The sequence below is a fragment of the Parafrankia discariae genome, assembly GCF_000373365.1.
Taxonomy (GTDB): Bacteria; Actinomycetota; Actinomycetes; order Frankiales; family Frankiaceae; genus Parafrankia; species Parafrankia discariae.
This window is the reverse complement of sequence record NZ_KB891220.1, coordinates 1-57671: the sequence shown is the minus strand read 5'-3', so window position 1 is coordinate 57671 and position 57671 is coordinate 1. Positions and strand designations below refer to the sequence as shown.

Here is a 57671-nt window from a genome sequence, read left to right as displayed (position 1 = left end):
GATCATCAAGTTCACCGGTGACGGCTACCTGACGGCTTTCCGGTCGGCCACCCGTGCGCTTCACGCCGCCGCCCAGATCACCGATCTGTTCGTCTCCAGCCCCCGGCTGCCGATCGGCGAGTGGCTTGCGGGCTGTCGCGTCGCGATCCACACCTGCGACACGACGAGGTTCGAGGATGACCTGCTCGGTGAGGGCGTCGTCGTCCCGGCGCGGATGGAGAAGCACGTTCCGACGAACGTCGTGTACGTGACGTCGACCGTCCGAGATGCCGCGAAGTCGGCGGAGTTCGACTTCGAGCCGGTCGGGGAGCTGGCTCTCGGCGGGATACCGCGGCCCGTCCAGGTCCACCGCCTTGTCGCCGAACGCTATCGCGGCATCGAGCGCGACACCTTTCTCACGGTGACGGATCTGGTCGGTTTGAACGCACTCGCGGCCCGGATTTCGTTGACCGCGCTGAACGAACGGCTTCGGGACTGGGTCTCCATTCACCGCGAGGCGCTGGGCTCGACCCGGGGCCGGCTTCGGTCCGTCGCCGGTGACAATGTGTTGTCGACGCACGGCAGCGCCGACGAGGCGGTGAGTTTCCTTCTCATGCTCGACCGGCTGGCGCGGGGGCGGAGAATCGCCGGCGGCACGGAACCACCCGCGGCGGCACCTCGTGGCGCGGCATCGGACGAGCGCGCCGGCGAGCCCGCCGGGCCCCGGCCCGCGCGCGTCCCCGTGCCGGCGGCACGCGACGAGCCCGCGTCCGAGGCCGGGCCCGTGCCCAGGTCCGTGACCGGCTCCAAGCCGGTGGACGTCGACGATGCCGCCGGTGATGACAGCCGGCCCCCGTTCACGTTCAGCGCGGTCATCGCGCACGGGGATCTCTTCGTCCCCGATTTCGGGCTGGCCGGGCCGCTGGTGAGCAGCACCTGCCGAACGCTGCAGGCCCTCGAACCCGGCACGAAGATCATCACGGATGGGGTCCTCCAGCTTCTCACCTCCGGGCGGGGCGCCTTCGGCCCCGAGCTGCCTCCCGTCCCGGGCGGGCTCACCGATCGCTACCACCTGCTCGTAGGTCCCGAAAGCAGCCTCGTGGACGGGGGCGACGAGGCTCGCGTCGTGAAGTGACCACCGCCGCGACGCTCCACGGCCCAGGTGAACGGCCCGTACCCGGCCGCCGGTCCGGCCACAGCCTCAGCCCCGATCCGCTACCGACCGCGGGCCCGGTTGTACAACAGCGCGCGGCTGTTCGACATGACGCGGATTTCCTGCCCCACCGCCGCGACGGATCAGCTCAGGCCCGCGGCGAGAAGCGCGCCGACGAACAGACATCCGAGATGCAGCGACTGGTCAGCCAGATATACTCCGTTAATGCCTCCGCTGTTGAGCTCGGCGAACCGCGGAGCTCCCGACCGGCGCAGCAGCCAGCGCACCGGCCACCTGCGGTCGATAAAGGCGTGCGTCACGATCGACCAGCTCAGTGCGGCTGTCACGCCCGGGAGGCGCAGCGGCACGTCGACAATCAGGAGACTCGCCAGGGCCGCGCCGACGCACAGATGGTAAGCGAATAGATGAGCTGCCATGGCTCGGGCGGCGGGCCATCCACGCCCGCCCTTCTCCCTCGCCTGCCAATCTGTCTGCGCGACGTGATCACCCAGATGATGGCCCGTGTATAAGGCAATGAACGCAGCACAGAACACCATGGCATCGGTCATCGACGTGGCCCCCTCCCGCCGAAATAACAGTAGGGCAGACCAAGGGGGAAGATCAGGACTTCGGGCCGGAACCGGTGATTCACGACGTGCCAGGCCGGCATCTCGGGCGGCGCGGGCCCGTGTGCCCCTCCCTCACCCGGGAGGACAACGCCATCAGGCCGGGTCAGCCCCGCGGGGATTCAGGACACTCTCCCCCAACGGGACAAAATTCCCCGCTCGCTCGGCCCGGGAACACCCCGATCGCGGAACTGTGGCGGGTGAGTTTGAGTCCAGGGACTCACTCACCCGCCACACATCGGGCTACGGTGCCTTCAGCTGGTGGGGTGGGGGGTCAGCGGGTGGCGGTGGAGGTGACCGGGCCGGAGAACAGGAGGTTTCCGTTCAGGTCGTGGGCGGTTGCCGTTCCGGCGGAGGTGAACGCGTCCCTGCTGCTGAAGGTGGCCGAGTGCTGGATGTCGATGGAACCGATCACCGTTCCGTTCGGACCGGGCAGGGTCCGGACGAAGGCGTAGGTGAAGGTCCTCGGCCCGGTCGAGTGCCAGGTACCCCAGAAGGTCCCGGTCGGCGTGGCGACGGCGAAGCGGCTCTTCGGCAGGAACAGCAACTGGACCGGTTCGGTGGCACCGAGTGCCGTCGTGGCCGTGCCCGTCCAGTAGCCCACCGGGCTGTAACTGCCGCCACCACCGCCGTTGGTGGTCGTGCTCGCGGCTCCGGCGACCGGCGCAACGCCGACCGCCAGGGCGAGTGTGCCCGCCAGAGCCGCCAGCAACAGCGCCGCCCGCGCGGAGGCGAGACGGACGCGAGGTCGCAACATACAGGTTTCTCCTTTGCCGTGGACATCAAGGTGCCTGAACACCGTCGACCGGCTCGAAGAAGCCCCGGAAACGCGATTCCGCGTGCGCGCTCAGGCGGCGCCGCGCACGCGCACGATTCCGGGACCAGGAAACGGGACACCACCCCCCCGGCCGTGGTGTTGGGGGTTCGTGCCGGCAGTTCACACCGGCGCTGCCGGCACGAACGTCACGGGCACGAACCCCCGACCACACGGCTGGTAGGACCCGTCGGTCAAGGAACCGGGAAGCGAAACTCCGACGGAAAGCAACTGAAGCCGGAGACATCGTCACCCGAGCTGAATGCGCGTGTCCAGTCTCCCGCCGGAGGATCAACCACACGCCAGTCGGCGCCGACCCAGCTCACCTCGACGCGCATCGTGGTCGTGACCGCGCCACCACCGTCCACGGCGCGGGTGAGCAGGTATCGAATCGTTGCTTTTCTGGACGAATAACGCTCGACCTCCCATCCGATGATCTGCACCTGGTACCAGGAGGTACCCCCCGGCCCCTTCCCACCCCCCGCACCGGAATTCCCGCCAGGCGCGCCGACAGCGCTGTGAACACCGTGAGCACCGACAGCGCCGGTTACACCGCTCACACCGGTCGCCCGGTGGGCGAGGTTGATCGCGGCGAGGACAGCACCCAGTGGTGAGCGTTCGAATCCCGCGACGGCGTGCTCCCCCAGCACCCGCGGACCGGCGGAAGGGCTGCACGGCAGCCGGACACCGTCCGCGTGGTCATAGAAGAAGACGTCGGACATGGTGACGGCCCGATATCTCGTCCAGGTCCGGAGCAGCAGGTAGGTGGATACCCCAAAGACGACCGCGGCCTCGGTCGTCAGCAGAAGGAGGGTCATACGATTCCCCCAGGCGCGATCTCCCGGCAGCCGGCGGGTGGTGGCAGGTCCGCCGGGTCGGCCGGTGGCAGATCGGCCAGCTCGGGATGCCGGTCCGCGCCGGCGGCCATCCGGGCCGCGGCGAGCAGGGCCCGGGCGACCTGCGCCCATTCGCTGCTGTCACCGCCGACCGCGCCCCGGATCGTCTCCAGGCTGTGCAGCTCGTGGGAGAGCCCACCGGCCACGTAGGCCGGCATCCGGACCATGACGGCGGGGCGCTGGCTGTTCGGCGGATCCTCCACCTCGATGGGGTGCTCCCAGTCGACATAGATCTCCATTTCGACGCCGGGTACCCGGCTCTTGCGCGGACGCGGCGCGTCGAGGTCATGGCTGGGCATGTCCACCTCCTGGCGTCCCCCCGGCTGATGAGTCCGCTTTCCTGGTCGGGTCGGGCCCGTCATGGCTCGTCCGGCAGGTCGCCGGAGAGAGCCAGTTCCAGTGCGTGGCGTACGAGATGGACCAGGGTCGTCTGCGCGCTGTCCGGGCGCCGGGCGTCGCAGTACATCAGCGGACGGTGCGGTGCCAGGTCCGCCGCGTTGCGGACCATGGGCAGCGGGTACTCGTAGGTGTTCGCGTCGAATCGGTTGACGGCCACCAGGAACGGGACCCGGCGGTTCTCGAAGAAGTCGATGGCGGGAAAGGAGTCCGCCATCCGGCGGGTGTCGACGAGCACGACCGCGCCGATCGCGCCGCGGACGAGTTCGTCCCACATGAACCAGAAGCGGTCCTGGCCGGGCGTGCCGAAAAGGTAGAGGATGATGTTGTTGCTGAGAGTGAGACGACCGAAATCCATGGCGACGGTGGTGGTCGTCTTGCCGTGTACGGCGCTGGTGTCGTCCACGCCGAGGCTGGCGCTGGTCAGCGCCGCCTCGGTGGTGAGCGGCTCGATCTCGCTCACCGACCCCACGAACGTCGTTTTGCCTACTCCGAACCCACCGGCTACGAGAACCTTGACAGCGGTGGGTGCCCGCTTAGAGACGGGTGAGACCATGCAGAACCCTCCGTAGGAGTTCCGGACTGGGCCGATCTGGATTTTCCGGGCGGTGGACGGAGACCATTCCGTCGCGCGCCATGTCGTCGATGAGGACTCGCACCACCATCAGCGGCAGTTTGAGCCGGGCGGAGATCTCGGCGATCGAGTGGATTCGCATGCACAGGATCGCGATGTCGTGTTCCTCGGGGGCGAGCCGGCCGCGCCGCCGGATCCCCGCCATTCCCGCGTCGGTCGTCGCGACCAGCGCGACGAGTTCCAGCGGGACGGCGGGTGCGGTGCGCCCCCTGGTCACCGCGTAGGGCCGGACCAGCGGCTCGGACTCGTCCCAGCTGTCGCCCGGTGCTCCTGACCCGGACCAGTCGCCAGCCACCCTGTTCCACCTCCCTGCGTGACGCGGTGCCGGCTCAGGACGGAAGGGCAGCCCGCATCTGACTGCGCAGCTCCGGGGTCAGGAACCTGCCGGCCCGGCTGACGAGATGGGCCATCTCGTAGGCGATCTGACCGACGTCGGCGTCGGCCGTGCTGGAGACCGCCAGGCAGGCGCTGTGGCCCACCGCGGTGATGAACAGGTAGCCGTTCTCCATGTCGACCATGGTCTTGTTGACCTGGCCCCAGCCGTGCTGGCGGGCCGCTCCGCGGGCCAGCGCGTCGAATCCGGAGGCGACCGCCGCGAGCTGGTCGGCCGCGGCCCGGTCGATGCCGGTGGAGGTGGCCAGCAGCAGGCCGTCGGAGGACAGGACGACCGCGCAGAGGATGTCGGGCACCGTCTCGCGAAGTCGGTCGAGCAGGAAGGACAGGTCAGGCTGTCGGGGCACGGCTCATCTCCCGTCGAGGTCGTCGGCGTCGCGCATGCCGCGGTCGAAAGCTGTGGTGAAACGCTGGGCGAGCGCGCGGGCGGCCTCCGGGTCGGGCGCGCTGGCCACCTTCTGCGGCAGCCGCTCGGCGGCGGGGTCATCGCGCAGGCTCTTGGCGAGGTGCGCGCCGCGCTGCCGGCGCGGCAGGTCCTCGAGCCGTGGGTGGCCGCCGGTGCCGGGCGGCCCGGCCGGTGCCTGCGCGCCGTCGTGGCCGCGCAGCGGTCCGAACAGTGGGTCGAACAGCCCGCCGTCGGCCAGGTCCGCGGCACTGCGCGCGACCATCCCGCCGGGACGTCCCTCGGGCCGGCGACGCGACGGGGCGTCGAGACCGCCGTCCGTGAGGCCACGGCCGAGGCCGTCGTCGAACCGGTCGTCGAACCCCCGGTCCAGGCGGAGCCCGCGCGGGTCTTCGAGGTGCCGGTCGGTCTCGAGGTGCCGGTCGGTGAGGTCGCCGCCGTGTCCACCGGCCGCGTGGGGATCGCCGTACCGGTCGGCGCGGGGGTCCGGGCCGTAGCCGACGGTTCGGGGATCGTCCCCGTACCGGCCGGCGGCGGTGTCCTCCCCGTACCGGGCGGTGTCCTCCCCGTACCGGGCGGCGGCGGGGTCGGCGCCGAGGGCACCGGTGCGGGGGTCGTCCTGGTAGCCGCTGCCACGAGGGTCTCCGCGGTAGCCGCCGTCGCGGGCGTCAGCGCCGTAGCCGGCCTGGCGCGCCTCGGCGCCGTAGCCACCGTCACGGCCGTCGCGGCCGTAGGCCGTCGCGTGTTGGTCCTCGCCGTAGCCGACCGCGCGCGGGTCCTCGCCGTAACCGGCGCCGCGCGGGTCGCTGTGCCGGCCACCGGGCCGGTCGTCGCCACCGCCGGGACGAACCTCGCCGGAGCGGGCCTCGCCGGGACGGGTCTCGCCGGAGCGGACGTCGCCGCCACCGGCGCGAACGTCGTCGGGGGCCTCGGGTCGCAGCCGGGCGGAGGCCCGGTGCGGGACCGCGGCGACCGCTCCGGCCAGCGCGAGTTCCTCGGTGGGGGTGGGCCCGGCCCGCCGGCCAGCAGGATCGCCCGGCGCGCCGGGACCCGTTCCGCCGCCGCCGGTGCCCGGACCGGAGCCGCCGTACACGGTGCCGCCCGCCGAGCCGCCCGCCGCGAGCGCCGCCGGCTGGCGGGCGCCGTTCGCCCCGGCGGCCGGCAGGGAGGCGGTCTGGTGCGGGACCTCGGTGTGGATGAGCCCGGCCGGGATGATCGTGACGACGTGGACGCCCCCGTACACGCTGGGCTTGAACCGCACGGCGATCTTGTGCCGGGCGGCGAGCCGGGCGACGACGAACAGGCCGATCTGGCTGCCCTGCGTCGAGGCCTCGAACGGCGGCGGGTTGGCCATCCGGTGGTTGGTCGCGGCGTAGGACGCCGGGTCGAGGCCGACGCCGCGGTCCTCGATCTCCACCGTCCAGCCCTGGCCGACCCGGCTGGCCTGCACGGTCACCGGGGTGTCGGGCGGGGAGAAGGCGGTGGCGTTCTCGATCAGCTCGGCGAGCATGTGGGTCAGGTCGCCGACGGCCGATCCGACGATCTCGACGTCCGCCGTCGGCAGGTGGACGTTCACCCGGGTGTAGTCCTCGACCTCGCTGGCCGCCGCGCGCAGCACCTGGACCAGGCGCACCGGCCCGCGGAAGGTCCGTCCCGGCTGGCCGCCGGCGAGGACGATCAGGCTCTCCGCCAGCCGCCGCATGCGGGTGGCCTGGTGGTCGACGCCGAACAGCCGGGTGAGGACCTCGCCGTCCTGCTGGTCGCGCTCAAGCTCGTCGATCAGCCGCAGCTGACGCTGGATCAGTCCCTGGGTGCGCCGGGCGAGTGTCTGCAGGATGGCGCCGACGCTGCGGCTCTCCGCCACCTCGTAGGCCGCCGACACCGCGGACGAGTAGGTCACGTTGAAGGCACGGGCGACGTCGCCGATCTCGTCGCCGGTCGCGGTGGCGAAGGCCGGCGGCTCGGCGGCCGGGTCGATGGGATGTCCCTGCCGCAGCTTCGAGGTGACCGCGGGCAGCCGGCGCTGGGCCACCTCCAGCGCGCCGGACCGCAGCGCGCGCAGCGCGCCGACCAGCCTGGTCGCGACGCCGACGGACACCGCGATCGACAGGGCGACCACGCCGGCGGCGAGCAGGCCGGAGAGCAGCGCGCTGCGCAGCGCGGCGTCGGCGAGTGAGGCACTGCGGTGCTCCAGGTCGTCGACGACCTGCCGCTGCACCTTGCGGAACTGTTCGCTCTTCGCGCCGCTCGCCGTCGCCCACGCGGTGAAGTCGACGCGCTCGCCGCGCAGCACCCGGTCGCGCAGGTCGGTGACGGGGTTCAGCGTCGGGCCGACGACGCTGTCGTACAGGGCCAGCTGCCCGGGGGTGGCGGAGGAGCGGAACTGCGTCGTCCAAGCCGCCTCGGCGCCGATCGCCGACTGGACCCGGGTGGCGCTGTCGGGCACCACGCTGCCGAGGACGGCCGCCGCCGAGACGTACCCGTACTGCTGGCTGATCGCCTCGCTGGCCCGGGAGACCGCGGACAGTGCGGTGGCCCCGCGCACGACCTCGGTGTCCTCACTGCCGATGCCGACCATGGCGGCGCCGACGTCCAGCCAGGAGGAGATCATCTGGTTGAAGGTGACGGTTCCCGGGCCGGGCTGGAGGGTCTGCGCGTCGACACCGGCGCGCACCGTGGCGAGCCCGGCCATCTGGTTCCGCGCGGCCTCGACCGCGTCCCGGACCTGGTTACGCGGGCCCGCCGGCAGCTCGTCGGCTGTCCCGGTGACGGTCGCGAGGGCCTCGTCGACCGGGCCGCGCGCGCTCGTCGACCGGGCCGCGAACTCCCGTTCCCGGTAGCCGGAGCCGACCAGGCTGGAGACCGCGTACCGCTCGGACTGCAGGGCGTAGACGAGGTCGTTGACGTGGATGAGGAAACGGGCGGCGGTCCTGGTCTGGTCGCTGGCCCGCTGGGCCGCCAGCTGACCGGTCACGACCCAGCTGCCGAAGCCGACCAGGGCCAGCAGTGGCAGAAGCAGGACCAGGGTGATCTTGTATCGGATGGGCCAGTTCCGCACTCCGCCACCTCTCGTCGGGGACGCGGGGGTCCTCAAGACATCCAGTCGGCCGACGGGACCGGGGGGAGGCAGGAGGGGAGTAGCCACGCCCGACTGCGGACGCGCTCGGTGGCGTGGCGACCTCGCGCTGACGCCAACGGCCACCGAGAGCGACGCTGAGCAGCTGTTCCGATCCCGTCGGCAATCAGGACGCTAACCGTGCGGGGTGCTCTACCGGAAGAGTAATCATGTGACGCTTTAGGGACGTCGTGTCCTGTTCATGCCATTACCGCGCCCACCGGACGCTCGATCCGTCGTCCGGTCGCCCGTGCGGTCGCCGCGACGGGCCCCGGTGGCGCCCGGCTGGCCGAGTCGTGCCACCGGACGGGCCGCGCCCGCCGCCGAGGAGGCGCCGGACGCCGAGGCCGCGGCCGCGGGGACCGCCGGGGACGACCCGGCCGCCGGCGCGGCCGCGGCCGCCGCGGCGGAGCCGGGCTCGGGCGACGCCGGAACGGGAACCGCTGGCAGGGCGGCCGCGCGGCCACCGCGGCCGGCCGCGAGCGCCCCGCCGCGGACCCCACCGAGCACCCCGCCGAGCGCGCCGTCGAGGCCGCCGTCCGGTCCGCCGTCCCAACGGCCGGCCCCGGCGCCCCGGGGCAGGTAGCCGGCCCGCGCGGCGGCGGCGCCGAGCTGGAAGCGGGTGAGCACGCCGAAGCGTTGGCACATCTCCGCCACGTCCCGTTTCACCGTCCGGTCGGAGACACCGAGCTCCCGGGCCGCGCGGCTGTCGTCGAGCCCGCTGTCCAGCAGCTGGAGCAGGGCGCGCTGGCGGCGCACCGTCGCGGGCTCGTCCAGCTCGACCTCACCCGACCCGCGCCGCGCCGCCGCGTACTGGGTGCGGGTCACCATGTCCGCGATCGCCCGGACCAGCGTCGGGGCGACAACCGCGAACGCGCCGTCGTCGAGGTCGTCGTCGCGCACCGGCACGAGCGCGGCGGTACCGTCCCAGACGATCGCGCGCATCGGCAGTGCCGGCAGCACGTGGATCTGCCCGATCGGCGGCAGCCGCCGTCCCTGGTTGCGCCGACGCGCCGCCGCGACCGCGCCCGCCGTCCACACGCTGACGACGCGCACGCCCCGGCCGGCGGCCGGCACCAGCAGGTCCGGGACGTCCCCGCCGAGGCCGGGTGGCGGCGGCCCGGTCAGCAGGAACCGGACGGACTGGGTCGATCTGCGGGTCAGCTCCGCCATCCGGGGGAAGATCTCGTCGCGGCCGAGGAGCTGCACGCCCGCGTTGGTCCCCGCCCGGCGCCGTCCGGCGACATAGTCGCCGAACAGGCCCGACCGGTAGAGCTGCGCCCGTTCGTCGGCCATCCGGGCCCGCTCGGCGACCAGCGCCGCCTCGCGCACGGCGTGTCGTGCCTGTAACACCCGCACCGGATCCTGCGGTTCCCACTGGTGGCCGACCCGGCGGACGAGGCCCGCCTCCACCAGCCGGTCCATCTCGGCCTGGACGATGGGCTCGGGGCGGCACAGCCACTCCGCGAGCAGGTCGACCCCGCAGTAGGGGTGGCGGGCCACCGTCCGCCACACCTCGTCGGAGAATTCGTCCAGACCCTCGAATCCGAGTTCGGACAGACGCACGCCCACCCCTCCCCGCGCAGCCGCCAGCCACGAGCGACGAACATTCCAGATACGTCCCGGAAACACTTCGCTGGATTCACGGGAAATCGCGGTGCGGGGCAGACCGAGAACCGTGCTGACGCGCCGATTACATCTGGTTACGGCAAGCTATACCACTTTGGGTGACTCTTCAACGGCTTTGCGCGAATTGCGGCCGGATCGACCGCGCCACCACAACAGATACACAAAGATGATCGATTGTTTGATCTGTCATGTTCTTGCATGGTGCGCACAGACGATGAACCTGATCTCATCCGTCACATAGCGATCGACGGACGCGTGCCCACCAACGGGAACCCACCCGAGTTCTGGGCCGGGAACGGCCGCCGCTGGTGGCGGGACCCGGCCCGGCCCATGTCACGGGCCCGCGACGGGCCATCCCGGGCGGTCGCCGGGCGACCGGCTCCGGCACCCGTCCGGACGTGAAACCGTCACCTGCCTGTTACCGGCCGGACTGCCCACGATCGACCAGGGAATCGACGTAACGGGTTGGGTCCCGCCCATTCCACGCCTTCGTCCGGGGACACCGGAGCGGATTTGAACGTGACGTCGACGATGACTCCGCGGGGAGGATCAGCCCGACTGTGTCTGTTCCCTGTCCCGCCAGGGCACCTTCGCGATGACATAGGTCGGCCCGCCGGGCGGGCTGTCCACGATCAGCGTGCCGTCGATGGCGTCCAGCCGCTCGGTGAGGCCCGCCAGCCCACTGCCCCGGCCGAGGCTCGCGCCCCCGCGGCCGTCGTCGGTTATCCGCAACAGCAGGTTGTCGCCGACCCGGCGCAGGTCGACCAGCGCGTCCGACGCCTGGCTGTGCTTGCTGATGTTGGTGAGCAGCTCGGCGGCGGTGAAGTAGACGATGCCCTCGATCGCCGGCGCCGGCCGCTCGGCCAGCTCGACCGTCACCCGGACCGGAACCGTGCAGCGCATTCCCAGCGACGGGATCGCGCCCGGCAGGCCCCGGTCGGTGAGGATCGCGGGATGGATGCCGCGGGCCAGATCCCGCAGCTCCCGCAGCGCGAGCTTGACCTCGCCGTGCGCCTCCTCGACCATCTTCGCCGCGGTGTCCGGGTCCTCGGCGAACTTCTCCCGCGCCAGGCCCAGACCCATCGCGAGCGCGACCAGCCGCGCCTGCGCGCCGTCGTGCAGATCCCGCTCGATACGCCGCAGGTCGGCCGCGGCCGTGTCGACGACGACCCCGCGGTCGACCTCCAGCTCCCTGATCCGCCGCTCCATCCGGTCGGACGGCGAGAGCAGGCCTGAGATCATCGCCTTGTCGACGGTCGCCAGCGCCCGGGCCACGACCGGCAGCACCGGCCAGCCGACGAGCAGCAGCACCAGCGTCACGGTGAAGGTGACGATCACCCACGGCAGCCGGATCACGAAGTACAGGGCGTGCCGCCAGCCGACCGGGTCCGCCACCGCGGCCCACAGCCGGCCGAAGGCACCCGTCGACGACGACCGCGGCCGCGACGCCTTCGGAATGTGCAGGCCCAGGATGGCGCGGGCGCGGGCGCGTTCGACCGTGCCGAGCGCCCGGGTCACCACCAGGCCGACGGTCAGCAGCGGCAGCCCGACGACCGTGACCGCCGTTCCCACACCGACCGAGAACCACACGACGACGATGACGAACCCGACGAGGCCCGTCGGCAGGTTCAGCAGCAGGAAAAGGACCCGCCGCCAGGTCCGCTCGTCGAGGGCGAAGACCTGCTCCGGTCTGATGTCCACTCCGGTCCCGGGACCGGAGTCGCTCCCGGGACCGGTGCCGCTCCCGGTGCCGGACCGGGCCGGATCGGGCGGGTCGAGATCGGGTGGACCGAGATCGGGTGTGCCGGGAACGGGCCGGTCGGAGCCGGGTGCTCTCCCGGCCGGCGGGCCCGAGGGCCGCTCGGCTCGTTGGTCCGAGGTCGCGTCGACGGGGCCGGCCACTGCTGGTGCTCCTCCCGGGTGTGCGGCGGGTGCACGGGGCAGGCTGAACTCCTGCGCCACTCCGTCCGGACGACGCACAGGGACACCGTACTCGTTCAACAGGACAAACAATAGCGAGGGTTTCTATCCGCTTTGCGGCGACACCGATCGAGACCACATCGTGTGACGCGAGGGCCGGCACAAGAAAAATCCCCGACTCCCTGCCACCACGGCCGCACGGCGTGTAAGAATAAGCGCCGAACAGGAAAGTAACGGGGCGCCCTCCCGCCCTGGTCCACTGAGGATTCAGCGAGATCGCAGCCGTCGCCTTCGGGCGGCCTGGCGGTTCCGGGAGGCATGGCTCCATGGGGGGGAAACGATCTGGACCAGCAGAAACCCAAGGGCGGCGATGCGCCGTGACGGTATCGCGCCGGCCTCGCCCGCGGCCCGCATCGGGCCTACATCCGCGCTGCTCAGACGGGATATGGGGTGTCCCGTGGCCCGGCGCCGAACGCGCCGCCGGGCCGCGGTGAACCGCTGTCACACCGGCACGTCCTAAGCAGCCCCGCCGGGCGTGGTCCACTTTCGCAACGACCGCCAGCCGATCCGTCGAGTTTTCTCCGGCCAGTGCGGAACCGCGCGAGCCTGATTCTGTCACCTCGGTTTCGAAGAATCAGTCGGACACCGCACCTGGATAGGTCAACTGGTATTTCCGGCAGCGCCGGCCGAATGCGCGCCGGGTGACCGGGCCGACGGTTGACAACTCGACAGTCGGCTGGCCGACAGGGCCGTGATGTCTCGGCTGGATCCGTCCGGGCTCAGCCGGTCCACGCCCGATCGACTGACCCGGGCTACGGGCTGACGTACCGGCCCGGTTCCGGTCCGGCCCGGTTCCGGTTCGGTTCACGCCCGGCCCGTTGCCCGCCAGGCCGGTGTTCATCTCTCGGCGTTCGTCATCCCTCGGTTCTCGTCATGCCACGAGTTCGTCGTGCCACGAGTTCGTCGTGCCCTGGGCTCGGCGTGTCCTCGGGTGTGCGCCCAGGCGTGATCGCACGCGGGCGCCCCTGCTCGGGCACCCGGTCCGGGCGTTCGAGCAGGGCGCGGCGGAACCGGGCGCGGCACAACCGGCCGCCGGTCGTCGACCGGCCGCCATCTCCCGTGCGGCGACAGCCGTCCGCCGCCGCACGGCACCGATCTCGCACGGAGGAACCATGCACGTCCCCCTGACGTCCGGCGCGACGCTCACCCGCGTGGGGCTCACGCCCGCCCACCCGGCTCCCGGCGGGGCGGGCGGCGCCGGCACGGTCGCCCGCGACGCCGCCCCGGACCACGCCACCGTGCTGCTCGATCTGCTCTCGGATCTGCTGACCAACCTCGTGGGACTCGCCTTCGTGCTCTACATGACGGTCGGCCTGCTCGGCGTCCTGCTGGCGCTGGCGCTGCGGGCCCGGCGCGGCGCGTCCCGGCCCGGTCCCGGGACGGCCACGTGAACCTGCTCGACGCCGACGGCCGCGACGCGCGCCTGCTCGCCGCGGCGATGATCAGCTTCGGGATGGTCTACCTGTTCGCGATGCTGGTGCTCTCCCGGGTCCACCGCCCCTGGACGGGCACTCCCTCCGACGGACTGTTCTTCGTCTTCGTGATGCCCTGCCTCAACGAGGAGGCGGTCATCGAGGCGAGCATGCGCCGGCTCCTGCTCTCCCCCGCGGCGAACCGCCGGGTCCTCGTCGTCGACGACGGCTCGGACGACCGGACGTCCCTGATCGTCCGCGGAGTGGCCGACGACCGGGTGTGGCTGCTGCGTCGCGAGCCGCCGAACGCCCGGCGCGGCAAGGGCGCCGCGCTGAACGCCGCCGTGGCCCATCTCGCGACCCGCCCGGAGATCGCCGCCCGTGACCCCGGCGACGTGATCATCGCCGTGGTCGACGCGGACGGGCGGCTCGACCCGCACTCGGTGGAGGCGGTCGCCCCCTACTTCGCCGATCCCCGCACCGCCGGTGTGCAGACGGGCGTGCGCATCAACAACCGGCACACCAGCCTGCTCGCCCGGCTCCAGGACATGGAGTTCGTGATCTACACCGACGTCTTCCAGCGCGGACGCGGCCAGCTGGACAATGTCGGCCTCGGTGGCAACGGCCAGTTCGTCCGGCTCTCGGCGCTGCGCTCCCTCGGCGGCGACCCGTGGTCGCACAGCCTGACCGAGGATCTGGATCTCGGCGTCCGGCTGCTGCTGACGGGCTGGCGCAACCAGTTCTGCCCGCAGGCGGACGTCCACCAGCAGGGGGTCGTCCGGCTGGGACGGCTGCTGCGGCAGCGGTCCCGCTGGTTCCAGGGACATCTGCAGTCGTGGGCGCTGATGCCCCGGGTGCTGCGGCAGGCGCGGGCCCGGGCCCTGCCGGACATGCTGTTCCACCTCTCCAGCCCGCTGCTGATCCTCCTCGCGTCGCTGCTGACGGCCGCCTTCGTGCTCAGCACCGTGGGCGTGCTGACCAGCTGGCTCGCCGGGGGACCGGCGCCGGATCCGCGCTACTTCCTCGGCGCCTACCTGATGGCGGCGGGACCGGCGCTGGTGTGCGCGCTGATCTACCGGTCACGCGAGCCACTTGTCGGCTTCGGCGTGGTCCGCCTCGCCGGCTACGCGCACCTCTACATGTTGTACGCGCTGGTGTGGTTCGTCGCGGGCTGGTGGGCGATGGGCCGGGTGGTCAGCCGCCGGACCAGCTGGCACAAGACCGCCCGCACCCCGGAGAGCGCGCCGCCCACGCCGCGCCAGCCGGTGTCCGCCGCACCCGCCACTCCCGACGGGCTCGACCGTTGAGCCCCCGCCGCGACCACACCGGTCTGCACCACGGCCGCCATCCCGGTCCGGCGGACCACGGCCAGGCGGACCACGGCCAGCCGGACGCCGATCAGGCGGACCACGGGTACCGCGGTCAGGAGCCGCGCCCGCCGCGCCGGCGGGTGCGCCGCCGATACCGTCTCGTGGTCCTGGCGCTGGTCAGCGCGGGTGGGATGGCCGCTCTCGCCGGGCTGTGGGCGGTCATCTCGCTCGGCGCCGCGGACGGGCCGACCCGCTGGCGGGACGGCACCCGGCACGGCCCCTGGCTCGCGGTGTTCGACGGCTACGGCCGCACCACCGGGCAGCTCGAGGCCGGCGGGCTGGTGATCACACTCGCCCCCCGCGCCGCCGACGCCCCGGAGCACACCCACGCCGGCCTGGTGGTCAGCTCGGACCACTACAGCGACGTCCGGTTCACCACGCAGGTGCGCACCGTCCGCCAGCTGCGCCAGGGGACCCCGGCCCCGTGGGAGGTCGGCTGGGTGCTCTGGAACTACACCGACCCGGCGCACTTCTACGCCTTCGCGCTGAAGCCCAACGGCTGGGAGCTCAGCAAGCAGGACCCCGCCTATCCGGGCGGCCAGCGGTTCCTGGCCAGCGGGCCGGCACCGCGGGCCCGCCTCGGCAGCTGGCACACGGTGGAGGTGGTCCACGACCGGGACTCGATGGCGGTGTCCGTGGACGGCGTCCCCACGGTGCGGATGCAGGACACCGAGCGTCCCTACGCCTCCGGTGCCGTCGGCCTGTACTGCGAGGACTCACTCGTGGAGTTCCGCCGCTCCGGTGCCCGCCACCTGCGCCCCACCGACCAGCCGCCGTTCTGACCGACCGCCGGCGCGAGCGGCGGCCCCTGAGCACCCGCCTTCCGGCGCGGTGGAGTTCAGCCGTTAACAAACGATCAGGAATGGGAGGATTCGACATGACCGACAGCTCCGACGGTCGCACGGTGCTGCTCGTATACGGCACCAGACCCGAGGCGATCAAGATGGCTCCGGTGGTCCACGAACTTGGACGGACCGGCCCGCTACGGCCGGTCGTGGCCGTCACCGGCCAGCACCGGTCCATGCTCGACCAGGTCAACGACCTCTTCGGCATAGTTCCCGACTACGACCTCGAGATCCTCCGGGACCGCCAGTCGCTGGCCGGAGTGACCACCCGCTCGCTCGGCGGCCTGGAGTCGGTGATGGCCGAGGTACGCCCGGACGTCGTGGTCGTCCAGGGCGACACGACGACGGCGTTCACCGGTGCCCTCGCCGCGTTCTACCAGGGCCTGCCCGTCGTCCACATGGAAGCCGGGCTGCGCACCGCGGACCCGGCCTCACCGTTCCCGGAGGAGATCAACCGCCGGCTCACCGCGCAGCTGGCCGACCTGCACCTGGCGCCCACGCCGTCGGCCCGGGCGAACCTGCTGGCGGAGGGCATCCGGCCGGAGTCCGTGCTGGTCACCGGCAACACCGTCATCGACGCGCTGCTGCACGTCGCGGCGGCGCCGCCGCCGGCGGACCGGCTGCTCGCCGAGGTCCGCCAGCGCTCGGGCGACGGCCGGCGGCCGGTGCTGCTCGTCACCGCGCACCGGCGCGAGTCGTGGGGGGAGCCGCTCGCGCGGGTCGGCGCGGCACTCGCCCGGCTGGCCGAACGCCGTCCCGAGCTGCTGATCGTGCTGCCCGTGCACCGCAACCCGGTGGTGCGGGAGACGGTCCTGCCGCCGGTCTCCGGGTTCCCCAACATCCTCGTCGCCGATCCCGTCGACTACGCCGCCTTCACGCACCTGATGAAGGCGGCGACGGTCGTCCTGACCGACAGCGGCGGCATCCAGGAGGAGGCGCCCAGTCTCGGCAAGCCGGTCCTGGTGCTGCGGGACAACACCGAGCGGCCCGAGGGGGTGCGGGCCGGCACGGCCAGCCTGGTCGGCACCGAGCCGGACCGGATCGTCGCGGCCGTCGACCGGCTCCTCGACGACCCCGTCGCCTACGCGGCGATGGCGGAGGCGACCAACCCCTACGGCGACGGGCAGGCGGCGCGGCGCACCGTCGCCGCGATCGCGCACCGCTTCGCCGGAGCGCCCGCCCCGGACCCCTTCGTCCCCCACCCGCGCACGATCACCATCCCGGCCCAGCCGGCCGCCCCGGAGCAGGAGCTGACCGGGTCCGCCGCCGGCCGACGAGAGGAGCACGGAGCATGACCCCGCCGCTGAGGTGGCTCCGCCGGGCCGCGCCGACCGCCGGGCTGCTCGCGGTCGTGCTCGGCGCCGGCGCCGGGGTGGGGGCCGCGGCACCCGGGGCCGCGGTCCCGGGCGCGCCCGCGCACCAGCCCCGGCACGCCCGCGCGGTCACCCCGCAGGTGCTGCCCGCCGAGGGGCGCTTCGCGTCACCGCCGGCTCCCCCGGCACCGCCGCGCACCCCGCCGCCGCGCCGGGCCGCGCGGCCCGTGCCGGGCCCGGGCACCAAACCGGGCCCGGGCACGAACCAGCGCCCGTCCGTGGCGCCGGACGGCGCCGCCACGCCGGACGGCGCGACCGGCCCCGCGGCCGCGGCGGCGCCGTCCGCCCCGGCCACCGGGACGGGCACCCTGATCCTGTACGACACCTCCGGCACGTGGGGGTGGCTGGGCGAGCAGTACGCCATGCAGGCGGCCAACCTGGTCTCCCGGTTCGGCACCTGGCAGGCCCACCCGGTCAGCTCGTACACGGCGGGCCAGCTGTCCGCGTACGCCGCGGTGGTGTACGTCGGGTCGACCTACGACGAGCAGGTCCCGACGGCGTTCCTCACCGACGTGCTGGCGGGCAGCCGTCCCGTGGTGTGGATGTACGACAACATCTGGCAGCTCACGTCGCAGGCGCCGACCTTCCCGACGACCTACGGGTGGGACTGGTCCGGCTTCGACACGTCCGCGATCGGGACCGTCAGCTACAAGGGGACCAGTCTGACCCGGTACGCGGCGAACGCCGCCGGGATCATGAACTACGCCTCGGTGGACACCACCAAGGCCACAGTGCTCGCCGAGGCGGTACGCGGCGACGGCACCCGCTTCCCCTGGGCGCTGCGCTCGCGGAACCTGACCTACATCGGCGAGATCCCGTTCGCCTACGCAGACATGACCGACCGTTACCTCGCGGTGGCCGACCTGTTCTACGACGTCCTGGCGCCGCAGACCGCCACCCGGCACCGCGGGCTCGTCCGCGTCGAGGACGTCGGGCCGGACGCCGACCCCGCGGAGCTGCGCGCGATCGCCGACTACCTGTCCTCGGTACAGGTCCCGTTCTCGGTCGCCGTCTACCCGCGGTACGTGGACGCCAACGGCACCTACAACAACGGCGTACCGCAGGACTACACCCTCGCGTCCAGGCCGGACGTGGTCAGCGCGCTGAACTACATGACCCAGCGCGGCGGCACACTGATCATGCACGGCTGGACGCACCAGTACTCGAACGTCGCCAACCCGTACTCGGGCGCGAGCGCGGACGACTTCGAGTTCTTCCGGGCGCATGTCGACGCCCAGGACTACGTGGTCTACGACGGGCCCGTCCCCGGGGACAGCCAGACGTGGGCGACCGGCCGGATGAACAGCTCGGCCGCGGCGTTCACCGCCGCCGGGCTGCCGGTGCCGACGACCTTCGAGTTCCCGCACTATGCCGCGTCCGCCCCCGACTACGCGGCGGCCCGGGCGAAGTTCCCGCGCCGCTACGACCGCGGGCTCTACTTCCGCAACCAGCTCGCCGGCGGCGCGGTGGACCACACGAAGTACGGCGGCCAGTTCTTCCCGTACCCGGTGACCGACGTCCACGGGTCCTTCGTCATTCCGGAGAACATCGGGAACATCGAGCCCGAGCCGTTCAACAACCACCCGGCCCGGCTGCCCGCGGCGCTGATCGACGCGGCCCAGCGCAATCTGGTCGTCCGGGACGGATTCGCCAGCATGTTCTACCACCCGTATCTGGGCGTGGACTACCTGCGCCAGACGGTGGAAGGCGTGCGCGCCCTGGGCTACACGTTCGTCGCGGCCGGATCGGTCGTCGCGGGCGGTTAGGCGGTTGGCCGGTTGGCCAGTTGGCCGGTTGGAGCCCGAACGGCCGCTTGACCCGAACAACGGCGGTCCGGTGAGAAGCGACGGGCGCGGGGTCCGGCGGACTCCCGCGCCCGTCGCTTCGCGCGCTACCGCGAGGCCTGGCCGGTGATGGCGACGCGCGCGCCGAGGCCGGTCAGGTAGAGCGGGCTGCGGTCGGTGAATCCGGCGATGTCCTCCTCGCCGATGTAGAGGTCGAGGTGGCGCCGCCCGCCGAGCCCCGGTGTGAACTCGTCCCGGACCTCCCAGGTCCCGCGCCGCAGCGCCGCGCAGGCGTTCGGGTCGATCTCGGAGCTGTCCTCCTCGCGGCCGCAGTCCTCGACCCTGAAGGTCGTGCCGGCCGGCAGGGTGGCGGAGTCGGCCGCGGCGCTGCGGAACGGGACGAGTGCCCGGCCGGCGGTGTCGACCGGGACGTCGTCGATCCAGAAGCCGGAATCGTACGACCAGTTCAGCACCGAACCCCGCCGCGGGCCGCTGGTGATCCGCCCCGTGCCCTCCTCACGCACAACCTGGACGAATCCGGCCGGGAAAGTCCCGAGGAAATCGTTACCGAAGACGCAGTCGAGCTGGGGACAGCCCCGCACCGTCAGCGGTGGCCCGTCATGGAAACGCTCGACGGCCGTGTAGTAGACGGTTATCTCCCAGTCGCCCCCGGGCCCGCTCGACGGCTGGCCACCCGCCGACGGCGCACAGGCACCCATACCAAGCAGCAGTGTTCCGGCTATTCCGGACATGGCGGAAACCGACACGCGTCGAATCAGCCACCGGACCGTATCCGCGATGCCCACGACACGACACTGTCCCGGTTTCCCCGCCGGCGGGCAACGATCTCCGTCGAAAAAGGACGCGGGCCGGCGAGGAAGACCACGCCGTATTCACACGGGAGCGATTCGGGAAGCGATTTCAGGACGCGCGCGGCGATTTCAGGACGCGCCGGCGGACACCAGCGGCCCGCGGCGCACCGGCACACACCGGCCGTGCGCGGGCAGCGGCAGCGGGCCCGGCGGGCCCAGGAACTCGCCCTGCCCCTGGTCCACCCCGGCGGCGGCCAGCACGCGCAGCTCGTCCGCCGTCTGGATGCCCTCCGCCACCAGACACGCCCCGATCTGCCGGGAGAAGTGCACGAGCGCCTCGACGAGTGCGCGCCGCGCCGCGTCGGCACCGACATCCGTCGTCAGCCAGTGGTTCATCTTCACCACGTCCGGCAGGATCTGCACCAGCCGGCGCAGGCTCGCGTAGGCGACGCCGACGTTGTCCACCGCGACCCGCACCCCCAGGTCCCGCAGCTCGTAGAGGCGGGCGAGCGTGCCGGGCAGGTCGTGGATGCCGTCCCGTTCGGTGATCTCGACGATGAGCTGGTCGGCCGCCGGGACCGCGAGCAGCTCCCCGAGGCGGCCGGACGCGATGGTCGCCGGGGACGCGTTCACCGCGAGCGACAGCCCGCGCGGGAACCTGGGCAGTTCGGCGACCGCGGCCCGGATCGCCGCCAGTTCCAGGTCGATGCCCATCCCGACCGACGCGGCGTGCGCGAACCAGCGGTCCGGCGGAAGATCACCGAAGTGCGGGCCGGCGGTGCCGCGGTGGTCGGCCTCCCCGGAATCCTCGGGCTCCCCCGGTGGTGCGGGGAAGGTGGGGAAGCGGGCCAGCGCCTCGGCGCCCACCAGCCCGTGCGTCGGCAGGTCGAACACCGGCTGGAAGACCATCGTCGGCCCGCCCCGCGCGATCACCGCGGCGATCACGGTCCGCAGATGGTCGTCATCCGCGCCGCCGCGGTGCAGGGCGGACACCGCGTCCGCCACGACGTCGGCGAGCAGGCCCAGGAAACGGGCCTCGCGGTCCCCCAGGCCCGGGTCCGGCTCGGTGCTCAGCGCGCACAGCATGCCGTAGACCTCGCCGTTGTCGAGGTACACCGGGGCACCCAGGTACGAGCCGATGCCCAGCTCCCGGGTCACCGCCAGATCGGCGGTCCGCCGATCCGCCCGGGCGTCGGGGATGACCGGGGGCAGCCGCCCGTCCAGCACCCGGGCGCAGTACGTCGTGTCCTGCGCGACCCGCCTGCCGACCAGGCGCTCGACCAGCTCGCCCTCCCCGGAGATCAGGTCGACGACCTGCTCGTCCCCGGTGAACCTCGACAGCCAGGCGACGTCCGTGCCGAGGTGGCGACGGGCGAGGTCGAGCACCCGGGCGATCTCGTCGGTGCGCTCGCGCACCCGCCCGCCGGAAAGACGGTCCCGGCCGCGCGGACCACCGCGGCCGTCCGGTGGGTCGGGTGGCCTGGTCGCGGAGCTTGGTCCCGTCCCACGGTTCGGGCCCGTCCCGGTCGCGAAAGCACTCACCAGTCCACCTCTCCCTGCCCCGGGTGGGTTCCCCGGTCGTCCGGGCCGTCCCGTGTGGACGTCCGCGGCGGTAGGCTTCTGCGCCATCACCGGACTCCCGCCACCTCGTTCCGTGTTCCCCGGCTCGGTGTCCCCCGTCCCGGCGCCCCACGGCCCGGTCGCGGGTGGCCACGCCGGCTGGCTCCGCCGGTTGACGCGCCAGTGCTGGCAGCACCGCGCGGCGCTGATCACCACCTGGGTCTGCGCGGTGACCGGGATGACCATCAACGCGCTCACCCCACTGCTACCCAGGGTGATCATCGATGACGTGATCATCGCGCGGGACCGGCCGATGCTTCCGTGGGCCGGGCTGATGCTGCTGGCCGGGATCGCCGCCTACCTCCTCCTCATGGTGCGCCGGCGCTGCGGAGCCCGCATGACGCAGGAGGTCACCCACGACCTGCGGACGGCGATGTTCACCTCGCTCACCCGCCTCGACGGCGCCGGCCAGGACTCCCTGGAGATCGGCCAGGTGATCGGCCGCAACACCTCGGATCTGACCCGGGTCCAGAACCTGCTCACCCGTACCCCCACGGCGCTCGGCGGCCTGGTGGCGCTGGCCGTCTCGCTCGGGGCGATGGTCGTCCTGTCCCCGCGGCTCACCGCCGTCGCGCTGGTGACCCTGCCGGTCCTCGGGGCGCTCTCCCTGACCAGCCGCGTGACGTTGTTCCCCGCCTCCTGGTACGCGCAGCAGCAGGAGGCCGCGGTCGCCGGGGTGGTGGCGGCGACGGTGTTCGGCGTCCGCGTCGTCAAGGGCTTCGGGCAGGAGGAGCGCGAGCTGAACCGGCTGGAGACGGTGGCCGCCCGGCTGTTCGCCCACCGCCTGCGGGTGGTGCGCATCGACAGCCGCTACGCCCCGTCGATCCGGGCCGTGCCGTCGCTGGGACAGATCGCGATGCTCGCCTTCGGCGGCGCCCTCGCCGTGCACGGCGAGCTCTCCCTCGGCACCTTCATCGCGTTCGCCACCTACCTGACCAGGATCAACCAGCCGATCCGCAACCTGGTCGCGCTGGTGACCCTGGCCCAGCAGGCCCGGGCCAGCGCCGAGCGGGTCTTCGAGGTGATCGACACCGGGCCCGCCGTCGTCCAGCGCCCGGACGCGGCCGACCTCGACGTCACCGCGGACCCCGCGAATCCCGCGGACCCCGCGAATCCCGCGGACCCCGCGAATCCCGCGGACCCCGCGGACGTGCCGGCGGCTGCGCCGGTGCCGCCGCGGCCGCCGGCACGTCCAGCGCGGGTGCGGCCGGTGCCGGGCGCCGCGGCTGTCGAGTTCGACGACGTCTCGTTCGGCTACCAGGACGGCCGGCCGGTCCTGGACGGCTTCCGGCTGGCGGTGGCGCCCGGCGAGACGGTCGCCCTCGTCGGCCGTTCCGGTTCGGGCAAGTCGACCGCCGCGGCGCTGCTCAGCCGCTTCTACGACCCGTCCGCGGGCGTCGTGCGGGTGTACGGGCATGACGTGCGCGATCTGACGCTGACGAGCCTGCGCGGGCTGACCGGTGTCGTCGGCGACGACGGCCTGCTGTTCTCGACCAGCCTGTGGGAGAACATCGCCTACGGCCGCCGGGACGCCCCGGCCGAGACGGTTCTCGCGGCGGCGCGGGCGTCGCGGGTCGACGAGTTCGCCACCGACCTGCCCGAGGGCTACCGGACCAGGGTCGGCGAACGCGGCCTGACCCTCTCCGGGGGCCAGCGCCAGCGGGTCGCGATCGCCCGGGCGATCGTCGCCGACACTCCCGTCCTCGTCCTGGACGACGCGACGTCCGCGATCGACGCGGAGGTCGAGGCGGAGATCCACCGGGAGCTGCGGACCGTCACCTCCAGCCGGACGACGCTGCTGATCGCCCACCGCCGGGCGACCCTGCGCCTGGCCGACCGGATCGGCGTCGTCGAGCACGGTCGGATCATCGACATCGGCACCCACGAGGAGCTGATCGAACGCTGCGCCGCCTACCGCGAGCTGATCACCCCGGACGACCCGGCCGACCAGGACACGCAGAGCACCCGGGACGCCGGGGACGGCCGGGACGACCCGGCCGACCAGGACGGCTTCCCGGCCCCGCGGCCGCGCGGGCCCGCCGAGGCGACCGCACCCGCCCGGGCGCCGGCGCCGGACGTCCCACCGGCGCCGGAGAGTCCGGCCGCACCGGACATCCAGGTCGCCGGCGTGCCCGAGCTGGACGGGCTGCCAGCGGCGCTGCGGCGCCGGGTGCTGGCGCTGCCGCCCGCCCTGGACACCCCGGACCTGGACCCGGAGGTCGTCCGCGCCCGCGACCCCCGGTTCGGGCTCGCCGCGATCGGCCGGCTGCTGTGGGCGTCCCTCACCGTGGCCTGGCTGCTGCTGGTCGTCGACAGCCTCACCACGCTGGCGCTGCCCATCCTGATCCGGCACGGCATCGACGAAGGCGTGACGGCACGCTCACTTTCGGTGGTGCTCGGCGCCGCCGGGGTCGGTTTCGCCGTGATCGCCGTCTCGTGGAGCGCGCACACCGCCCAGATCCGGGTGGTCGGCCGCCTCGGCGCGCGGGTCGGCTACCTGCTGCGGGTGAAGCTGTTCGCCCACCTGCAACGCCTCGGCCTCGACTTCTACGAGCGCGAGGCCAGTGGCCGGGTGATGACCCGGCTCACCTCGGACGTCGATCAGATCGCCGACTTCATGCAGAGCGACGCCGCGTCGTCCGCCGTCTCGGTTCTGACAGCGCTGGGCATCGCGATCGCGCTGGTCGTCATCGACCCCGGCCTGGCACTGGCCGTGTTCGCGCTGGTCCCGCCGCTCGTCATCGGCACGGTGTTCTTCCGCGGACGGGCGGCGCGGGCGCACGCCGCCGCCCGGGAGAGCCTGGCCGAGCTCACCGCCGAGCTGCAGGAGAACGTCACCGCGATGCGGATCGTGCAGGTGTTCCGCCGCGAGCCCGACACCCTCGCGAGCTACCGCGACCGCAGCGCCACCTACCGCGACCAGCGACTACGTGCCGTCCGGTACCTCGCCTTCTACTTCCCCTACATCCAGCTGCTGTCGACGGCGGCGAGCGTGGCGGTGCTGATCGTCGGCTCCGGGCGGGTGCACGCCGGGACGCTGACCATCGGCGCGCTCGCCGCCTACCTGCTCTACATCGAGCTGTTCTTCGCGCCGATCCAGGATCTCGCCGAGGTGTTCGACGAGTACCAGGCGGTCATGGTGGCGCTGCGGCACGGCCGGGAGCTGATGACCGTCCCGCCCACCCCGGCGGACGCCCCGCGGGCGCGGCCGGTCAGGCGGCTGCGCGGCGAGATCAGCCTCACCGGCGCCGGCTTCGCCTACCCGGGCTCCGCCACGGCCGCGCTGCGGGACGTGAACGTCACCATCCCCGCCGGCCAGACGGTGGCGCTGGTCGGCCGGACGGGTTCCGGCAAGTCGACCCTCACCAAGATCATCGCACGCTACTACGACCTCACCGAGGGCACTCTGAGCGTCGACGGTGTCGACGTCCGCGAGTACGCGCTGGCCGACTACCGACGGCGGCTGGGCCCGGTCCCCCAGGAGGCCCACCTGTTCGCGGGCACGGTCCGCGACGCGATCGCCTACGGACGTCCCGACGCGCCGGACGAGCAGGTCCGGGCGGCCGCGCGCGCCGCGGGAGCCGCGGAGATGATCGCCGGGCTGCCCGGTGGCTACGGCTACCGGGTGCGCGACCAGGGCCGGAACCTCTCCGCCGGCCAGCGCCAGCTGCTCGCCCTCGCCCGCGCCCACCTGGTCGGGCCGGACATCCTGCTGCTCGACGAGGCGACGGCCGCCCTCGACCTCGCCTCCGAGGCGGCGGTCGCCCGCGCCGCCGCCGAGGTCGGGCGGTCCCGCACCACGCTGGTGGTCGCGCACCGGCTGACCACCGCCGCCCGCGCCGACCGCGTGCTGGTGCTGGACGGCGGCCGTCTCGTCGAGGACGGCACGCACGGCGCGCTGATGGCGGCCGGTGGCCACTACGCCCGGCTGTGGGCGGCCTACGCGCACGAGCACCGCCTGGAACTCCCGACGGCCGCCGGCCCGGGGTCCGCCGGTCCGCCCACGGCCCCGGTGGACGCCGGTCCCGCCGCGGCGCGGTGACCGCGGGGCGGGTTCAGTCGCCGCGCTCGGCGCCGCGGTCGGGCGCGCTCATGTCCCCCGTCCCGGGCGTGCCGTCGGCGAGCCCGTAGCGCAGGTACACGATGCCCTTCGGGCCGGCCGCCGGCGGTTCGAGGAGGGTGAGGTTCGTGGGCACCGCGCCGGTGTCGAACACCTTCTTCCCGACGCCGAGCACGATCGGGTGCATCCAGAGGTCGAGCCGGTCGAAGAGCCTCTCCCGCAGCAGGGTCTGCACCAGGTTCAGGCTCCCGACGACCTTCACGTGCTCGTGCCGGTCCCGGAGCTCGCGCACCGCGCCGGCCAGATCCGGGCCGAGCCGCGTGGACCCGGCCCACGACAGGTCGGGCCGGCCACGGGAGGCCACGTACTTCGGGACGCTGTTGAAGAGCGTGGCGATCTCGTCGTCCGGGCCGCCGGTGGTCTGGTGCGGCCAGTAGGCGGCGAAGATGTCGTAGGTCCGCCGGCCGAGCAGGAGGGCGTCCGTGCCCTCGTACGCGGCCCCGACCTGCGCCCCGGAGACCTCGTCCAGCAGGGGCGCCTGCCAGCCGCCGAACGGGAACCCCACCGGGTCCTCCTCGGGGCCGCCGGGCGCCTGCCCGACGAGGTCGAGGGTCGCGAACAGCTCGATGTGGATGAGGCCCATGCCGTACTCCCGCTGAGTTGGTTGTCCCGGTCGTCAGGTAGACCCGCGGGCGCCGGCGGACTCATCGCCGCGACGGCGGTGACGCGGCGGTGACGCTAGGCGGGACGGCTGTGCGCGGCGAGGAACTCCCAGATGACACGGCTCGCGTCGGGGTCGTCCGGAGCGTCGTCGGCGCGCGGGCGGATCCTGGTTCCGCCCGGCCACGCGTGCCCGCCCCCGCCCACGGTGTAGAGGACGACGTCGGCGCCCCGGGCGCAGCCCGAGTAGGTCGTACGGACCACCGCGCCGTCCGGGACCGCAGTCGGCTCCGGAACCCAGGCCCCACCGGGTCCGACGGAGCCCGCGGGGAGGGTGCCGACGTCCCCGTCGAGGGCGGGCGTCGCCGCGCACCTGTTGTTCTCGGCCCAGAACTGGACGGCGTAGCCGACCGACCGGTCCACCCGGTCGTTCTCGGTGCCGATCCCGCGCACCGTTGACCGTCCACCCGCGTACGGGACGTTCTCGTCGGCGGTGCCGTGGACGGCCAGCACGGGCACGGGCCGCTCGGGATCGCAGCCCGCCACGTCCATCGCCCCGGCCACCGGGGCGATGATCGCGACCCTCCCGGACAGCTCGCAGCCGACCCGGTAACTCATCATGGCTCCGTTGGAGAGCCCGGTGATCCCGACCCGGTCCAGGTCGACGGGATACCGCCGGGCGAGGTCGTCGAGCAGCGCGCCGATGAAGGCGACGTCGTCGACGCCGTTGTCCCGGGCGAATCCGCAGCAGTCGCCGGCGTTCCAGGTGAGCAGGCGACCACCCGCGCGGGCCGTCCCGTCGGGGTAGACGGCGAGGAAGCCGGCCTCGTCAGCCAGCTCGCTGAACCCGGTCTGCCGCTCGGTGATCTCCCCGTTGCCCCCACCGCCGTGCAGGACGATCATCACCGGCAGGTCGGCGCCCCCGGCCGCCGGGACGTGCACGCGGTAGGAGCGTTCCCGCCCGTCCACCGTCAGGGAGCGCACCTCGGTGCCAGCCCCCGCCGATCCCGAAGTCCCCGAGGACGACGGGGACGGGGACGACGGGGCCTGCGGGGCTGGTCGGGGGGGAGCCGCCGCCCGGGAGCACCGGCCCGCCGCGCTGGCAGCCGCCGGCGAGCAGCGCGACGACGAGCCCGCACCCGACGGCCACCAGCAATCTGACGCGCATGCCACCTCCCGGACCCGGCCGTCGGCCGACGGCCCGGACGGTAGCCGGCCAGGATCTGAGTCAGGTGAGAATGACGGACCGCCAGGTCAGTCGGCGGCCACCCGGCGGCGGCGGGCGATCTCGGAGAGGGCGATGCCGGTCGCGACCCCGGCGTTCAGGGACTCCACCTGGCCCGCCATCGGGATGCGCACCCGCAGGTCACAGCACTCACCGACGAGCCGGGACAGGCCCTTGCCCTCCGACCCGATCACCAGCACCAGCGGGTCGGTCGCGACCTGAAGCTCGTCCAGGGAGACCTCGCCGTCCGCCGCGAGGCCCACGACGAACAGGCCCGACTCGGCGAACGAGCGCAGGGTGCGGGTGAGGTTCACCGCGCGCGCGACCGGCAGCCGCGCCGCGGCACCCGCGGAGGTCTTCCACGCGGCGGCCGTCACCCCGGCGGCGCGCCGCTCCGGCACGACGACGCCGTTCGCGCCGAACGCCGCCGCCGAACGGACGACCGCGCCGAGGTTACGCGGGTCGGTGACCCCGTCGAGCGCGACGACCAGCCCGGGCGCCGCGGCCCGCGCCGCCGCGAGCACGTCGTCGGGGTGGGCGTACTCGAACGGCGGGACGGACAGCGCGAGGCCCTGATGCGGCGCGGTGCCGCACAGGCGGTCGAGCTCGAACCGGCCGATGTCGACCACGGCCAGCCCGGCCCGGCCGGCGAGGCGCCGGGCGTCGGCGATCCGCTCGTCGAAGTCCAGGCCGCCGGCGATGTACAGCGTGGTGGCGGGCACGCCGGCCCGCAGTGCCTCGACGACCGAGTTGCGCCCGACCACGAGCTCGTCGGTCTCGACCCGCCGCGAGCCGGCGGCTCCCGCCCCGCCGTGACCGTGCGCTCCATGGCCGTTGTGCGCCCCGTGACCGCCCGCGCGGCCCGCGCCGCTGGCGCCGGCCGATCCGCCGGTGCCCCGCTCGGCCCGGGGACGCTCGGCCCGGGGACGCTCGCGCTCGTCGGCCGACTGGCCGCCCGGGCGCTTCGCCGCCGCCCGCGTGCCGGCGGCGGTCACGGCCGCGCGCCGCTGGGCCGGATGGCCGGGACGCATCTCGGCCGGCGGCGTCGCGCCCTTGCCCTGCAGCGCCTTGCGGCGCTGGCCGCCGCTGCCGACCGCCGCGCCCTTGCGGTGGGAGCCGGCCTTCCCGGCCCGGCCTCCCTGACCGCCGCGGGCGATCCCGCGACCGCCTCGACCCTGGCCACCGGCCATCACAGTCCACCTCGTCACTAGCCCGTCGGGTCGTGAACCCGCCCGGCGAGCCCACGATCGTCCGACCGCGTCAGCGGGCCCGTGCTGGCCCCGCGCAGGGCCGGTGCAGGCCCTGTGCGGCCCTGCGCAGGCCCTGTGCTGCCCTGCGGCGGCCACGCCGCGACGCCGGTCGTCCATCAACGGTATCCGGAATAGACACATCACACGGCGGGCACCGCCAGGCGATGACATCGAGGCACCGGCCGACGCGCGGACGGGCCGAGGAGAACGCCGACCACGGAGCGGGCGACCGAACGGGCCACAGCGACGCCCACAGACCGCACCAGTTCAGCGAGACGGTCCGCGAGCGGGCGGCCGGCTACCTATCCTCGGTACCAGGACGTCCCCCGGCCTCGGGGGCGCCGGCCGCCCTCGGGGCCGGCCGCCCCGGCGGTGCCGTCGGGCGGGCCACACCACCCGGTGGAGGTGGCCGCGCGCATGGACAGGAGGCGGATGGACAGCGGGCGGATGGACAGCGCCTCCCGGCCCGGTCGCGGGCGGTGAGCCGGTGCCCGCATCCGGCACGGACGATCTCGACGCCGCCCTGCGGGCGCTCGAGAAGACCGTCGCGGCCCAGGCCGGCGTCCTGCTCGACCTGGAGCACAGCCCCGAACGCGCGCTGCTCGACCCGGCGCGGCTGAGCGGCGTCACCCAGGCCGAGGCCCTCGCCGTGATCGCCGTCCTGGCGGACGTCTGGCGGGCGTTCGCGGCCCTGCGCGAGGTCGCCGAAGCCGCGCGAAGCCTGCGCGGCCGGCGCTCCCGGGTGGACGCGAGGACCCTGGCGGAGCTCACCGCGCTGCTGTACGGACGTTCGGTGCCGGACGTCCTCCCCGGAGCGGGGATCCTTCCGATGCCGCGGATCGGCCCGGCGGCGCGGATCGGCCCAGCGGCACAGGTCCGCCCGGCCATGGAGGTCCGCCCGGTCGCGAAGGTCCGGCCGGTCGCGGAGACGGGCCCGGGGAAGGTGCGCCCGGCCGAGCTGGCCCGCCGGATGGACGCGGCCCTCACCGCGGTGCGGGGGCGGATGCGGCTCGTCCTCGGCGTGCGCGACACACTGCTGGCCGAGATCGCCACCGGCAACCGGGCCGTCGCCGAGACGAGCGTGCTCGCGGCCCGGCTCGGGCTCGCGCCCGGTGACGCCGGACTGGTCGCGGCCCGGCGGCTGCTGGCGGAGCTCTCCGCCGCCGCGCGCCGCGACCCCCTGGGGATCCCGCCGGGGCTGCGCGCCCGTACCGAGGCCGCGGTCGCCGCGGCCGCGCGCTCGACGGGTGATCTCGCCCGGCGCCACGACGGCCTCGACGCCGATCTGGCCGCCGCGGGCGCGCTGCTCGCCGAGATCACCCGGCTGGACGACGCCGCCCGCCGCGACGCCGGCCTCGCGACCGGCCGGATCCGTGGGCCGGGGCCGCTGTACCGCCTGGCGGACGGCTGGCGGGACGACCAGCGCCACGGCCTGGCGCCCTGGCTCGTCCGGCTGCGCGCCCAGGCGGCGGCGGGCCGCTGGAAGGAGTCGAGCCGGGGGCTGGCCCGCTGGCTGGAGGTGGCCGAGGCGACCCACATATCCGTCCAGCGGATCGCCGCCGCGAACGGCGCCGCTCTACGCCGGCGAGAGGAGCTGCGCGGCCTGCTCGGTGCCTGGGAGGCCAAGGCGGCCCGACTGGGCCTCACCACGGACCCGGGCCTGCTCCCACTGGCCAGCGCCGCCCGCCGCGAGCTGTACTCGGCGCCGACCGATGTCGAGCGCGCCGCCGGCCTCGTCAACGACTTCGGCGCCGCCCTCGCCGCCCGGGACGGCTCGCCCGCCCGGGACGTCCGGGCCGAACGAGAGGTCCGGCCCGCCGGGGGGATCCCGCCCGCCCGAGATCGATCCGGCTCGCGCACCCAACCGATCCCGCCCCCGCAGACCGCGCCGCACCCGCGGCCGGCACCGCCGGTCCCGGCCGCGCGGCCCACCCGGCACACCCAGCCCACCTGGCCCGCACGGCGCACCCGGGCCCGGCGACCGACGGGGATCGCCGGGGGCGGGCAGCCCACCGGGATCGGGAGCTCCACCCGTCCCGAGGCGGTGACGTGACCCGCGGGCCCTCGGTCCGCGGGCGGGACCGGGGCACCCCACGTGAGCCGGCCGCGCGCTGCCCCGTCTGCGCCGGGCCGATCGGCCGCGGGCGGTTGGGGCCGCCCGCCCGGGATCGCGGCTTCTGCCCGCGCTGCCGGACCCCCTACTCCTTCGCGCCCCCGTTGCGCGCCGGGGACGTCGCCGGCGGCTACCGGATCGTCGAGTGCCTGGCCGAAGGCGGCCCCGGGCCCGCCGGTTGGGTCTTCTCCGCGGTCGACCCGCGCGGCCCGGCCGGCGCCGACGGGGCCACCGGCACGACGGGCACCGGCGGAACGGGCACCGGCCAGGGCGTCCCGGGGCGGCGGGTGGTCCTCAAGAGCGTTCGCCGCGCCGGTGTGCGCCCGTCCGGGCGGCTGGGCCTGCGCCCGGGTCGCCGGCTGCCACCGGACCCGCCGCTGCGACATCCGGCGATCGTCGGGACGCTGGGCGAGGTCCGGCACGACGGTGTCGTCTACGTGGTGATGGAGCTGGTGAGCGGGCCGTCGCTGACGGAGCTGCTCCGGTCCCGGCGGGCGGCGCGCGGTGGGACGCCGGCGCCGCTGCCTGTTCCGGAGGCGGTCGCCGGGGTGCTCCGGCTGCTGTCCGCGCTGGAGTACGTCCACGACCGCGGGTACGTCTTCTGCGACCTGGCACCGGGAAACGTGGTGTGGGACCGCGATCGGGTGACGCTTATCGATCTTCAGGCGATCCGGGAGCCCGGCCGGCGCGGCGGCACCTTCCACGTGACGGCGGGTTTCGACGCCCCCGAGCTGACCGTGAGCCCCCCGTCGGTGGGTTCTGACCTCTACGCTCTCGGCAGGCTGTTGGCAACCGCGGTACTCGACTTCCCGAACAGAGCGTCAACCTACCGATACACCCTTCCCGCCCAGGAGGTCGACCAGGTGCTGGCTCGGCACGAATCGCTGCGCCGGTTCCTCCTTCGTGCCACCGCGGCGGATCCGGCGCACCGGTTCGCCAGGGCCGCCGAGATGGCCCGCGAGCTCGCCGCGATCGCGGCGGACGGCGCTCCCGCACCGGTCGGGGAAGCCGTCGCGGCGCGGAGAAACAGCGTGCCCACCAGGGAAAAGGTGGGAGACGTGGCGGAGGTTACGGAGAGCGGCGGCGACGAGGGCGTACTGGAGACAGGGCTCCGGCCGATCCCAGGAGCACGGGCGGACGCTGGCACCGAAGGGGGCACCGAGATCACGGGCGTCGACGCATCTGGCGGATCATGCCACTATTCATTTCGGCGTACTTGGATTTGAGCAGGTCGTCGTGATATATCCGGTCCCCACAGGACGGGCAGGAGGCACTCACCACATGGCTCCGCGCACACCGCCCAGACTCGCCGTCCCCGGCGGGCCGGTCCAGCGGCCGGTGGCCTGACTGTGGACCTCAACCCCCGACACGGGCAGGGCTACCCCGGGCACGGTTATCCCCCCGAGCGCCCGGACTCGCCGCGCCCGAGCGCCGGCTACGCCGAGAGCACCCCCCACCCCGGGGGCTATCCAGGTGACGATCCTCCGACCGAGAGCTACCGGGCGGAGGAGTTCCGAACCGATGATCAGCCTACTGAAAGCTACCCGGCGGACCAGTTCACCGGATCCGGCTACCCGGAGGGTGGCTACACCGACAACGGCTATGCGGAGAACTCCTATCCGGACGGGGCCTATCCCGGTGCCGCCTACCCGGCGGGCACCGGCGACTACCGGGACGGCGACTATCGCCGTGAGTACCCCGAACCCGCGTACTCCGAACCCGGCTACCAGGGTGAGACGTACCCGGACGGCACCTATTCGGGCAGCGGATTCAACGAGGACAGCTACGCCGAGGACACCGATCCGGCCACGATGCTCCTGGGCCAGCGCGCCGCCCCGGGCGGGGCGGACGACGACGAGCACGACGAGGTGATGCGCTGCCCGGTGTGCGCGGCGCCCAACTACCAGGACGCGCGGTACTGCGAGGCCTGCGGCTTCGCCCTGACCGGCGTCCCGGTCGCCGGTGGCGACGAGGACCACCGCGAGATCGACCTCGGCCCGCTGGCCGGCGTCTGCGACCGCGGTGTGCGGCACACCACCAACGAGGACTCGATGGGCGTGGCGATCGTCCACGGCACGCTGATCGCGGTGGTCTGTGACGGGGTCTCGACCACCCCGGGCTCCGGGGAGGCCTCCGCCGCCGCGGCGGCGACCGCGACGGCCATCCTCGCCGACGCGGTGCGCGCCCACGGGCCCGGCGAGGCCGTCCCGTACGACGAGCAGCCGGCGAGCCGGGTGAACGACGTCCTCGACGTCCTGGAGGAGTACTCCGAGTACGACGAGCCGCGCACCGCTCCGCGGCGGATCTCCGGCGGCTTCGGCCCGGACGAGGCCGACATCGCCCTGCAACGGGCCGTGGAGGCTGCTCAGGCCACGATCGCCCAGCTCAGCGCGGCGGAGGGCCGGATGGCGCCGTCCTGCACCTTCGCGGCGGCGATCATCACGCCGCCGTCGGTGGACGGCCCCGGCATGGTGACCGTCGGCTGGGTCGGTGACAGCCGCGTCTACCTGCTCGGCCCGCGCTGGTGCGAACGGCTCACCGCGGACGACACCTGGGCGGCCGAGGCGGCCCGGGCCGGGCTCATCCCGGCGTCGGAGGCGGAGACCCACCGGCGGGCGCACACGCTGACCCGCTGGCTCGGCGGCGACGCCGAGGACGTCACCCCGCACACCGCCGCCTTCCCGATCGAGACCCCGGCCACCGTGCTGGTCTGCAGCGACGGCCTGTGGAACTACTCCTCACGGCCGGACGTCCTCGCCGCGCTGGTGAACCAGCTCGAACCGAGCGCGGCCGCGCTGGACGTCTCCCGCCACCTCATCGACTTCGCCATCGACCAGGGCGGGCACGACAACATCACCGTGGTCGCGGCGCGGGTGACGAGCTGACGATGCCGCCGCGCCCACCGGTCGCCCGCCGTGCCCGGACCGCGGCGGGCGGATGAGCGCGTTCACGGCGAAGGTCTACCAGAACGAGTTCCTGCCGCCCGGCGGAACCCAGGTGCACGCGGTGCTCACCGTGACGTCGACGGGTGCCCCGGCCGGCCCACCGATCGTGGGCCGGCCGACCGGGCGTCCGGAGCAGGCCCTGGTCATCCTGCTCGACTGCTCCGGCTCGATGGCGAACCCGCCCGCGAAGGTCACCCAGGCCCGCCGCGCCGTCCGGGCGGCGCTCGACAGCCTGCCCGACGGGGCGTGGTTCGCGGTGGTGCGCGGCACCGGCTCCGCCGCGATGGCGTACCCGCGCTCGCCTGAGCTGGTGCCGGCGTCCGCGGCGACCCGGGCGGCCGCCCGCCACGCGGTGGACGCGCTCGAACCGCACGGCGGCACCGCGATGGGCCGCTGGCTGCGGCTGGCGAACGACCTGCTGGCGACCCGGCCGGACGCCATCGGCCACGCGCTGCTGCTCACCGACGGGCAGAACGGCGAGCTGGAGTCCGAGCTGCTCGACGCCGTCGACGCCTGCCAGGGCCGGTTCCAGTGCGACTGCCGCGGGGTGGGCACCGACTGGCGGGTGGAGGAGCTGCGGGCGATCGCCACCGGCCTGCTGGGGACGGTGGACGCCGTCCCCGAGCCCGCCGGCCTCGCGGCCGAGTTCGAGCGGATCGTGGCCACCGCCCTCGACCGGGCCACCGACCGGGTCGCGCTGCGAGTGTGGACGCCCACCGGCGCCTCGCTCGACTTCCTGCGGGAGGTCACCCCGGACCTGCGGGACCTCACCGACACGGGCCGGGTCGTCGACGACCACCACACGGACTACCAGACCGGGGCCTGGGGGGTCGAGTCCCGGGACTACCACCTGTGCGTGCGTCTTCCGGCCCGCGAGGTCGGCATCGAGGTCCTGGCGGCCCGCGTGAGCCTCGTCGTCGACGACCAGTCGATGTCATCCGCGCTGGTCCGCGCGCTCTGGACGGACGACACGGCACTGGCCACCCGGGTCAACACGGAGGTCGCGCATTACACCGGTCAGGCCGAACTGGCCAGGGTCCTCGCGGACGGGCTGGAGGCCCGTAATCAGGGAGACGACGTCACTGCCACACTGAGGCTTGGGCGGGGAGTACAGATCGCGCTCGCGTCGGGCAACGAAGCAACCTACCGCCTCCTACAGAAGGTGGTTCACATCGACGATCCCACAACGGGTACGGTTCGTCTGAAGAAAAACGTCGAGAAGATGGACGAGATGGTCCTCGACTCGAGGTCAACCAGGACTGTCCGGGTGAACAGGTGATCAGGTGAGCGCACGCTGCCCGGAGGGGCACCTGTCGCACGATCCCGACTACTGCGATCAGTGTGGGCTGCGGATCGTGGGTGGTCAGGAGCGATACGGCTACCGTCAGGACGACGCCGGCCGCGGCGCCGCGTACAACGCGGGCGCGCCCGCGGGGCGTCCGGCGGACCCGTACGGGCGCCGGACGCCGGAACGGGACCCCTCGGTGCCCCCGGGGCCTTCGGGCCCCGCCGGAGCGCCGGGAGGCTATGACCCGCTCGGCATCCGACGCGCCCCGGCCGACGCGCCGGGCGTGGCGGATCCGCCACGTGGCGCCGGCCGCGGCGGCGATCCCTACGGGGGCTATGGCCGCGAGGGCTACGCCGAGGAGCCACGCTCCGGGCGGTCCTACCCGGCGGACCCGTACAACCGCGACGGGTACGGCGCGCCCGACGGGCGGGGCCGTCCCGACGAGCGGGCCCGCCCGGACGAGCGGGCCCGGCCCGACGACCGCGGCCGCGGCGACCGGCCGCGTGAGGGGCTCGACCCCTACGGCCGCGAACGTGACGACCGCGGCCCCGGCTTCGGCGGCCGCGACGACCGCACCCCGCCCGGGTACGGGCGCGAGGACCGCGGCGGTGCCGGCGCCCCCGGCGGCTTCGGCGGTGGGCGCGGCGAGCCGGATCCCGCCGGCTACCCCCGCGCCCGCGACGACCGCGGCGGGTACGGCGCGCCCGACGGCCGGGGCGGCTACGGCGCCGGCGAGCCGGGCCGGGCGGCGCCCGAGGCCGACGACCGGCGCGGCTACCGCGACGACGGCTACGGCCCGAACGGCGGCGGCTACGGCGCCGACCCGCTCGGTGTGTCGGCCGCCGGCGCGACCCCGGTACCGGCCCCGGCCGGCACCCGGGACCGCGGTTCCGACCGCTACGCCCCCTGCCCGAACTGCCGTTCGCTCAACGAGCCCACCGCGCGCTTCTGCGAGACCTGCGGGCTCGACTTCAGCACCGGCCAGCTGCCCGCCCCGGCGGGCGCGGTGCCCGTCGACGACGCGGGTGTCACCTCCCGGCAGACCGGGTCACGGCGCGGCACCGAGGCCCGTCACACCACCGACCCGCGGATCGCCGACCCGCGCCGGGCCGACCCGAGGCTCGACGATCCCCGCCTCGGTGACCCGCGCGCGGGCGACCCGCGGATGGGCGACCCGCGGGCCGGCTCCCGGGGCCGCGAGTGGGACGAGGCCGCTCCCGGTGGCACGTGGGAGGCCGTCGTCGAGGCCGAGCGCGAGTACTACGACAGCGGTGACGACCACCGGGTGCCGTTCCCCGCGTTCTACCCGCGCCGCGTCTTCGTGCTGACCGAGTCGCAGATGCTGATCGGCCGGCGCAGCGAGTCGCGCGGCATCCACCCCGAGATCGACCTCTCGGGCGCGCCGGAGGACCCGGGCATCTCCCGGGCGCACGCGACCCTGGAGCGGATGCCCGACGGCACCTACGCCGTGCGCGACCCCGGTTCGACGAACGGGACCCGCCTCAACGACGAGCCGGACCCGATCGAGCCCGGCCGCCCGATCCCCCTGCGCGACGGCGATCGCGTCTACGTGGGCGCCTGGACGAGAATCACCGTCCGCGCGCAGTAGGCCCCACCTGGTGGGGCCCCGCCCGGCTGAACCCCGGGCGGGGCCCCACCGGCGAGCCTCGCCGCTTCCCCGGCGCCCGGGGAAGCGGCGGACGCCCTCCGAAGCGGGTCGCGCCAGCGGCGCATGGGCCGGCTACGACAACTCGCCACGACGAAGCCCCGGCGGCCCGGGGTGCCGGGGCTCTCTCGCCTGCCGCTCGGTCGCGGGTCCAGGTGTCTAGGTGAGGTGCCAGCGCTGGCCTTCGGGGGTGTCCTCGATGACCACACCGGCCGCCGCGAGCCGGGAGCGGATGGAGTCGGCCTCGCTGTAGTCCCGCCGGGCCCGCGCCGCCGAACGCAGGTCCAGCAGGACGTCCATGACACCGTCGAGCGCGGGGCGCAGCTCGGCGCCCGCCGTCGGCCACTGCTCGACCGGGTCGAGGCCGAGGACGGTGAGCATCCGGCGGGCGACGTCCACCCAGCCCGCGAGCTCGCGGCTGTGCGTCTTCGACAGCACCTGGTTGCCCCGGCCGACCACGCCGAACAGGGCGGCCAGCGCGCGGCCGACCCCGAGGTCGTCGTCCAGCGCCGCGGCGAACTCGGACCAGGCCAGATCGGCGTCCGCCGCCTCGGTGCCCGCCACGCGGTCGGCCTCGGCGGCGAGTGCCGTCGCCTCGGCCGGCCCGCCCAGGATGTCCAGGGCGTTGCGGACGAACGTCTCGATCCGGTCGTGCGCCGCCGCGGACTCGTCCAGGGTCTGCTCGCTGTACTCCAGTGAGGAGCGGTAGTGCGCGGAGAGCAGGTGGTAGCGCAGCACCTGGGGGCGTACGGCGGCGAGCGCGTCGGTCACGAAGAACGAGTTGCCCAGCGACTTCGACATCTTGGTGCCGCCGGTGGTGAGCAGGCCCACGTGCATCCAGTAGCGCGCCATCTCGCCCGCCGCGCCGGCAGCGGCCGCTGCCGCACCGGCCGTGGCCGTGGCCGCTGCCGCGCTCGCGCCCGCCGCGCCGGCACCGGCGGCGACCGCCAGCTCCGCCGCGCACACGGACTGCGCCCGCTCGTTCTCGTGGTGCGGGAACACCAGGTCCAGGCCGCCGCCGTGGATGTCGAACACGTCGCCGAGGTACTTGCCCGCCATCGCGGAGCACTCCAGGTGCCAGCCCGGCCGGCCCGGGCCCCAGGGAGAGGACCAGGAGGGCTCGCCGGGCTTCACGGCCTTCCACAGGGCGAAGTCCCGGGGGTCGGCCTTGCCCGGCTCGGACTCCGGGGACGGGTGCATCGCGGCGGGCCGCTGGTGGGAGAGCGCACCGTAGTCCGCGAACGCGCCGACGCGGAACCACACCGAGCCCGCGCCGGAGTAGGCGAACCCACGCTCGACCAGGACGCCGATCATCTCGAGCATCTCGGGGATGTGCCCGGTGGCCCGCGGGGAGATCGTCGGGGGCAGGATCCCGACGGCCCGGTAGGCGTCCTCGAACGCCCGGGTCTGCCGGGTCGCGAGCTCCCACACGCTCGTCCCCGCCCGGTCGGCGTTGACGATGATCTTGTCGTCGATGTCGGTGACGTTCTGGACGAAGGTCACCGACAGGCCGCTCTGCGTCAGCCAGCGCCGCAGCAGATCGAAGGCGAGGGCGGTCCGGATGTGGCCTACGTGCGGCGGGGACTGGACGGTGGGCCCACACACGTACACGCCCACATGACCGGGGCGCTGCGGCACAAACGGCCGCACGCGCCGGGTGCGCGTGTCATAGAGGTGAAGACCCATCTGTCAAGGGTACGGCCCCGCCGCGACGGGGACGCCGAAGGGAGGGTCCCCAGGTCGGTTACGGCGGGCTCAGCCGGTGGTGAGAACGCGCTCAGCGACCACGCGGATCACCAGCCGGACCTCATCCGGACCGTCCCACTGGTACGGGGCTCCGGTGTACTTGACGGCGAGCTGGTCGATGAGCTCCTTGCCGCCCTCCTCGGAGAGCGTGGCCAGCCCGCGGACCTCCACGTAGCTGTACGGGTCCCGCTGATCGAGGAACATCAGCCCGACCCGCTGGTCGCGCGCGATGTCACGCTCCTTGGCGCGCCCACGCACGGTCGACAGCAGCAGCTCGTCGCCGTCCCGGGCGATCCACAGCACGGTCAGGCGAGGCGAGCCGTCGGGACGGATCGTCGCCAGCGTCACGTAGGTCGGAGCATCCGCGAGCGCCCTGACCGACTCGGGAAGCCGCGCCGCCATCACACTCCTCCGAGAGTCACTCACCGGGCACACCCTCTCACTCCACCCGGGACCCAACCTACGCCGATGCCAGTCAGGCATAACGCCCAGGGCCGCGACTTCCCCGGACCACCGTGGGACCCGGACCCGCTCACGAACGGGTCCGACCAGACGCTGGTGGCCTCGGACGCGGGTGGCCTCGGACGCGGGTGGCCTCAGACGCGGGTGATCAGGGCTGTCGCGATGGCGGCCAGCCCCTCGCCGCGCCCGGTGAGGCCCAGCCCGTCCGTCGTCGTCGCCGAGAGGTTCACCGGGGCGCCCAGCGCCGCCGACATCGCCTCCTGCGCCTCGACCCGGCGGGCGGCCATCCGTGGGCGGTTACCGACCACCTGGACGGCCACGTTCCCGATCAGCCAGCCGTCCTCGGCGAGCAGGCGCGCGGTCTCCCCGAGCAACGCCGCGCCGGACGCGCCGGACCACTCCGGGCGACCGGTGCCGAACACCGCGCCGAGATCACCGATGCCGGACGCGGTGAGCAGCGCGTCGCACGCCGCGTGCGAGGCGACGTCGCCGTCGGAATGCCCGGCGAGCCCGGTCTCCCCCGGCCACAGCAGGCAGGCGACCCAGCACTCCCGCCCCTGTTCGAAGGGATGGACATCGACACCTGTGCCCACCCGGGGCAGCGCCGGTTCGGTCACCGCTGCCCGTCGCCGGGTGCGAACTGGGCCAGCAGGGCCTCCGCGAGGACCAGGTCGGCTGGTCGGGTCACCTTGAACGCCTCCTCGGCGCCGGGGATCGTCGTCACCGGCACCCCCAGAGCTTCCACCAGGCCGGCGTCGTCGGTGACCGGCAGGTCCCGGTTCGCGTAGGCCGTGTGCAGGATGTCCCGCCGGAAGCCCTGCGGGGTCTGCACCGCGCGCAGGACGTCCCGGGGTGGGGTCCGCACCACCCGGCCGTCGGCGTCCACTTCCTTGACGGTGTCCGTCACGGGCAACACGGGGATCACGGCGGGATGGCCGTCGAGCACCGTGGTCGCGACGGCGTCCACCAGTTTGGCGGGCGTGAGCGGCCGCGCCGCGTCATGCACGAGGACCACGCCGATGTCGTCGTCCAGTGCCTCGAGCGCGGCGCGGACCGAGTCCACCCGCTCGGCGCCGCCGGGGACGACACGCACCCGTGGACCGAGGATCTGGCTGACCACCTCGACGAGGGTCGGCGGCGCCGCGACCACGACCTGCGAGACGAGCGTGGACGACAGAAGCGTCTCCACCGCGCGCAGAAGCATCGGCCGGCCCGCGAGCGGCCGCAGCGCCTTCGGCGTGCCACCGCCGAGACGCTCGCCTCGCCCCGCCGCCGGGACGAGGGCCCCGACCCGGGTGCTCACCAACTCCGGCCGCCGCGGCGACCGCGCCTACCCGCCCGGGAGATCCAGGCGGGTGAGAGGCCCCCTTCCGGGGGCACTCCCACGGGGATGAAAATCCGCCGCAACCACGATTCGGTCGGAAACATCAAGCCTTCCGCTGACATCGAGCGGCGCGTACATTGCCGCCCCGGTGTTGCCGACCGCACATGTTCGAGCCTGCCGGTATCAGCCGGCGAGAACCTCGTCGAGCATGGCTTCGGCCTTGTCCTCATTGGTGCCCTCGGCGAGCGCGAGCTCGCTGACGAGAATCTGCCGCGCCTTGCTGAGCATGCGCTTCTCACCCGCGGAAAGACCGCGTTCGCGATCACGCCGCCAGAGATCACGAACGACCTCGGCGACCTTGTTCACGTCGCCCGAGGCGAGCTTCTCGAGATTGGCCTTGTACCGCCGGGACCAGTTGGTCGGCTCCTCCGTGTGCGGGGCGCGCAGCACCTCGAACACACGCTCCAAGCCGTCCTGACCGACGACATCACGCACCCCGACCATGCCGACGTTGTCGGCTGGAACGCGGACAGTTAGATCGCCCTGAGCGACCTTCAGCACGAGATAAAGTTTCTCTTCACCCTTGATGACGCGTGTTTCAATCGCATCAATCAGAGCAGCACCATGATGCGGGTAAACAACGGTCTCGCCGACTTGGAACGCCATGTGTCACGTGCCCCTTCCGCCTCTACCAGCGTAACACGCACGCATCGCCGCAGGTCAGACGCGCGCTCCTGGCCTGCCGTACGAAGGGGGCGACCGTCGTGTTCCGACCACCCTCCGAGGCCGGCGGGTACGGCGCGCGACAGACCCGGCGCCGAGCCCGACCGGATCGGCGCAGGTCGGGGGCTATCAACGGGCGACGTGTCCGGTCTGGCGAAACAGATGGCGTTGCGGCGGAAGTTGTCCGGTTGTTGGTATCAAGAGCGTCGCGACACTACCGTCCCTACCCCGCCAGCCCCGCATCGACCCGCCGAAGGTCCCCCCGGGGCCGCCGTCCCCACCAGGCGTGTCGCGCCGGCCGGGCGGGCCGCCGCCCATCCCGGTCCGGTCCGCGGGCGCACCCACCGGCCCACGCCACCAACCCAGCCGCGCCCACCGGCCCCACGGCCGCCGCGTGGCCGAGGGGCGCGTGGCCGAGGGCGGCCCGACCGCCGGCGGGGACCGAAGGCCCTGTCCGCCAGGGCCCTGCACCCTTTCTCTCCCGGACCTGTGGAATCCGGTCGGCCCGCCCCGAGAGTGCCGGGCCCGTCCAGGCTCCCCTGTTCAGTACGTACAACTGTCCCGAGTCTGGATAAAGCAGATCTTCCAGACATCTGATCACGTGGATGGCATCCGGTTGCGCGAGACGACAGGGAAACGCCATGCTCGCGGTCGCCCACCCGCCCGAGGCCGGCTCCCTTCCGCCAGCTCCACCCGCCGACCTGGTCAGACAGCTGAACCCGCCCGGACCCGCCCCCGAAGCCGCGGCTCTTCCGCCCACACCCGCGGCGCGCCGAACGGGTCCGACCTGTGGGCGGGTTCGCCTGGGCCGTTCGGATCCGTTGTCAGCCGTCCGATCGGTCCGAGATGTCGAGCCCAACACGCTGGGCCGCACATAGCGGGCGCGGGTGGCTAGTCTTAGCCCCGCACCCGCGGCTCCGACCTGGGACGCGGGTGACCGGGTGCGCTCCCGGTGCGCCACGCGGCGATCCACTGGACGTCGCGCCGGCCCGCACCGGTGCGCGCCGGCCGCTGCGGGCCCCCGCAACGGCCACCTGACCGGTCACGACCGATCGGCACCGACGCGCCAGGCGCGCCGGTCCCTGCGCAGGAGGAGCCACCGAGCCGTGAGCCGCCGTCTGGGTGCTCGTTCCGCGACGTCCACCATCCACGGGACGCCGCACGTCGAAGCCACCGAAACCGGTGGTCCGGGCCACGCCCCGGGAGTCGGCGGCGGCCCGAGAACCGCCCGCCGTGGTCGGGTCCGCACGCGGGCCGCCGTGGCGGCGTCCGTCGCCGCGGCCGCCGTCGCCGCGTCCGCGCTGAGCGGGTGCGCGTCCGGCACCGACGCCCTCACCAACTCCGCCCGCACCACGACCAACTCGGTGAGCGGAGCCGTCGGCTCGGTCACCCTGCGAAACGTCTACGTCGCCGGCCCGGCGAACGAGGGCGGGTCAGCACAGATCATCTCCGCCGTGTTCAACGGCGGGGCCGAGGAGGACAGCCTGATCGGGGTCTCGTCTCCCGCGGCCGGTGGCGGCACGGCGCCGAAGCCCTCGATCATCCGTCCCGGCGCGGGCAACATCTACATCGCGAACGGCTCGGCGCCCACGCTGACCGGCCTGACCGAGCAGCTGGCCGTCGGCGACGAGGTGCCGGTCACCTTCACCTTCGCGAAGTCGGGCAGCGTCACCCTCGACGTGCCGGTCGAGCCCCCGGCCCCGGGGGCGTCCGGCGGCCCGGTGGCCCCGACCGCGCCCGCGGAGACCTCGGCGGCGCCGTCCGCCACCGCCACGCCGTCCAGCGGTGTGGCCGGCGAGAGCGGCGCACCGCCGGCCGGCGGCACGACGACCGAACCCGGCACCCCCGCGGAGAGCCCGGCCCCCGCCGGCACCCCGACCGCCTGACCCACCCACCCCTCGCCGGGCCCGCTCCCGCCCCGGCGACCGCGCCAGCCGCGGTGCTTCCCCACCCCTGAACCGAAGCGTGGCGGGTCGGTGAGTCCATGGACTCACCGACCCGCCACGCTTTCGTGTACCCACCGGATTTCGGCCGGCGGGCAGCGGTTCGGTGGGTGGGGGGCGGGCCTCGGGTGGCGGGTCCGGCTTCGGGATCGGGTCGGTTCCAAGGTTGCCCGGGCCGCGGGGTGTCGGTGATGCCCGGAGGTGGGAGCGTGCCGGCCCCTAAGTGGGGGCGTTTCCCGCCGGGGGTGGTGGGCCGCCCTGATTGTCGGACCCACCGACTACGGTGACCGCCATGTCGTCTATAGGTCCCGCGGCGCGGTCCGGCACGGGCGCAGGGCGGGCCTCCTCGCGGGCGGGCTCGGGTTCCCGCAACCCCGCCGGTGGTTTCCGGTGCTCGGCCTGCGAGGCCGAGGCCGTCCGCTGGGCCGGCCGGTGTCCGCGCTGCCAGGCCTGGGGCACGCTGGAGGCGCAGGCGCCCGCCCCGCGCCGGGCCGGCGGGTTCTCCGGTGGCCTGGGTGGCAGCGGTCGCATCGGTGCCGCGGCCCCGGTCACCGCGCCGGCCACCCCGGTCACGGCGGTCGACGTGACCACCGCGCGCTCGCGTCCCACCGGCATCGGCGAGCTCGACCGCGTGCTCGGCGGCGGGATCGTCCCCGGGGCGGTGATCCTGCTCGCCGGGGAGCCGGGTGTCGGCAAGTCGACCCTGCTGCTGGAGGTCGCCGCCCGCAGCGCGGCCACCGGGTCGCGCTCACTGGTCATCACCGGGGAGGAGTCCGCCGCCCAGGTCCGCCTGCGGGCGGGGCGGACGGGCGCGCTGCATCCCGATCTCTGGCTGGCGGCCGAGACCGACCTGGGCGCGGTGCTCACCCACGTCGAGCAGGTCCAGCCGGCCCTGCTGGTCGTCGACTCGGTGCAGACCATCTCCTCCGCCGGCTTCGACGGGTCGGCCGGCGGGGTGACACAGGTGCGCGAGGTGGCCGGCGCCCTGATCCGCACCGCCAAGGCGCTCGGCCTGGCGACCGTGCTGGTCGGCCATGTGACGAAGGAGGGCGCCGTGGCCGGGCCGCGGCTGCTCGAACACCTGGTGGACGTCGTCCTGCACTTCGAGGGCGAACGGCACTCGACGCTGCGCCTCGTCCGGGCCGGCAAGAACCGTTACGGCCCGGCGGACGAGGTGGGCTGCTTCGAGATGCACGACTCGGGCATCCGCGAGGTCGCCGATCCCAGCGGGCTGTTCCTGTCCCGGTCCGGCGGCGCCGGACCGGCGGCCGTGCCGGGCACCTGCGTCACGGTGACCGTGGAGGGCCGGCGTCCGCTGGTCGCCGAGGTGCAGGCGCTGGTGGCGGAGGCGTCGGCGCAGGTGCCGCGCCGCGCGGTCTCCGGGCTCGACGCCGCCCGGGTGGCGATGATCCTCGCCGTGGTCGAGCGGCGGGCGCGGGTCCGGTTCGGCCGGGCGGACGTCTACACGGCGACCGTCGGCGGGGTCCGGCTCGCCGAGCCGGCGGCGGACCTGGCGGTCGCGCTGGCCACCGTGAGCGCCGCCCGGGACCAGCCGCTGCCGGGTGATTTGGTGGCGATCGGTGAGGTGGGCCTGGCGGGTGAGGTGCGTTCGGTCAGCGCGGTGCGGGCGCGGCTCGCCGCGGCGGCCCGGCTGGGCTTCCGCCGGGCGCTCGTGCCGACCGGCTCCGGCGAGGCACCGGAAGGGTTGACCGTCCAGGAAGTGCCGGACCTTATCGCGGCCATTGCGCACATGTACGACGAATGAACCTCCTTTGGTGATTGCCGGATATGGTGAGGCCGCCGTGAGCCCGCACTGATCCGCATGCGACTTACCGATACCATTACGGCGACGGGCACGACATGGTGGGGGCGTTCGACGCACAGGACGTCGAAGAACAACGAGGGAGCCTGATGGCAGGACCACCCGGGGATGACATCTTCCGGGCGACACTCGCCGCGGTCGCGCCCGGTACCCCGTTCCGAGACGGTCTCGAACGCATCCTGCGTGGGCACACCGGTGCGCTCATAGTGCTCGGCCATGACAAGGTCGTCGAGGGCCTGTGCACCGGCGGCTTCGAGCTCGACGTGGAGTTCTCCGCCACCCGCCTGCGCGAGCTGGCGAAGATGGACGGCGCGATCGTGCTCTCCTCCGACCTCGCGCGGATCGTGCGGGCCGCCGTGCACCTCGTCCCGGATCCGACGGTCCCCACCGAGGAGTCCGGCACCCGGCACCGCACCGCGGAGCGGGTCGCGAAGCAGACCGGCTTCCCCGTCATCTCGGTCAGCCAGTCGATGCACATCATCGCCCTTTACGTGGCGGGGCGGCGGTACGTGCTCGACGGCGCCGCGGCCATCCTCTCCCGCGCCAACCAGGCGCTCGCCACGCTCGAACGCTACAAGATGCGCCTCGACGAGGTCGCCGGCACCCTCTCGGCGCTGGAGATCGAGGATCTGGTCACCGTCCGGGACGCCATCTCGGTGAGCCAGCGGCTGGAGATGGTCCGGCGGATCGCCGACGAGATCGAGAGCTACGTCGTCGAGCTCGGAACCGACGGGCGGCTGCTGTCGCTGCAGCTCGAGGAGCTGATGGCCGGCGTCGAGACCGAGCGCGAGCTCACCGTGCGCGACTACCTGCCGGCCGGCTCGCGGGCGGGCAACGCCGCCCAGGTGCTCGCCGAGCTGTCCGCGATGTCGCCGACGGACCTGCTTGACCTGACCGTCATCGCCCGGGTGATCGGCTTCTCCGGCGGGGCGGACATCCTCGACCGCCAGATCAGCCCGCGCGGCTACCGGATGCTGGCCAAGGTCCCGCGCCTGCCACGGATGGTGGTGGACCGCCTGGTCGACCACTTCAGCACCCTGCAGAAGCTGCTCGCGGCCGGGGTCGACGACCTGCAGGCGGTGGACGGCGTCGGCGAGACCCGCGCCCGAGCGGTCCGCGAGGGGCTCTCCCGGCTCGCCGAGTCGAGCATCCTCGAACGCTACGTCTGAAACCGCCACGTCTGGAACCGCCGCGGCTGAGACCGTCACGTCCGACCGCCCGGTGGACGGGCCGGCGGGCGCCGGACGGGCGGGCCGGCGGCGGGCGGTGCGCCGGGACTTGAGACGATTTCCGCGATGACATCCGTGCGAATGGCTGACGAGGTGCTGGACTGGTTCGCGGTCTGTGCCCGCGACCTGCCCTGGCGGCGGCCGGAGACGACCCCGTGGGGCGTCCTCGTCAGCGAGATCATGCTGCAGCAGACTCCGGTCAACCGGGTCCTGCCGGTCTGGGCGCAGTGGCTGAGCCGCTGGCCGACGCCGGCCGACCTCGCCGCCGAGCCGTCCGGTGAGGCCGTGCGGGCCTGGGGGCGCCTCGGCTACCCCCGCCGAGCCCTGCGGCTGCACCAGGCCGCCACCGCCATGCTGGAACGGCACGGCGGCGCCGTGCCGGCCGGGCTCGACGACCTGCTGGCGCTGCCCGGTGTCGGGAGCTACACGGCCCGGGCGGTGGCGGCGTTCGCCTTCCGGCAGCGCCACGCCGTGATCGACGTGAACGTCCGCCGGCTGGTCGCCCGGGCGGTGGAGGGGGTCGCCGAGGGGCCGACGGCCGTCTCCCGGCGCGATCTGGCGCTGGTCGCCGACCTGTTGCCGGCGGACCCGGAGACCGCGGCGCGGACGAGCGCGGCGTTCATGGAGTTGGGCGCGCTGGTCTGCGTGGCCCGGGCGCCCCGCTGCGCGGCGTGCCCCGTCCGGGACCGGTGCGCGTGGCTGGCGGCCGGCAGCCCGCCGTCCGAGGGCCCGGCCCGCCGCCCGCAGGGCTACGCCGGGACCGACCGCCAGGTGCGCGGCCGGCTGCTGGCCGTGCTCCGGGAGGCGACCGGGCCGGTCGAGCAGGCCGACCTCGACGCGGTGTGGGACGAGCCGGTCCAGCGTGACCGGGCGCTCGCCGGGCTCCTCACCGACGGCCTGGTCAGCCGGACGGCGCCGGGCGTGTACGCCCTCCCGCGCTGACACCTGTCCCGGGCACGGACACCCGTCCCGCGCGCTGACGCCCTCCCCCACACTGACACGCCCGGCCCGCGCGCCGACATCCCCGCGGACCATTTCACGGCACTTCGGCGACACGGAGGTGCCGTGAAATGGTCCGCCCGGAAATCAGGTCGGGCGCGGAGCGGGGGCCCGAAAGCGATATCCGATCCCGCGGATGCTCTCGATGAGCGGCGGATGAACGTCGATAAGTCCACGGGAAGTGACCGCCGGGCGCGGTGGGACACCCGGCGCGGCGGTGAAGTCGGGGCGCTGCGCGGCGGTGCTGTCGGCCACACCGGAGATGGAGTCCCCGAGACGGCGGCGCAGACGGCGCACGTGCACCGCCAGCGTGTTCGGGTCGGTGTCGGCCGAGCCCCAGACCTCGGTGAGCAGGGTCTCCCTGGTGACGACCCGCCCGGCGTGCCCGAGCAGCAGGTGCAGCAGCCGGAACTCCCGCGGCGGCATGTGCACGGCGCGGCCGTCCACGGTGACCTCGTGCGCGTCGACGTCGAGGACGACCGGCCCGGAGCGCAGCACGCTGGACGCCGCGGCGGCGACCGTCGACGCCCCGACCGACCCGGGCCAGCCCGTCACCCCGCCGGCCAGCCCGGTGGCGAGGATCCCGCCGGCGCCACCCGCACCGACGACGGACCCCGGTCCGGCGCCGAAGCCACCGGCCGCCTCCGGGCCCACGGGCGAGCCGGCCCGGTCCGCGACCAGCCCGCCGCGAGGGCCCACGCCACTCGGACCGCCCAGGGGACCAGGGCCGTCCAGGCCGGCCACGGAGGCGGCCAGCCCGCCGACGGCGCCGACCATCGCGAGCACCTCGTGCAGGCGGTACGGCTTGCCCACGCAGGCGCTCGCCCCGGCCTCGAGCGCCGCCGCGGCCTGTTCCCGGTCATCGGGGCCGACCGCGAACAGGATGGGCGTCGTGTCCCGGCCCGCCACGGAGCGGACCGTGCGGATCACGGTGACGCCGTCCACCACCGGCAGCCGCGCGCTGATCAGTACCGCGGACGGGTCGAGCCGACCGATCTCGACCAGAGCCCGGGCGCCGTCGGTGACGACGCTGACCTCCACACCCTGGCCGCGCAGCGCCGGCAGCAGTTCGTCGTTCGCCTCGTCGTCGGCGATGAGCAGCGAGGGCGCGGGCTGCCCGCGATCTGGCGCGGCGGGGGCGACCGCACCGTCGCCCCCGCCGCTGACCGTCGGCCACACGTCGGGAGATCTCAGCCGAACTTCCCGGAGACGTAGTCCTCGGTCCGCTTCTCCTTCGGGTTGCTGAAGATCTGCGCGGTGCGGTCGCATTCCACCAGCCGTCCCGGTTCGCCGGTCTTCTCCAGCGAGAAGAAGGCGGTCGTCTCGCTCACACGGGACGCCTGCTGCATGTTGTGCGTGACGATGACGATCGTGTAGCTGGACCGGAGCTTCTGGATCAGGTCCTCGATCGCCAGGGTGGAGATCGGGTCGAGCGCGGAGCACGGCTCGTCCATGAGCAGCACCTGCGGCTCGACGGCGATCGCGCGGGCGATGCACAGCCGCTGCTGCTGGCCGCCGGACAGGCCGGCGCCGGGCCGGTTGAGCCGGTCCTTGACCTCGTCCCACAGGTTCGCGCCGCGCAGCGACTCCTCGACCCGCTCGTCGAGCAGCGCCTTCTTGCGGACGCCGTTCAGCTTCAGCCCGGCGATGACGTTCTCGTAGATCGACATCGTGGGGAACGGGTTGGGCCGCTGGAAGACCATGCCGACGTTGCGGCGGACGTTCACCGGGTCGACCCCGGGGCCGTACAGGTCCTCCCCGTCGAGCAGGACCTTGCCCTCGACCCGGGCACCGGGGAGGACCTCGTGCATCCGGTTGAGCGTCCGCAGGACGGTCGACTTCCCGCAGCCGGACGGCCCGATGAAGGCCGTCACGGTCTTGGGCTCGATCGTCAGGTTCACGTCGGCTACGGCCTTGAACTTCCCGTAGTAGGCGGTCAGCCCCGAGATGTCGATACGGGTGGCCATTGCTACCTCGACTCAGGTGTTTGTGCGGTCGGTCGGTTCGTGGAAGAAGGCAGTACCCGGACTGCCGACTGGCGCCCTGGGCGGACGACGACGGCCACCACGGGCTACTTGATCGTCGCCCGGCGTGCCACGAGCCGAGCGAGCAGATTGAGCAGCATGATGATGATAATCAGGACGAGCGCCGCGGCCCAGGCCCTGTCGATCGCTACCTGCTGCGGCTGTCCGGCCTGTGAATAGATATACAGCGGCAGGGCCGACTGCTCCCCGGAGAACGGGTTGAAGTTGATCGAGTTCGAACCGAAGACGGTCAACAGCAGTGGCGCCGTCTCGCCGGCCACCCGGGCGACGGCCAACATGACACCGGTGACGATTCCTGGTAGCGCGGTCGGGAGCACCACCTTCAGAATCGTCCGCCATCGGGCTACACCGAGCGCGTAGCTCGCTTCGCGCAGCTCGTCGGGAACGAGTTTCAGCATCTCCTCGGCGGACCGCACGACCACTGGAATCATGAGGATCGTGAGGGCGAGGGCACCGGCGAAGCCAGAGAAGCTCTGCCCCAGCGCGAGAATCCAGAAGCCCAGCACGAACAGACCCGCGATGATCGACGGGAGGCCGGTCAGGACGTCCACGAAGAAGCTGATCACCCGGCTGATCCGGCCGGTTCCGTACTCGACCAGGTAGATGGCGACCAGCAGCCCGAACGGCACCGCCATGATGCTCGCCAGTCCGACCTGCTCAAGGGTGCCGATGATCGCGTGGTAGATGCCGCCGGCGGCGTCCCGGGCCCTGATGCCGCGCATCGAGTGGGTGAGGAAGTTCCCGTCCAGCCGGCTGGCGCCCCGCGACACGACGCTCACGATGATCGCGAGCAGCGGGACCAGCGCGAGCAGGAACGAGCCGAACACGGCCGAGGTGACGAGCCGGTCCCGGGCCCGCCGCGACCCCTCGACCATGACCGACGCAACCGTCTGCCCGATCCCGAACAGGATCAGCGCGATCAGGACGAACTGGATGCGGCTGTGGATGGATGTCACCAGGTAGAGCAGGACGGTCAGCACGACCGCGCCCACCGCTATCGCGCCGAGCACCGGCCGGCCGAGCGTCTGCCCACGCAGGTTCAGCGAGCCGCCGCTGACCGGAGCCGGCGGCGCCGTCGTCGTCGCGGTGCTCATGCCGCCCGCCCCGAGAACTCGCGACGCCGCGCGATGACGGCTCGAGCAATCATGTTGACCACCATCGTGACGACGAAGAGAACGAGACCGGACGCGATGAGCGCGCCCTTTCCGATGTCGTTTGCCTCACCGAATCCGTTCGCCACGTTCGCGGCGATCGTGTTTCCGGCGGGAGTGAGAATCTTCCAGGAGATGTCGAAGGAGGCCGGCAGCACGAGGGCCACCGCGATCGTCTCGCCCATCGCCCGGCCGAGACCCAGCATGGAGGCGCTGATCACGCCCGGCTTGCCGTAGGGAATGACCGCCGTCCGGATCATCTCCCAGCGGGTGGCGCCGAGCGCCAGAGCGGCCTCGCGGTGGATGATCGGAACCTGGGAGAAGACCTCCCGGGAGATCGCCGCCACGATCGGGAGAATCATGATTGCCAGCACCACGCTGGCCAGGAACATCGAACGGCCGACCGTGCCGTTGCCGATGTCGAAAAGCGGGATCCAGCCGAAGTAGTCGGCCAGCCAGGACTGCGTCCCGTTGAAGTGCGGAGCGAGGACGATCAGGCCCCAGAGGCCGTAGATGACGCTCGGCACGGCCGCGAGCAGGTCGACGATGAAGCCGAGCCCGGAGGCCAGCCGGCGCGGCGCGTAAATGGTGATGAAAAGCGCGATGCCGACCGCGACCGGAACCGCGAGGAGGAGCGCCCCCACGGCGGAGATCAGAGTTCCGAACAGCAGGGCGGCGACACCGAAGACCGGCGGGTCGGCGTTGGCTCGCCACTCCTCCGTGGTGAGGAAGTTCCCGGTGTTCGCGCCCAGGGCATCGGTGGCCCGCAGCACCAGGAAGATCGCGATCAGCGCGATGAGCACGAGCAGGCTGATGCCCGCCGTCCTGGTCAGGTTCTTGAACACGACGTCGGCCAGGCCGACCTTCGGTTTGGCGTCCGCCGGCGGTGTGATGTCCGGCGGTCCGAGGTCCGGCGCCGTCGTGCTCGCCGCCGCGTTGGCCGGCGTCGCGGTACTCGTCGGCGTCGCGCTCGTCGGCGTCGCCTCCGCCGCCTCCGGGGTGGGCTGCGAACCGGTCCCCCGAGACCCAGCGTCTGCCGGGCTACCCGGCTCAGTCGTCATCCGTACCTACCTCGACTCTTCCTCCCTCAGGGGCGACCGGCCCGGCCGCCGGTCGGATCGACCGGCGGCCGGGGCGGACGCCCGGAAAACCAGGTTCCGCGGTCGGGGCGACGGTGCCCCGACCGCGGAAGGACATGCTGGTCAGCCCGTCAGGCCAGCCTCAACCGTCAGGCGATCTTGGCGACGACGCCGCGGACCTTCGCGGCGATCGTGTCCGGCAGCGGGGCGTAGCCGAGGTCCGCGATCGCGGACTGGCCGGCCTCGGAGGAGATGTAGGTCAGGAAGCTCTTGAGGAGCGGAGCCTGGTCGGCGGGAGTGCCGGTGGTGCAGGCGATCTCGTAGGTGGCCAGGTAGATCGGGTAGGCACCCTTGGTCGCCGTGGTGTAGTCGAAGGTGAGCTTGAGGTCGTCACCCTCGGCGACCTTGGCGGAGCTGATGCCGATCGAGGCGGCGTCGGTGCTCACCTCGACGAACTCGTCGGCGGCGTTGCCGATCAGCGCCGTCGGCAGGCTGGCGTTCTCCGCGTAGGAGAGCTCGACGTAGCCGATCGCGTTCGGGGTGGACTTGACGGTCGAGGTCACGCCGTCACTGCCCTTGGCGCCCTGGCCACCCGGCGCGGTCCAGTCGGAGCCGCCCTCGAAGGTCCAGTCGGCCGCCGCGGCGCCCTTGAGGAACTTGGTGAAGTTGTCCGTCGTGCCCGAGCCGTCCGAGCGGTGGATCGACTGGATGGGAGCGTCCGGCAGGCTCACGCCGTCGTTGTCGGCGACGATCGCCGGGTCGTTCCACTTGGTGATCGCGCCGGAGTAGATCTTCGCGACGTTCGACGCGCTCAGGTTCAGCTTGTCGACACCGTCGAGGTTGTAGATGAGCGCGATGGGCCCGACGACCATCGGGATGTCGACGGCCGCGCCGCCGGTGCAGCGGGCGTCCGCCGCGGTCTTCTGGGCATCCTTCAGCGCGGAGTCGGACCCCGCGAAGGTGACCTGCTTGTCGATGAACTGCTGGCGTCCCGTCGACGAACCGGAGCCCTGGTAGTTGATGGTGGCGCCGTCGCATTCGTCCTGGTAGGCCGAGACCCACTCGTCCATCGCGTTCTTCTGCGCGGACGAGCCCGAGCCGGTGATCGACCCCTTGGCGCAGTCGATCCCACCGGCGGCGGTCGACGGCGCGGCACCGGTCGTGGTGTCGGTGTCGCTGTTGTCGTCCGAGCCGCACGCGGCCAGAGAGAGCAGCGCCGCGGCGGCGAGGCCCGCGACGATCTGACGCTTGCCTAGGTTCACTAGCAATCCTTCGTCCATCTGGTTCGCGCCTCGCGGCGCGGATCTGGTCCCGCCCCCCGGATCGGGGTGCCGGCGAGAATCGAAGCGATGTCGAGTGAACGAAAGGTGAACAGCGACGGACATGAACCGCACTCAAACAGGAACACATCCCGGCCATGGGTTTCGACACGAGTCGACAACCCGCGCACGACCATTTTAGATACGTTCAGTAGTCGCTAGCTACACACATAGACACCAGGGTCGATGGCCGACCTGGAACCGGCCGGCGCCCTCGATACCCCCGGCAGCCTCGGCGGCATGCTGGCCACGGCGTCGCGGGGCCCGTGTGGCCGATCCCCTCACCCACGACCGCCGGCCCGCTCACCCACGACCGCCGGTCTGGTCGCCCGCGGTCGCCGGTCAGGTCGCCCCCAACGGCCGACCAGGGAGACCACGCCCAGGCACAAGGTCGAGCACACCACTTACAACCCTCCATAAACACGTCATCTCGGACATTTGATTACGCATATGAACAGGACTTTCGTCCCGCGTCACCAGACGTCCGACTCTGACCGGAGATCGCCCCGCGCCTTCCCGTCAAGCCAGTCGTTTGCTATAAAGCAAACAAGCGGTAGCTGACAGCATTGCCTCATAACCGCAGAGTCAGGAGGTGGTTCAGGCTCGACCCGAACGCACGTCACCGCGACGACGGCGCCCCTCCGGCCTCACCCGGGCTCGTCCGGAAACCGCCCCGGGCTCCCGCGAACCGGGCGTCGGTACCGCGGGCCGTCGCCATCGCGTCGCCAATCGTTCATGTCGAGTTCGGTCACCGGCCACCGGGCCCACCGGGTGCCGTCGATCGCGCTCCACCCGCCGAACGGGCACTTCCGGTACCGGCCATCCGGCGGAACCCCCAGCTCCACCGGTCAGCGGCCCCACAGCCGGAACCGGTTCCCGCCGGCGGGAGCAACACGCGCTGAACACACCTGTCTCCGATCCCGCCCGCGACGCCGAAGTCGGTGGACCGCCAGCAACAGGAAGGCAGCATGCACGATGAACACCGTCGACACCGGTGAACTGATGCCGGAGCCCAGACCCGTATCCGGAGGTCCACCGCCGTCGCTGGCGGAAGTCGTCACAGTCCGGGACGGGTTACTGGTGGAGCACGAGCTGGTCCTGGCCCCCGGCGCGACGGCGGCCGACCTGACCAGCGCCATGATCCTGGTCCCGCCCGCCGCCGCCCTCGTCAGTCACCACGGTGACGTGGACCTCTCCCTGATTTTCCGTGAGGTCCCACGCCCGGGCCCCGAGGGCACCGCCGCGCACCACTGAGCCGCCCGCGCCGAACCGCGCCGTCCGTCCGTCCGTCCCGGCCACGCCGAACCGTCCGCCGGGCCGGTACGGCTGGGACCGCTACGACAGTGGACGGCACAGCGGACCGCACGACAGCCGACGGTGCGCCAGAGGTGTCGCCGGCACGCTGTCCCGGCCGGGGCTCGCCGCGATCCGCGAGCGGCGGGCACCCCTTTCCCATCGGCCGGTGACGCGCCGGTGGCCCATCCGCCCGCCCGGTCCCGGCCGCGCACACCGGGGCCGGGCGGGTGGTCCGGTGCGGCCCGTCTCGGGGGGCGGGCCGTCCCGGAGACGGCCGGCGTCCGTCGGCCCGCCGCGCCGAACCAATATCGTGGACGACGTGGCTGTTCTCACCCCCCGCTCCACCGACTTTCCGCGCTGGTACCAGGACGTGCTCGACAAGGCCGAGCTCGCCGACAACGGACCCGTGCGCGGCACGATGGTCATCCGGCCGTACGGCTACGCGCTGTGGGAACGGATGCAGGCCGACGTCGACGCACGGATCAAGGCCGCGGGCGCGGTGAACGCCTACTTCCCGTTGTTCATCCCGGAGAGCTACCTGCGCCGGGAGGCCGAGCACGTCGAGGGGTTCAGCCCCGAGCTGGCCGTCGTCACCCACGGTGGCGGCAAGGAGCTGGCCGAACCGGTGGTGGTCCGTCCCACCAGCGAGACGGTGATCGGCGAGTACATGGCCAAGTGGACGCAGAGCTACCGCGATCTGCCGCTGCTGCTGAACCAGTGGGCGAACGTCGTCCGCTGGGAACTGCGCCCGCGGCTGTTCCTGCGTACCAGCGAGTTCCTGTGGCAGGAGGGGCACACCGCCCACGCGGACGCCGCCGACGCCGCCGCCTATGCCCGCCGCATCGCGCTCGAGGTGTACCGGGAGTTCATGACCTCGGTGCTGGCGCTGCCGGTGTTCGTCGGCGCGAAGACCCGCAAGGAACGCTTCGCCGGCGCGGTCAACACGATGACCTGCGAAGGCATGATGGGTGACGGCAAGGCGCTGCAGATGGCGACGAGCCACGAGCTCGGCCAGAACTTCGCCCGCGCCTTCGACATCGACTTCCTCGGCCCGGACGGCGGCCGGCACCTGGCGTGGACGACCTCCTGGGGCAGCTCCACCCGCATGATCGGTGGCCTGATCATGGCGCACGGCGACGACAACGGCCTGCGGGTGCCGCCCGTGCTCGCGCCCACCCAGGTGATCGTGCTCCCGGTCCGTGACGACGACGCCGTGGTCACGAAGGCCCGCGAGATCACCGACGCGCTCACCGCGCTCGGCGTCCGGGCCAGGCTGGACGCCCGCCCCGGCCTGTCCTTCGGCCGCCGGGTCACCGACGCCGAACTCAAGGGCATCCCGGTCCGGGTCGAGGTCGGGCCGCGCGACCTGGCCGCCGGCAACGTCACGCTGGCCCGTCGGGACACCGGCGAGAAGTTCCCGGTGCCCCTCGGCGAGGCCGCCGGCCGCGTCCCCACCCTGCTCGACGAGGTGCAGGCGAGCCTTTACGCGCAGGCCCTGGCGCTGCGCGACGCGCGCACCTCGGACGTCACCTCGCTGGCCGAGGCGGTCGAGGCCGCCGCGGCCGGCTTCGCCCGGCTGCCCTGGCGCCTGGTGGGTGAGGATGGCGAGGCACGGCTCGCCGAGGACTCGCTGACCGTCCGCTGCCTGCAGACCCCGGACGGCGCCCTGCCGGCCGCGGACACCGCGGACGAGGATCTCGTCTGCCTCGTGGCCCGCTCCTACTGACGTGCGTGGGGCTGGTCCGCGCGCCCCGCGGACCGGGCCCCCCGCGGACCGGCCCCCCGCGGACCAGCCCGGCGCGGACCAGCCCCGCGCTGGCCGACTCTCACCGGCGCCCGACCTACCGGCCGCCCGGGCGCCTGATCTACCGCCCGGGCGCCCGGGCGAGCGGCGCATTCTGGTGCTCGTTTACTCGCCGTCTGGTTTCTCTCTCGCCGTTTCAGGCAGCGGCACCAGCAAAATTCGCCCTGAAAGGACGAGAAAGAAATCAAACGGCGAGCAGACCACTCCGGCGTGGCGAGTTTTTGTCCGATAGATGGCGGTCTGGCCGTGCCGTGATGGTCCGGGTCGTGGCCCACCCAGATACTCCCGCGCGCACCGTACCCCCACCCGAGGACGGGGTCACCACGAAACGAAGCGGACCCGACACACCGTGGTGGATCGCCCTGCGATAGATCGGTCTTTGCGAAACGGACCGTCAGCGGCGGAAACCCCGGGTAGGCCGGCCGGCAGCCGACCAGACGATTCTCGACACGGGTCGAGACATCGAAAAGCGATCGAAGTCCATTCCCGGCCGGCGTCACCCGACCCCGGGCTCCCGGTCCGACGTGGGGCGCAGGGCCGTGAGATGTGCCTGCGACGGACCACGCACGACCGCGCGGAGATCCCCTGAGCTGCAAGGACCCGCGGTCCAGCCGGGCCGGGCCCACCCCGGTGTCAAACGGTTGACTCCGAATTTCGCCTTAGTAGGATTAAGGCGCGAATACGACGTGACGGTCAGGACGCGATCGAGACGTGTCAGGCTCCACCGTGGCGGGTGGCGTTCCGGTGCGCGCCTCGGAACTTCCGCCGTGACGCCGCGTGAGTCAGCGAAGTCGAGTGAGTCATCAAAGATTTTCGATCTCAACGAGGAGCGGCTGTGAAGCGGTTACTGATCGACGGAAAGCTTGTCGAGACCGAGCGGACGGTCGACTCGATCAACCCCGCGACCGGTGAGGTCATCGGCCAGGCCGCGGAGGCGACCGTCGAACACACCACCGCCGCGGTCAAGGCCGCCCGCAAGGCCTTCGACACCACCAACTGGTCCACGGACGTCGCGTTCCGCGTCCAGTGCCTCAACCAGCTCCACGACGTCCTCCTCAAGCACAAAGAAGAACTCCGCGAACTCACCATCGCCGAGGTCGGCCACCCCCGCATGATCACCGACGGGCCCGCCCTCGGTGACCCCATCAACCTCGTCAAGTACTACGCCGACCTCGCCGCCGGCTACCAGTTCACCCAGGACCTCGGCACCGTCGAATCCCGCGGCGCCCAACACCACCGCTGGGTCGAACGCGAACCCGCCGGCGTCGTCTCCGCGATCGTCGCCTACAACTACCCCACCCAACTCGCCCTCGCGAAACTCGCCCCCGCCCTCGCCGCCGGCTGCACCGTCATCCTCAAAGGCGCCCCCGACACCCCCCTGCTCGCCCTCGCCCTCGCCGAACTCATCGCCAACGAAACCGACATCCCCCCCGGCGTCGTCAACGTCATCACCTCCCTCGACATCGACGCCGCCGAAGTCCTCACCAGCCACCCCGACGTCGACCTCGTCACCTTCACCGGATCCACCGCCGTCGGCCGACGCATCATGGAAGTCGCCAGCAGGACCGTCAAAAAGGTCTTCCTCGAACTCGGCGGGAAATCCGCCCTCGTCGTCCTCGACGACGCCAACCACGACATGGCCGCCATGATGGCCGCCTTCACCATCTGCTCCCACGCCGGACAGGGCTGCGCCATCACCAGCCGCCTCGTCGTCCCCCGCGCCCAGCACGACGCCATCGTCGAGAAGGTCGCCGCCACCCTCGCCCAGATCAAGGTCGGCGACCCGTCCGCACCCGACACCTACATGGGCCCCCTGATCAGCGAGAAGCAACGCGACAAGGTCGACAACATCGTCCAGCGCGCCATCACCGCCGGCGCCACCCTCGTCACCGGCGGCCAGAAGATCAACCCCGGGTACTTCTACACCCCCACCCTGCTCGCGAACGTCGACCCCGACAGCGAGATCGCCCAGGAAGAAATCTTCGGCCCCGTCCTCGCCGTCATCCCCCACGACGGCGACGACCACGCCATCGCGATCGCGAACAACTCCATCTTCGGCCTCTCCGGCTCCGTCCTGTCCGCCGACACCGACCGCGCCCTGAACGTCGCCCGCCGCATCCGCAGCGGCACCATCAGCGTCAACGGCGGCAGCTGGTACGCCCCCGACGCCCCCTTCGGCGGCTACAAGCAATCCGGCATCGGACGCGAAAGCGGCCTCCTCGGCCTCGAGGAATTCCTCGAAGTCAAAACCATCGCCACCCCAGCCGGAACCTGACCCACCAACACCA

Annotated in this window: 44 protein-coding genes (1 of these 44 running past the window's edge); 19 read left to right on the top strand and 25 right to left on the bottom strand. The window is 73.1% G+C overall.

From position 1 onward, the window contains the following. Positions 1-1114 carry the 3' portion of an adenylate/guanylate cyclase domain-containing protein gene (locus B056_RS44500; RefSeq protein ID WP_035752013.1) on the top strand. The gene continues 140 nt to the left of window position 1, outside the view, so only the last 1114 of its 1254 coding nucleotides appear in the window; its start codon lies beyond the left edge, outside the window; the stop codon is at positions 1112-1114. Between the two features lie 161 nt (positions 1115-1275). On the opposite strand, the gene B056_RS0118935 is transcribed toward B056_RS44500, so the two are convergent. From B056_RS0118935 to B056_RS0118885, 10 genes are all read right to left on the bottom strand, one after another. Continuing rightward, on the bottom strand, positions 1276-1701 hold the full coding sequence (locus B056_RS0118935) for a DUF3307 domain-containing protein (protein ID WP_026239864.1): 426 nt from the start codon (positions 1699-1701) through the stop codon (positions 1276-1278). A 331-nt stretch (positions 1702-2032) separates the two neighbouring features. After that, a complete protein-coding gene (locus tag B056_RS37130) occupies positions 2033-2515 on the bottom strand; it encodes a hypothetical protein (protein ID WP_035752000.1) in 483 nt (160 codons plus the stop codon). Between the two features lie 251 nt (positions 2516-2766). Then, positions 2767-3390 (bottom strand): hypothetical protein, encoded by a 624-nt coding sequence (locus B056_RS37125; protein ID WP_018503436.1) that lies wholly within the window; start codon positions 3388-3390, stop codon positions 2767-2769. Next, complete coding sequence (locus B056_RS0118915) at positions 3387-3767, bottom strand: hypothetical protein (RefSeq protein WP_035751998.1); 381 nt, start codon at positions 3765-3767, stop codon at positions 3387-3389. Before B056_RS0118915 ends, B056_RS37125 begins: the two co-directional genes overlap by 4 nt. 59 nt (positions 3768-3826) lie before the next feature. After that, positions 3827-4420: a GTP-binding protein gene (locus tag B056_RS0118910; RefSeq protein WP_012157834.1), complete on the bottom strand. Its 594-nt coding sequence runs from the start codon at positions 4418-4420 to the stop codon at positions 3827-3829. Beyond that, entirely contained in the window at positions 4401-4793 is a 393-nt protein-coding gene (locus tag B056_RS0118905) for a DUF742 domain-containing protein (protein ID WP_018503433.1), read from the bottom strand. Before B056_RS0118905 ends, B056_RS0118910 begins: the two co-directional genes overlap by 20 nt. Before the next feature lie 34 nt (positions 4794-4827). Then, positions 4828-5238, bottom strand: a complete 411-nt coding sequence (locus tag B056_RS37120) for a roadblock/LC7 domain-containing protein (protein WP_018503432.1) — start codon at positions 5236-5238, stop codon at positions 4828-4830. Between the two features lie 3 nt (positions 5239-5241). Beyond that, positions 5242-8352: a sensor histidine kinase gene (locus tag B056_RS0118895; RefSeq protein WP_018503431.1), complete on the bottom strand. Its 3111-nt coding sequence runs from the start codon at positions 8350-8352 to the stop codon at positions 5242-5244. 237 nt (positions 8353-8589) lie between these two features. Continuing rightward, a complete protein-coding gene (locus B056_RS0118890) occupies positions 8590-9975 on the bottom strand; it encodes a helix-turn-helix domain-containing protein (RefSeq protein ID WP_035751995.1) in 1386 nt (461 codons plus the stop codon). A gap of 612 nt (positions 9976-10587) precedes the next feature. After that, positions 10588-11940 carry a sensor histidine kinase gene (locus B056_RS0118885; RefSeq protein WP_018503429.1) on the bottom strand — a complete coding sequence of 451 codons (1353 nt, stop codon included), beginning with the start codon at positions 11938-11940 and terminating at the stop codon, positions 10588-10590. Between the two features lie 1190 nt (positions 11941-13130). Between B056_RS0118885 and B056_RS0118880 the strand changes: the two genes are divergently transcribed. The 5 genes from B056_RS0118880 (at position 13131) to B056_RS0118860 (ending at position 18784) form a co-directional block, all read left to right on the top strand. Next, complete coding sequence (locus tag B056_RS0118880) at positions 13131-13409, top strand: hypothetical protein (RefSeq protein ID WP_018503428.1); 279 nt, start codon at positions 13131-13133, stop codon at positions 13407-13409. Then, positions 13406-14737, top strand: coding sequence for a glycosyltransferase family 2 protein (locus B056_RS0118875; RefSeq protein WP_018503427.1), 1332 nt, complete (start codon positions 13406-13408; stop codon positions 14735-14737). The genes B056_RS0118880 and B056_RS0118875 overlap by 4 nt, the downstream gene beginning before the upstream one ends. Then, entirely contained in the window at positions 14734-15582 is an 849-nt protein-coding gene (locus B056_RS37115) for a family 16 glycoside hydrolase (protein ID WP_018503426.1), read from the top strand. Before B056_RS0118875 ends, B056_RS37115 begins: the two co-directional genes overlap by 4 nt. Positions 15583-15677: 95 nt before the next feature. Continuing rightward, entirely contained in the window at positions 15678-16940 is a 1263-nt protein-coding gene (wecB, locus tag B056_RS0118865; RefSeq protein ID WP_018503425.1) for a non-hydrolyzing UDP-N-acetylglucosamine 2-epimerase, read from the top strand. Beyond that, positions 16937-18784 carry a DUF2334 domain-containing protein gene (locus B056_RS0118860; RefSeq protein WP_018503424.1) on the top strand — a complete coding sequence of 616 codons (1848 nt, stop codon included), beginning with the start codon at positions 16937-16939 and terminating at the stop codon, positions 18782-18784. The genes wecB and B056_RS0118860 overlap by 4 nt, the downstream gene beginning before the upstream one ends. A gap of 125 nt (positions 18785-18909) precedes the next feature. Here B056_RS0118860 and B056_RS37110 read toward each other — a convergent pair whose 3' ends face one another. Together B056_RS37110 and B056_RS37105 are read right to left on the bottom strand one after the other, a co-directional pair. Then, the gene (locus tag B056_RS37110) at positions 18910-19554 is read right to left on the bottom strand and encodes an RlpA-like double-psi beta-barrel domain-containing protein (protein ID WP_035752004.1); all 645 of its coding nucleotides are present in this window, start codon (positions 19552-19554) and stop codon (positions 18910-18912) included. A gap of 189 nt (positions 19555-19743) precedes the next feature. Then, positions 19744-21156, bottom strand: a complete 1413-nt coding sequence (locus tag B056_RS37105) for a sensor domain-containing phosphodiesterase (protein WP_230203074.1) — start codon at positions 21154-21156, stop codon at positions 19744-19746. Between the two features lie 127 nt (positions 21157-21283). Between B056_RS37105 and B056_RS0118845 the strand changes: the two genes are divergently transcribed. Next, positions 21284-25276, top strand: coding sequence for an ABC transporter ATP-binding protein (locus B056_RS0118845; protein ID WP_051105669.1), 3993 nt, complete (start codon positions 21284-21286; stop codon positions 25274-25276). Positions 25277-25289: 13 nt separating this feature from the next. On the opposite strand, the gene B056_RS0118840 is transcribed toward B056_RS0118845, so the two are convergent. The 3 genes from B056_RS0118840 to rlmB all read right to left on the bottom strand — a co-directional run bounded on the left by B056_RS0118840 (position 25290) and on the right by rlmB (position 28369). Next, positions 25290-25937: a dihydrofolate reductase family protein gene (locus B056_RS0118840; protein ID WP_018503420.1), complete on the bottom strand. Its 648-nt coding sequence runs from the start codon at positions 25935-25937 to the stop codon at positions 25290-25292. A gap of 95 nt (positions 25938-26032) precedes the next feature. After that, positions 26033-26938, bottom strand: a complete 906-nt coding sequence (locus B056_RS37100) for an alpha/beta hydrolase family esterase (RefSeq protein ID WP_018503419.1) — start codon at positions 26936-26938, stop codon at positions 26033-26035. A 270-nt stretch (positions 26939-27208) separates the two neighbouring features. Continuing rightward, a complete protein-coding gene (rlmB, locus tag B056_RS0118830) occupies positions 27209-28369 on the bottom strand; it encodes a 23S rRNA (guanosine(2251)-2'-O)-methyltransferase RlmB (protein WP_018503418.1) in 1161 nt (386 codons plus the stop codon). A gap of 547 nt (positions 28370-28916) precedes the next feature. Here rlmB and B056_RS0118825 point away from each other — a divergent pair. From B056_RS0118825 to B056_RS0118805, 5 genes are all read left to right on the top strand, one after another. Next, positions 28917-30482 (top strand): hypothetical protein, encoded by a 1566-nt coding sequence (locus B056_RS0118825; RefSeq protein WP_018503417.1) that lies wholly within the window; start codon positions 28917-28919, stop codon positions 30480-30482. Beyond that, on the top strand, positions 30479-31768 hold the full coding sequence (locus B056_RS0118820; RefSeq protein ID WP_018503416.1) for a protein kinase domain-containing protein: 1290 nt from the start codon (positions 30479-30481) through the stop codon (positions 31766-31768). The genes B056_RS0118825 and B056_RS0118820 overlap by 4 nt, the downstream gene beginning before the upstream one ends. Positions 31769-31891: 123 nt before the next feature. Continuing rightward, positions 31892-33427 (top strand): PP2C family serine/threonine-protein phosphatase, encoded by a 1536-nt coding sequence (locus tag B056_RS0118815; RefSeq protein ID WP_018503415.1) that lies wholly within the window; start codon positions 31892-31894, stop codon positions 33425-33427. Positions 33428-33479: 52 nt separating this feature from the next. Further along, positions 33480-34766, top strand: a complete 1287-nt coding sequence (locus B056_RS0118810; protein ID WP_018503414.1) for a vWA domain-containing protein — start codon at positions 33480-33482, stop codon at positions 34764-34766. 4 nt (positions 34767-34770) lie between these two features. Next, positions 34771-36384: an FHA domain-containing protein gene (locus B056_RS0118805; RefSeq protein ID WP_026239863.1), complete on the top strand. Its 1614-nt coding sequence runs from the start codon at positions 34771-34773 to the stop codon at positions 36382-36384. Between the two features lie 216 nt (positions 36385-36600). On the opposite strand, the gene B056_RS0118800 is transcribed toward B056_RS0118805, so the two are convergent. The 5 genes from B056_RS0118800 to B056_RS0118780 all read right to left on the bottom strand — a co-directional run bounded on the left by B056_RS0118800 (position 36601) and on the right by B056_RS0118780 (position 40639). After that, positions 36601-38127, bottom strand: a complete 1527-nt coding sequence (locus B056_RS0118800) for a cysteine--tRNA ligase (RefSeq protein WP_026239862.1) — start codon at positions 38125-38127, stop codon at positions 36601-36603. Positions 38128-38196: 69 nt separating this feature from the next. Next, a complete protein-coding gene (locus tag B056_RS0118795) occupies positions 38197-38589 on the bottom strand; it encodes a PPOX class F420-dependent oxidoreductase (RefSeq protein ID WP_018503412.1) in 393 nt (130 codons plus the stop codon). A 194-nt stretch (positions 38590-38783) separates the two neighbouring features. Next, positions 38784-39266 carry a 2-C-methyl-D-erythritol 2,4-cyclodiphosphate synthase gene (gene ispF, locus B056_RS0118790; RefSeq protein WP_018503411.1) on the bottom strand — a complete coding sequence of 161 codons (483 nt, stop codon included), beginning with the start codon at positions 39264-39266 and terminating at the stop codon, positions 38784-38786. Then, positions 39263-39952 carry a 2-C-methyl-D-erythritol 4-phosphate cytidylyltransferase gene (gene ispD / locus B056_RS0118785; RefSeq protein ID WP_018503410.1) on the bottom strand — a complete coding sequence of 230 codons (690 nt, stop codon included), beginning with the start codon at positions 39950-39952 and terminating at the stop codon, positions 39263-39265. The genes ispF and ispD overlap by 4 nt, the downstream gene beginning before the upstream one ends. 204 nt (positions 39953-40156) lie before the next feature. After that, positions 40157-40639 (bottom strand): CarD family transcriptional regulator, encoded by a 483-nt coding sequence (locus B056_RS0118780; protein ID WP_006545253.1) that lies wholly within the window; start codon positions 40637-40639, stop codon positions 40157-40159. Positions 40640-41802: 1163 nt separating this feature from the next. Here B056_RS0118780 and B056_RS0118775 point away from each other — a divergent pair. The 4 genes from B056_RS0118775 to B056_RS0118760 all read left to right on the top strand — a co-directional run bounded on the left by B056_RS0118775 (position 41803) and on the right by B056_RS0118760 (position 46632). Beyond that, positions 41803-42582 carry a copper chaperone PCu(A)C gene (locus B056_RS0118775; protein ID WP_020572578.1) on the top strand — a complete coding sequence of 260 codons (780 nt, stop codon included), beginning with the start codon at positions 41803-41805 and terminating at the stop codon, positions 42580-42582. 349 nt (positions 42583-42931) lie between these two features. Continuing rightward, positions 42932-44404: a DNA repair protein RadA gene (radA, locus tag B056_RS0118770; protein ID WP_018503407.1), complete on the top strand. Its 1473-nt coding sequence runs from the start codon at positions 42932-42934 to the stop codon at positions 44402-44404. Between the two features lie 146 nt (positions 44405-44550). Beyond that, positions 44551-45630, top strand: a complete 1080-nt coding sequence (gene disA / locus B056_RS0118765; RefSeq protein ID WP_020572576.1) for a DNA integrity scanning diadenylate cyclase DisA — start codon at positions 44551-44553, stop codon at positions 45628-45630. A gap of 126 nt (positions 45631-45756) precedes the next feature. After that, on the top strand, positions 45757-46632 hold the full coding sequence (locus B056_RS0118760; protein WP_076784725.1) for an HhH-GPD family protein: 876 nt from the start codon (positions 45757-45759) through the stop codon (positions 46630-46632). A gap of 144 nt (positions 46633-46776) precedes the next feature. Here B056_RS0118760 and B056_RS0118755 read toward each other — a convergent pair whose 3' ends face one another. The 5 genes from B056_RS0118755 to pstS all read right to left on the bottom strand — a co-directional run bounded on the left by B056_RS0118755 (position 46777) and on the right by pstS (position 52226). Further along, on the bottom strand, positions 46777-47868 hold the full coding sequence (locus tag B056_RS0118755) for a winged helix-turn-helix domain-containing protein (protein ID WP_018503404.1): 1092 nt from the start codon (positions 47866-47868) through the stop codon (positions 46777-46779). 11 nt (positions 47869-47879) lie between these two features. Continuing rightward, a complete protein-coding gene (pstB, locus tag B056_RS0118750) occupies positions 47880-48656 on the bottom strand; it encodes a phosphate ABC transporter ATP-binding protein PstB (protein WP_018503403.1) in 777 nt (258 codons plus the stop codon). A gap of 104 nt (positions 48657-48760) precedes the next feature. After that, positions 48761-49828, bottom strand: a complete 1068-nt coding sequence (gene pstA / locus B056_RS0118745; protein ID WP_018503402.1) for a phosphate ABC transporter permease PstA — start codon at positions 49826-49828, stop codon at positions 48761-48763. After that, entirely contained in the window at positions 49825-50946 is a 1122-nt protein-coding gene (gene pstC, locus B056_RS0118740) for a phosphate ABC transporter permease subunit PstC (protein ID WP_026239858.1), read from the bottom strand. The genes pstA and pstC overlap by 4 nt, the downstream gene beginning before the upstream one ends. A gap of 167 nt (positions 50947-51113) precedes the next feature. Then, positions 51114-52226, bottom strand: a complete 1113-nt coding sequence (pstS, locus tag B056_RS0118735) for a phosphate ABC transporter substrate-binding protein PstS (RefSeq protein ID WP_018503399.1) — start codon at positions 52224-52226, stop codon at positions 51114-51116. A gap of 1137 nt (positions 52227-53363) precedes the next feature. Between pstS and B056_RS44495 the strand changes: the two genes are divergently transcribed. The 3 genes from B056_RS44495 to B056_RS0118720 all read left to right on the top strand — a co-directional run bounded on the left by B056_RS44495 (position 53364) and on the right by B056_RS0118720 (position 57658). Continuing rightward, a complete protein-coding gene (locus B056_RS44495) occupies positions 53364-53537 on the top strand; it encodes a hypothetical protein (protein WP_230203073.1) in 174 nt (57 codons plus the stop codon). Between the two features lie 361 nt (positions 53538-53898). After that, positions 53899-55305 (top strand): proline--tRNA ligase, encoded by a 1407-nt coding sequence (proS, locus tag B056_RS0118725; RefSeq protein WP_026239857.1) that lies wholly within the window; start codon positions 53899-53901, stop codon positions 55303-55305. A 913-nt stretch (positions 55306-56218) separates the two neighbouring features. Continuing rightward, positions 56219-57658, top strand: a complete 1440-nt coding sequence (locus B056_RS0118720) for an aldehyde dehydrogenase family protein (RefSeq protein WP_018501992.1) — start codon at positions 56219-56221, stop codon at positions 57656-57658. Positions 57659-57671 lie beyond the last annotated feature (13 nt).

Excerpts from the sequence above, each read along its gene's own strand:
- B056_RS0118935 (WP_026239864.1), bottom strand. The coding sequence starts at position 1,701 with ATGACCGATGCCATGGTGTTCTGTGCTGCGTTCATTGCCTTATACACG.
- B056_RS37130 (WP_035752000.1), bottom strand. The coding sequence starts at position 2,515 with ATGTTGCGACCTCGCGTCCGTCTCGCCTCCGCGCGGGCGGCGCTGTTG.
- B056_RS37125 (WP_018503436.1), bottom strand. The coding sequence starts at position 3,390 with ATGACCCTCCTTCTGCTGACGACCGAGGCCGCGGTCGTCTTTGGGGTA.
- B056_RS0118915 (WP_035751998.1), bottom strand. The coding sequence starts at position 3,767 with ATGCCCAGCCATGACCTCGACGCGCCGCGTCCGCGCAAGAGCCGGGTA.
- B056_RS0118910 (WP_012157834.1), bottom strand. The coding sequence starts at position 4,420 with ATGGTCTCACCCGTCTCTAAGCGGGCACCCACCGCTGTCAAGGTTCTC.
- B056_RS0118880 (WP_018503428.1), top strand. The coding sequence starts at position 13,131 with ATGCACGTCCCCCTGACGTCCGGCGCGACGCTCACCCGCGTGGGGCTC.
- wecB (WP_018503425.1), top strand. The coding sequence starts at position 15,678 with ATGACCGACAGCTCCGACGGTCGCACGGTGCTGCTCGTATACGGCACC.
- B056_RS0118860 (WP_018503424.1), top strand. The coding sequence starts at position 16,937 with ATGACCCCGCCGCTGAGGTGGCTCCGCCGGGCCGCGCCGACCGCCGGG.
- B056_RS37110 (WP_035752004.1), bottom strand. The coding sequence starts at position 19,554 with ATGTCCGGAATAGCCGGAACACTGCTGCTTGGTATGGGTGCCTGTGCG.
- B056_RS0118840 (WP_018503420.1), bottom strand. The coding sequence starts at position 25,937 with ATGGGCCTCATCCACATCGAGCTGTTCGCGACCCTCGACCTCGTCGGG.
- rlmB (WP_018503418.1), bottom strand. The coding sequence starts at position 28,369 with ATGGCCGGTGGCCAGGGTCGAGGCGGTCGCGGGATCGCCCGCGGCGGT.
- B056_RS0118810 (WP_018503414.1), top strand. The coding sequence starts at position 33,480 with ATGAGCGCGTTCACGGCGAAGGTCTACCAGAACGAGTTCCTGCCGCCC.
- B056_RS0118800 (WP_026239862.1), bottom strand. The coding sequence starts at position 38,127 with ATGGGTCTTCACCTCTATGACACGCGCACCCGGCGCGTGCGGCCGTTT.
- B056_RS0118795 (WP_018503412.1), bottom strand. The coding sequence starts at position 38,589 with ATGGCGGCGCGGCTTCCCGAGTCGGTCAGGGCGCTCGCGGATGCTCCG.
- B056_RS0118780 (WP_006545253.1), bottom strand. The coding sequence starts at position 40,639 with ATGGCGTTCCAAGTCGGCGAGACCGTTGTTTACCCGCATCATGGTGCT.
- radA (WP_018503407.1), top strand. The coding sequence starts at position 42,932 with ATGTCGTCTATAGGTCCCGCGGCGCGGTCCGGCACGGGCGCAGGGCGG.
- disA (WP_020572576.1), top strand. The coding sequence starts at position 44,551 with ATGGCAGGACCACCCGGGGATGACATCTTCCGGGCGACACTCGCCGCG.
- B056_RS0118760 (WP_076784725.1), top strand. The coding sequence starts at position 45,757 with ATGACATCCGTGCGAATGGCTGACGAGGTGCTGGACTGGTTCGCGGTC.
- pstB (WP_018503403.1), bottom strand. The coding sequence starts at position 48,656 with ATGGCCACCCGTATCGACATCTCGGGGCTGACCGCCTACTACGGGAAG.
- pstA (WP_018503402.1), bottom strand. The coding sequence starts at position 49,828 with ATGAGCACCGCGACGACGACGGCGCCGCCGGCTCCGGTCAGCGGCGGC.
- pstC (WP_026239858.1), bottom strand. The coding sequence starts at position 50,946 with ATGACGACTGAGCCGGGTAGCCCGGCAGACGCTGGGTCTCGGGGGACC.